At 46.3% G+C, this 57,671-nt stretch carries 47 protein-coding genes and 1 pseudogene (1 of these 48 only partly in view); 12 read left to right on the forward strand and 36 right to left on the reverse strand.

From position 1 onward, the window contains the following. Together B9N86_RS22945 and B9N86_RS22950 are read left to right on the forward strand one after the other, a co-directional pair. Positions 1–103 carry the end of an RNA polymerase sigma factor gene (locus tag B9N86_RS22945; protein WP_244562810.1) on the forward strand. 434 nt of this gene lie to the left of the window's left edge, so the window shows 103 of its 537 coding nt (coding positions 435–537); the start codon falls outside the window, past its left edge; the stop codon is at positions 101–103. After that, a complete protein-coding gene (locus B9N86_RS22950; RefSeq protein WP_208915437.1) occupies positions 100–1,071 on the forward strand; it encodes a DUF4871 domain-containing protein in 972 nt (323 codons plus the stop codon). The genes B9N86_RS22945 and B9N86_RS22950 overlap by 4 nt, the downstream gene beginning before the upstream one ends. A 146-nt stretch (positions 1,072–1,217) precedes the next feature. Here the strand turns inward: B9N86_RS22950 and B9N86_RS22955 are convergent, their stop codons facing one another. The 3 genes from B9N86_RS22955 to B9N86_RS22965 form a co-directional block, all read right to left on the reverse strand. Continuing rightward, on the reverse strand, positions 1,218–2,498 hold the full coding sequence (locus tag B9N86_RS22955; RefSeq protein ID WP_208915438.1) for a Gfo/Idh/MocA family protein: 1,281 nt from the start codon (positions 2,496–2,498) through the stop codon (positions 1,218–1,220). 69 nt (positions 2,499–2,567) lie between these two features. Beyond that, positions 2,568–4,271, reverse strand: a complete 1,704-nt coding sequence (locus B9N86_RS22960; protein ID WP_208915439.1) for a response regulator transcription factor — start codon at positions 4,269–4,271, stop codon at positions 2,568–2,570. A 13-nt stretch (positions 4,272–4,284) separates the two neighbouring features. Next, positions 4,285–6,018 (reverse strand): sensor histidine kinase, encoded by a 1,734-nt coding sequence (locus B9N86_RS22965; RefSeq protein WP_208915440.1) that lies wholly within the window; start codon positions 6,016–6,018, stop codon positions 4,285–4,287. 341 nt (positions 6,019–6,359) lie between these two features. On the opposite strand from B9N86_RS22965, the gene B9N86_RS22970 reads away from it, so the two are divergent. The 3 genes from B9N86_RS22970 to B9N86_RS22980 all read left to right on the forward strand — a co-directional run bounded on the left by B9N86_RS22970 (position 6,360) and on the right by B9N86_RS22980 (position 10,124). After that, positions 6,360–8,036, forward strand: a complete 1,677-nt coding sequence (locus B9N86_RS22970; RefSeq protein WP_208915441.1) for an extracellular solute-binding protein — start codon at positions 6,360–6,362, stop codon at positions 8,034–8,036. A 78-nt stretch (positions 8,037–8,114) separates the two neighbouring features. Further along, a complete protein-coding gene (locus tag B9N86_RS22975; RefSeq protein WP_208915442.1) occupies positions 8,115–9,020 on the forward strand; it encodes an ABC transporter permease in 906 nt (301 codons plus the stop codon). A gap of 219 nt (positions 9,021–9,239) precedes the next feature. Continuing rightward, the gene (locus B9N86_RS22980; protein WP_208915443.1) at positions 9,240–10,124 is read left to right on the forward strand and encodes a carbohydrate ABC transporter permease; all 885 of its coding nucleotides are present in this window, start codon (positions 9,240–9,242) and stop codon (positions 10,122–10,124) included. A gap of 121 nt (positions 10,125–10,245) precedes the next feature. Here the strand turns inward: B9N86_RS22980 and B9N86_RS22985 are convergent, their stop codons facing one another. Further along, entirely contained in the window at positions 10,246–11,136 is an 891-nt protein-coding gene (locus tag B9N86_RS22985) for a DUF6612 family protein (protein WP_208915444.1), read from the reverse strand. Between the two features lie 160 nt (positions 11,137–11,296). Here B9N86_RS22985 and B9N86_RS22990 point away from each other — a divergent pair, with 160 nt between their 5' ends. Continuing rightward, positions 11,297–11,866, forward strand: a complete 570-nt coding sequence (locus B9N86_RS22990; protein ID WP_208915445.1) for an SLOG family protein — start codon at positions 11,297–11,299, stop codon at positions 11,864–11,866. A gap of 93 nt (positions 11,867–11,959) precedes the next feature. On the opposite strand, the gene ald is transcribed toward B9N86_RS22990, so the two are convergent. The 20 genes and pseudogenes from ald to B9N86_RS23080 all read right to left on the reverse strand — a co-directional run bounded on the left by ald (position 11,960) and on the right by B9N86_RS23080 (position 35,094). Continuing rightward, positions 11,960–13,093: an alanine dehydrogenase gene (ald, locus tag B9N86_RS22995; protein ID WP_208920655.1), complete on the reverse strand. Its 1,134-nt coding sequence runs from the start codon at positions 13,091–13,093 to the stop codon at positions 11,960–11,962. Positions 13,094–13,428: 335 nt separating this feature from the next. Further along, a pseudogene (locus B9N86_RS31030) lies at positions 13,429–13,581 on the reverse strand (IS5/IS1182 family transposase); the annotation flags it as partial. A gap of 63 nt (positions 13,582–13,644) precedes the next feature. Then, on the reverse strand, positions 13,645–13,770 hold the full coding sequence (locus B9N86_RS30710; RefSeq protein ID WP_280174954.1) for a hypothetical protein: 126 nt from the start codon (positions 13,768–13,770) through the stop codon (positions 13,645–13,647). A 600-nt stretch (positions 13,771–14,370) separates the two neighbouring features. Further along, positions 14,371–15,288 carry a nucleoside hydrolase gene (locus tag B9N86_RS23000; protein ID WP_208915446.1) on the reverse strand — a complete coding sequence of 306 codons (918 nt, stop codon included), beginning with the start codon at positions 15,286–15,288 and terminating at the stop codon, positions 14,371–14,373. 35 nt (positions 15,289–15,323) lie between these two features. Next, positions 15,324–16,268 (reverse strand): nucleoside hydrolase, encoded by a 945-nt coding sequence (locus B9N86_RS23005; protein ID WP_208915447.1) that lies wholly within the window; start codon positions 16,266–16,268, stop codon positions 15,324–15,326. A 31-nt stretch (positions 16,269–16,299) separates the two neighbouring features. Beyond that, a complete protein-coding gene (locus tag B9N86_RS23010) occupies positions 16,300–17,244 on the reverse strand; it encodes an ABC transporter permease (protein ID WP_208915448.1) in 945 nt (314 codons plus the stop codon). Continuing rightward, complete coding sequence (locus tag B9N86_RS23015) at positions 17,234–18,322, reverse strand: ABC transporter permease (protein WP_208915449.1); 1,089 nt, start codon at positions 18,320–18,322, stop codon at positions 17,234–17,236. The genes B9N86_RS23010 and B9N86_RS23015 overlap by 11 nt, the downstream gene beginning before the upstream one ends. Further along, positions 18,322–19,866 carry an ABC transporter ATP-binding protein gene (locus B9N86_RS23020; protein WP_208915450.1) on the reverse strand — a complete coding sequence of 515 codons (1,545 nt, stop codon included), beginning with the start codon at positions 19,864–19,866 and terminating at the stop codon, positions 18,322–18,324. The genes B9N86_RS23015 and B9N86_RS23020 overlap by 1 nt, the downstream gene beginning before the upstream one ends. An 87-nt stretch (positions 19,867–19,953) precedes the next feature. Then, positions 19,954–21,021, reverse strand: coding sequence for a BMP family lipoprotein (locus B9N86_RS23025; RefSeq protein WP_208915451.1), 1,068 nt, complete (start codon positions 21,019–21,021; stop codon positions 19,954–19,956). A 31-nt stretch (positions 21,022–21,052) separates the two neighbouring features. After that, on the reverse strand, positions 21,053–21,994 hold the full coding sequence (gene rbsK, locus B9N86_RS23030; protein WP_208915452.1) for a ribokinase: 942 nt from the start codon (positions 21,992–21,994) through the stop codon (positions 21,053–21,055). Beyond that, on the reverse strand, positions 21,984–22,997 hold the full coding sequence (locus tag B9N86_RS23035) for a LacI family DNA-binding transcriptional regulator (RefSeq protein WP_208915453.1): 1,014 nt from the start codon (positions 22,995–22,997) through the stop codon (positions 21,984–21,986). Before B9N86_RS23035 ends, rbsK begins: the two co-directional genes overlap by 11 nt. A 444-nt stretch (positions 22,998–23,441) precedes the next feature. After that, positions 23,442–24,524, reverse strand: coding sequence for a protein-glutamate methylesterase/protein-glutamine glutaminase (locus tag B9N86_RS23040; protein WP_208915454.1), 1,083 nt, complete (start codon positions 24,522–24,524; stop codon positions 23,442–23,444). 45 nt (positions 24,525–24,569) lie between these two features. Next, positions 24,570–26,585 carry a chemotaxis protein CheA gene (locus tag B9N86_RS23045; protein ID WP_208915455.1) on the reverse strand — a complete coding sequence of 672 codons (2,016 nt, stop codon included), beginning with the start codon at positions 26,583–26,585 and terminating at the stop codon, positions 24,570–24,572. Between the two features lie 13 nt (positions 26,586–26,598). Continuing rightward, positions 26,599–27,027: a chemotaxis protein CheW gene (locus tag B9N86_RS23050; protein WP_208915456.1), complete on the reverse strand. Its 429-nt coding sequence runs from the start codon at positions 27,025–27,027 to the stop codon at positions 26,599–26,601. Between the two features lie 16 nt (positions 27,028–27,043). Next, the gene (locus B9N86_RS23055) at positions 27,044–28,987 is read right to left on the reverse strand and encodes a methyl-accepting chemotaxis protein (protein ID WP_244562811.1); all 1,944 of its coding nucleotides are present in this window, start codon (positions 28,985–28,987) and stop codon (positions 27,044–27,046) included. A gap of 92 nt (positions 28,988–29,079) precedes the next feature. Beyond that, positions 29,080–29,445, reverse strand: a complete 366-nt coding sequence (locus B9N86_RS23060) for a response regulator (RefSeq protein WP_208915458.1) — start codon at positions 29,443–29,445, stop codon at positions 29,080–29,082. Further along, positions 29,442–29,903 (reverse strand): chemotaxis protein CheX, encoded by a 462-nt coding sequence (locus tag B9N86_RS23065; RefSeq protein WP_208915459.1) that lies wholly within the window; start codon positions 29,901–29,903, stop codon positions 29,442–29,444. The genes B9N86_RS23060 and B9N86_RS23065 overlap by 4 nt, the downstream gene beginning before the upstream one ends. 208 nt (positions 29,904–30,111) lie before the next feature. Beyond that, the gene (locus tag B9N86_RS23070; protein WP_208915460.1) at positions 30,112–30,774 is read right to left on the reverse strand and encodes a response regulator transcription factor; all 663 of its coding nucleotides are present in this window, start codon (positions 30,772–30,774) and stop codon (positions 30,112–30,114) included. 36 nt (positions 30,775–30,810) lie between these two features. After that, positions 30,811–33,132 (reverse strand): PAS domain-containing sensor histidine kinase, encoded by a 2,322-nt coding sequence (locus B9N86_RS23075; protein ID WP_208915461.1) that lies wholly within the window; start codon positions 33,130–33,132, stop codon positions 30,811–30,813. A gap of 408 nt (positions 33,133–33,540) precedes the next feature. Next, positions 33,541–35,094, reverse strand: a complete 1,554-nt coding sequence (locus B9N86_RS23080; RefSeq protein ID WP_208915462.1) for a sensor domain-containing diguanylate cyclase — start codon at positions 35,092–35,094, stop codon at positions 33,541–33,543. Between the two features lie 428 nt (positions 35,095–35,522). On the opposite strand from B9N86_RS23080, the gene B9N86_RS23085 reads away from it, so the two are divergent. After that, positions 35,523–36,770, forward strand: a complete 1,248-nt coding sequence (locus B9N86_RS23085; protein ID WP_208915463.1) for a sensor histidine kinase — start codon at positions 35,523–35,525, stop codon at positions 36,768–36,770. Positions 36,771–37,287: 517 nt separating this feature from the next. On the opposite strand, the gene B9N86_RS23090 is transcribed toward B9N86_RS23085, so the two are convergent. From B9N86_RS23090 to B9N86_RS23105, 4 genes are all read right to left on the reverse strand, one after another. Further along, entirely contained in the window at positions 37,288–38,136 is an 849-nt protein-coding gene (locus tag B9N86_RS23090) for a MetQ/NlpA family ABC transporter substrate-binding protein (RefSeq protein ID WP_425298553.1), read from the reverse strand. A gap of 65 nt (positions 38,137–38,201) precedes the next feature. Beyond that, positions 38,202–38,906, reverse strand: a complete 705-nt coding sequence (locus B9N86_RS23095; RefSeq protein ID WP_208915465.1) for a methionine ABC transporter permease — start codon at positions 38,904–38,906, stop codon at positions 38,202–38,204. Then, on the reverse strand, positions 38,899–39,594 hold the full coding sequence (locus B9N86_RS23100; protein WP_208915466.1) for a methionine ABC transporter ATP-binding protein: 696 nt from the start codon (positions 39,592–39,594) through the stop codon (positions 38,899–38,901). Before B9N86_RS23100 ends, B9N86_RS23095 begins: the two co-directional genes overlap by 8 nt. A gap of 172 nt (positions 39,595–39,766) precedes the next feature. Then, entirely contained in the window at positions 39,767–41,737 is a 1,971-nt protein-coding gene (locus B9N86_RS23105; protein ID WP_208915467.1) for a tetratricopeptide repeat protein, read from the reverse strand. A 293-nt stretch (positions 41,738–42,030) separates the two neighbouring features. On the opposite strand from B9N86_RS23105, the gene B9N86_RS23110 reads away from it, so the two are divergent. From B9N86_RS23110 to B9N86_RS23125, 4 genes are read left to right on the forward strand one after another with little or no spacing between them, the layout of a single operon-like run. Beyond that, positions 42,031–42,660, forward strand: a complete 630-nt coding sequence (locus B9N86_RS23110; RefSeq protein WP_244562812.1) for a TetR/AcrR family transcriptional regulator — start codon at positions 42,031–42,033, stop codon at positions 42,658–42,660. Further along, entirely contained in the window at positions 42,657–43,511 is an 855-nt protein-coding gene (locus B9N86_RS23115; protein ID WP_208915469.1) for an ABC transporter ATP-binding protein, read from the forward strand. Before B9N86_RS23110 ends, B9N86_RS23115 begins: the two co-directional genes overlap by 4 nt. After that, the gene (locus tag B9N86_RS23120) at positions 43,508–44,275 is read left to right on the forward strand and encodes a fluoroquinolone export ABC transporter permease subunit (RefSeq protein ID WP_208915470.1); all 768 of its coding nucleotides are present in this window, start codon (positions 43,508–43,510) and stop codon (positions 44,273–44,275) included. The genes B9N86_RS23115 and B9N86_RS23120 overlap by 4 nt, the downstream gene beginning before the upstream one ends. Continuing rightward, on the forward strand, positions 44,272–45,003 hold the full coding sequence (locus tag B9N86_RS23125; RefSeq protein WP_208915471.1) for a hypothetical protein: 732 nt from the start codon (positions 44,272–44,274) through the stop codon (positions 45,001–45,003). Before B9N86_RS23120 ends, B9N86_RS23125 begins: the two co-directional genes overlap by 4 nt. Before the next feature lie 11 nt (positions 45,004–45,014). Here B9N86_RS23125 and B9N86_RS23130 read toward each other — a convergent pair whose 3' ends face one another. The 6 genes from B9N86_RS23130 to B9N86_RS23155 all read right to left on the reverse strand — a co-directional run bounded on the left by B9N86_RS23130 (position 45,015) and on the right by B9N86_RS23155 (position 51,863). Next, the gene (locus tag B9N86_RS23130) at positions 45,015–46,046 is read right to left on the reverse strand and encodes an ABC transporter ATP-binding protein (RefSeq protein ID WP_208915472.1); all 1,032 of its coding nucleotides are present in this window, start codon (positions 46,044–46,046) and stop codon (positions 45,015–45,017) included. Positions 46,047–46,060: 14 nt separating this feature from the next. Continuing rightward, positions 46,061–46,861: an ABC transporter permease gene (locus B9N86_RS23135; RefSeq protein WP_208915473.1), complete on the reverse strand. Its 801-nt coding sequence runs from the start codon at positions 46,859–46,861 to the stop codon at positions 46,061–46,063. Next, positions 46,858–47,634, reverse strand: a complete 777-nt coding sequence (locus tag B9N86_RS23140) for an ABC transporter permease (protein ID WP_208915474.1) — start codon at positions 47,632–47,634, stop codon at positions 46,858–46,860. Before B9N86_RS23140 ends, B9N86_RS23135 begins: the two co-directional genes overlap by 4 nt. A 204-nt stretch (positions 47,635–47,838) precedes the next feature. Further along, positions 47,839–48,168: a thioredoxin family protein gene (locus B9N86_RS23145; protein WP_244562813.1), complete on the reverse strand. Its 330-nt coding sequence runs from the start codon at positions 48,166–48,168 to the stop codon at positions 47,839–47,841. A 103-nt stretch (positions 48,169–48,271) separates the two neighbouring features. Further along, complete coding sequence (locus B9N86_RS23150; RefSeq protein WP_208915476.1) at positions 48,272–50,128, reverse strand: ABC transporter ATP-binding protein; 1,857 nt, start codon at positions 50,126–50,128, stop codon at positions 48,272–48,274. After that, a complete protein-coding gene (locus B9N86_RS23155; RefSeq protein ID WP_208915477.1) occupies positions 50,109–51,863 on the reverse strand; it encodes an ABC transporter ATP-binding protein in 1,755 nt (584 codons plus the stop codon). The genes B9N86_RS23150 and B9N86_RS23155 overlap by 20 nt, the downstream gene beginning before the upstream one ends. 322 nt (positions 51,864–52,185) lie before the next feature. Between B9N86_RS23155 and B9N86_RS23160 the strand changes: the two genes are divergently transcribed. Continuing rightward, on the forward strand, positions 52,186–53,220 hold the full coding sequence (locus tag B9N86_RS23160) for a hypothetical protein (protein WP_208915478.1): 1,035 nt from the start codon (positions 52,186–52,188) through the stop codon (positions 53,218–53,220). Between the two features lie 51 nt (positions 53,221–53,271). Here B9N86_RS23160 and B9N86_RS23165 read toward each other — a convergent pair whose 3' ends face one another. Both B9N86_RS23165 and B9N86_RS23170 read right to left on the reverse strand, forming a co-directional pair. Then, positions 53,272–56,583 (reverse strand): ABC transporter permease, encoded by a 3,312-nt coding sequence (locus tag B9N86_RS23165; protein WP_208915479.1) that lies wholly within the window; start codon positions 56,581–56,583, stop codon positions 53,272–53,274. Positions 56,584–56,595: 12 nt separating this feature from the next. Beyond that, positions 56,596–57,255 (reverse strand): ABC transporter ATP-binding protein, encoded by a 660-nt coding sequence (locus tag B9N86_RS23170; protein ID WP_425298619.1) that lies wholly within the window; start codon positions 57,253–57,255, stop codon positions 56,596–56,598. Positions 57,256–57,671 lie beyond the last annotated feature (416 nt).

Below are 57,671 nucleotides of genomic sequence, written 5' to 3' on the forward strand. Positions count from 1 at the left end.
AATCGCTGCTCTTCTCGACATTTCGGAAGGTACAGTCAAATCAAGGCTTCATCGTGCCCGTGCCCGTATGGAAGCTCTGCTGAAAGGAGAGGAAGCCGAATGAACAACAATCAGAAGGAAATGGAACCCCATTGGGTTCAAGAATTAAAGTCCTCTCCGTTTAAAAAGCCTCCCTTTACGAAGGAGATGATGACTACCGTGCTTGAACGTTCAACGAACAACCGTAAACCATCCGGCAAGAAATACAAAAGATTATTTCGCGTCGTAGCAGCAGGCGCATGCACCATCGCCATACTGGGAATGATCTGGATCATCAGCCCTTCCCTAATTAAGAACAACAACTCCACCCCTATGGTAAAGCCTGCGGCTCCTACAGTGGACTGGACACCCCACTCTCAATATAATACGGCGGAAGGAGTTACCAAGCTTCACGTATTTCCGGGTGGCGACTATCCAGCGGGGTCTCCATCAGGAAGTTGGTGGAACTTGTACGTCCCCGTCGAGACACTTGAGGGACAGAACATCCGGATTACGGCCACTCATAAGGAAACCGGCATGCAGATCGAAGAGTTGCCTCCTACAAAGATCACCCCAGAAATGGCCTATGATAATTTCACCCGTGTATCTTCAACCTTTTCTCTCCCGCTCAGCGGCCTTTGGAAATTCGACGTGTATATTGGAGAGGAAAAATTCGGGGATGTTGTCTTTGATGTACCGGACAGCAGCTGGGAGCCAAGTCCTGTGTTTACTTCAGGTAATTTTGAAATGACCGGCGTGGAGAATCGGCTCGGTTTCATCCATCCTGGATTCCAAGCAGGTCAGTCCAATAAATATATGTGGCACTTCTGGGGACGGGATGAAGAGCTGAACGGCGAGCTGAAAATTACAGCCGTGAAGCAGAACTCATTCGAGATTATAGATGTTTTTGAAAGTAAGCTGTCTCCCGGTAAGCTCAATGGGGCTGACGCTGCACTGCCTTCTTCAATGAGCCTCCCCTCTTCCGGTTTATGGAGATTGATGGCAAGCATCGATGGGCAGCTGTATGGAAGTGTAATCGTAGAAGTTAAGTAACAATCTATACCCTAGCGCGAACGGCTTTACGGTCCTACAATTTGACACCAAAAAACGCTGATGCCGCTCTTAGGGCATCAGCGTTTTTACAACATTATCTTATTTCATACTTTTCCGGGCTTCTCCCGACATCAGATCTTCGAAATCTATACATTCATCTCAGATTTCATGTTCAACACATCAGGTATCGCTATCGGTCTTCCTTGTTCCAATCGGGACTGTTCCGCGGCGAAAGCCATCAAATGGCTTTGCAGAGAAGCACCGGCAGAGGTCAGTCCGTCTGCTTGACTGCCACTGCCAAATTCACGAACGTCTTTTAGAAAAGAACTGATCATCCTGACATCACCGCCCCCATGACCGTCCCCTCCGGTATTACATTGAAAGTCGATCTCTTCTCCTGTTGAATAACGGTATAAAGTGAAGGAGCCTGTTTCCATGTCACCTCGAATTTCCCCGTGTGTGCCCATGATCTGCACCTTTCGCCCTTCTTTATCTGTAAAGCCTGACATGACAAAAGCCGCATTCGCTCCGCTTGCAAATTCCATGTTGACAACCTGATGGTCAACCACGTTATTATCGCAACAGTACACACATCGTCCAAACGGGCCTTCTCTAAGCGCTCTTAGTATTCCTTCGTGTGATAGATCCTGTGTCATATAGCGAGCCCATGGATGTTCCGGTGGCTGAATGTACAATTTTAGTGCAGAGAAAGGACAGGTTTTCTCCACCTCGCATCCGTCGATACAACGATCTGCTGAGCCCTCCGGCGCGTTCTGCTCCTTAAAGTGAAGCAGTGATCCAAAGGAGCTTACCATCGTGCACTTCTCTCCCATGAGCCAGGAGATGATATCAAGATCATGACATGATTTCGCCAAAATCATTGGACTTGTCTCCTTCGCATCCCGCCAGTTGCCGCGCACATAGCTGTGTGTCATATGTCGATATCCGACGTTTTCTGACAGCTGAATGGTTGCGATTTTGCCGAGTTCACCTGCTTCAATACATTTTTTGATCCGATCCCAAAATAATGAATACCGCAGTACATGACTTACAATCAACAGTCTGCCATGCTCCTCCGCTGCTTTGACAAGTGAGATGCACTCTTCTCTGTCTGGAGACATTGGCTTTTCGAGCAGAACATGGTATCCAAGCTTTAACGCTTTTAATGCCGGGATGTAATGCAAACGATCTAGTGTACTGATGATCATGACATCGGCGATTCGCCCTTGATCGAAAGCCTGCTCCCACGAATCGTAAGCATATTCTTCCGAAATTCCATGAATTGCTGCAAAATGGTTTCTGCGCCCCTCATCAGGCTCTGCAACAGCTACGATTTTAAGTTCATTGGGATATTTTTCGGCATAAGGGCCGTAAATATAACGTCCTCTACTGCCGGCTCCTAATAAAACAGCTGTTATAGTCTTCAATGTTACCCCTCCTAATGTCCACCCTATGACCTGATTGTACTTGGGCGGACAAGGAGCTTAAAGAGATTATTACTTACTTTCGTATACATTTATTGACTTTGGGGCTTTCGATTTTTCCGACCTGCCTCTGCTTCGGTATTCCTGGGGTGTCGTATCGTTCTGCTTTTTAAAAAACCGGATAAACGCAAGCGCGGAATTGTAACCAAGCGACAGCGCAATCTCATTCACCTTCATGCTGCTGCCCAGCAGTAACTCCTTCGCTTTCAGATTTCTGTAGTCATTAATATAATCGGATATCCCGGTTCCCGTCATTTGTTTATACAATCTTGAAAAATATGACGGATTCAGGCCGACATGATCCGCAATCGCGTTAAGTGATATGTCTGTGGAAATATACGTTTCAATATAACGATGCGCCTTCTGTACGAGTTCGGTTGGCAGAAGCTCCCCTTGCTCAGCGATCCAATCAAACAGGGAAACTGCTATTTCGCAAAAGTATTCCTTCAGGATAACCCAAGAATCCGGTTCTCCATATTGAAACAATGGCGACAAATCGTGTTCGTTATTCAAATATTCCTTCAGTTCAGCGCTTTTATTAATATAAGCCAAAAATACGGCGGATAGGGAGTGGTACAGTTCCTTTTTCCTTTCATTAGGAAAATTCTCGTCGTTCCACAATTTCGTTAAATCGTGGTATATGTTAAAAAATTCGCCGCGGTGATTGTTTTCAAGACATTTTCCAAGAAGTTGCACCCGGTTTAAATAGAAATACTCTCTCTGATGGTTACATGCCGTCTCACTATTCTGGATATCAGAATCTGTCAGTATCACCTCGCTTGTTAAACCTAAACCATGGATGAAATTATATTTCAGCATATGATAACGGTCCGAAACGTCGTTCCAGGCTACCGGTTCGCTGCTGAGAACGAAAGATACAGACAAATGAAGCAGCCTCCTGCAAGCTAGCTGAATTCTCTCCAGTCTGCCGCTTACTTCTACATAGGTTTTTCTCCAGTCGTGAGAGTTTGGCTCGGTGTGTATCAGACTGTCTGTCCCAGGCTGGATGAACCAGACGATTTTGCCCTGATCATACACATAGGAGTACACGCGAACATCGTCAGCCAATAGTTCTTCGGCAATATTTTGCACCGCGTAAATGAACAAGGCTTTATCCGGTTGCGTCAACATATCCTTCCATGTATCCACTCTACCAAGAAGCAGCATGACGGGTAAATGAGCCTGCATCGGTATGCTGATGTCCTGGAAATGCCGAATTAATTGGGCTTCTGTTACCTGCTTGCCCTGAAGTATGGCCCCGATATACTCCCTTTGAAGTGAAGGCATAGCCCGCCGCATGCGTTCATTAGCCTTTTCAATCATCTCCCTTTGCTCGCTCTCTTCGTTCAGCTCCTCTATAGCTCTTTCTACGGAGGCTATAATTTTCTCGTCGCTTTCAATCTTCAATATATATTCGAACCCACCATATTTGATCGCGCTCTGTACATAATGAAAATCGTTATAGCCAGTAAGAAATATAACCTTGCACTTCGGCCAGCGGGCTTTAATGTTCTGCAGAAGACCAATACCTTCAAGTCCCGGCATTTTTATATCGGAAATGACAATATCAATCTGATGCTTCTCCAGCACTTCAAGTGCGCCCTCACCTGAATACGCTTTCAATATATCCATTTTCAGATGTTCTGTCTGCTCAAACAGCTCAAACAGACCGTCCACAATAATGGGGAGATCATCTACAATGAGCAGTCGGTACATTCCAATCCCTCCTCTAGGTGCTATTCATATGAATCCCTACTTTTAGTCCTCCTAGTGCCGATCGTTCAATCGTGATCCCGTAATGAGCGCCATAACGAAGCTGAATTCTGCGATGCACGTTGACAAGACCTGTTGTCTCCTCCATACGATCATCCGCAGACCGCTTTAACCTCATGTTCAGGTTATCAATGACTTCATCCGTAATACCCTGGCCGTTGTCCTCCACATAGAATACAACTTCCTCATCATTCTGTTCACAGTATATCAGAAGTTCTCCGTTCGTCAGCATATTTCCAAATACATGCTTGTAGGCGTTCTCAATAATCGGTTGAAGAACAAGCCTTGGAACCATAATTTCCGGTGCTTCACCTATAAACGTAACATGGATACGATCCCCATAACATACTGTTTGCATATCTACATAAGTACGGGAATGTTTAACCTCCAGCGAAAGCGGAATCTCGTCTTCATCATTACGGGTTATAAAATGAAAGTATTCACCGATGTAGAGGCAGAATTGATACGCTTTATCCTTATTCTCCGATTTAATTAATCGGCACAGTACAAAAAAACAGTTATACAAAAAATGAGGATTGATCTGCGATTGCAGCCGTTTAAGTTCCGAGCGCTGATTGCGGATTTGCTGCTCATAATTTTCCTCGATCAACGTCTTCAAATATCGGATCGTATTGTTAAAAGCCAGATACAAGTACCCGAACTCATCTTGTCCCCGGTCAATCGTTATCGGTTCGAACCGGTTCTGCTGCACTCGCCGAAACGAACTAACGAGTTTCAGGAGTGGGCGATAAATCAACCGGATCAGAAAATAGGAGAAGAAGATAACAACAAAAATGGCAAGCACGCACGCCCACCAAAACCATACCCGATATTTCTGGATCGGTCCGAGTAAGCTTTCTTCCGGAATGCAGCTTACTGAATATGAATTCCACAGCTCCGAGTAGTTATAGACAGCCAGATAACGTTCATCCCCGCTGCGAATGGTATCATAACCTTCCTTTTCCCCTGCTTCTTTTTTTTCCATAATAAAATTTGTGACGGTCTTTACCAGATCCGGGTCTTCCTGACTCTGAATATGCCAACCTCGATCGATATTAATCAGCATATTGCTCCCGCCAAACGAGTTACTGACTTGAGACATCGACTCTTTGATTTTGTGGGGAGAAAGCTCCACACCGATGACAAATATCGGTTCCTGCAGCGAATTGGCTGGATATTGCATACTGAGGAAAATCCGATCCTTCCAATAGATAAAAGGCTCATTATAGCCTCGGTTGCTTGGCTGAATCGCTTCATATTCCTGGCGGTCGATAGATGTTTCATAATTGCCACTGAGCAGTGTTCTGTCCAGTAACGGCACATAGGCTTTCGCTTCTTTTATAACAGGGCTCGAATCTTTCATCAGGTTAAGGCGTTTCTGAATATCGATAATCTTCTGAGCCCTTTCATAGTAAGACATCTCATCACCCATCGCAGCGATCTCCATTAAATCACTATCTGTTACGTAATTGGGTAGATATCGAATAATCTGGTCCGCTTCTTTATTCAGGGAGTCTAAGTAATATCTGGCCGTATTGAGAATCGCCTGTGAGCGTTCCGTTTTGATGCTGTCAGCGCCCTTATCGTTAATGAGCCAAGTGATAGCCATCAGTGGAAGCAGCGCCGCCATAAAGGCAGCCATAATTTTTTTGGAAATGGAGGAGTCTTTCAGTCTCATCATAATCCTCATCGTATACTCTCCCGCAATGTATTGGTAAAGAATCCTGAATGATTATCCTTTGACACTCCCCATCACAATTCCTTTAATGAAAAATCGCTGCAGGAAAGGATATGCGATCAGAACCTGAAATGTGGCGGTATTGATATCGAAAGACCCGCTGATGGAGATGAAAGCAACGTCGTGAATTTGGAAGTATCGATGCTTATGGCAATTTCAATATCAAGAGTTGTATACGAAAGTAAAGACTAGTATATAGAATGGAGATGGGCTCTTTTCTATACTTAAAACAGGAAGGATCACAAAGAGAAATCAACTGCAGCGACACATTGAGAACATTGGGGAGGGTTTGTATGAAAAGCAATAAAATCTTGTTGATCGTTACCCTGATTCTGTGCTTGGCACTGACTGCATGTGGTAACTCCAGCAATAACAGTGAAGGCACGAAAGAGGCAGAGAAACAGCCTGAGGCGACGCAAAAGCAGGGACAGAAAGAAGAAACGAATGAGGTCGTTGAAGTTTCGACGGTTTCACCAAGCGACCCATATCTGAAATTCGACGAGGGCGAAACTTTCGATAAGAATGCCGTGTATGACGCTTATGAGAAAGATATCGGCGTAAAGATTACGAACAAATGGGTAGCGGCAGATGACAATCAGTTCAAAGAAAAATTAAAAATGACGATTGCATCCAACGACCTGCCGGACTTCGCGCGTGTGAATGCAACACAATTGAAAGAACTAACAGAAGCGGACATGATCATGGACATCACGGATGTGTATGATCAATACGCGACGGATGAAACGAAGAAATTTTTGACGATGGACGGTGGCATGCAGATGAAAACGGCCACGTTCGACGGCAAATTAATGGGGATTCCGAGCTCGTATAATCCTTACCAATATCAATACTTGTTCGTACGAACAGACTGGCTTAAAAAGTTGAACCTGCCAGAACCGAAGACAATGGCTGACCTGATGACGATCGCTGAAACTTTCAAAACGAAAGACCCAGGCGGCTCAGGTAAAGCTTACGGTATTGCGGTAAGTAAAAACCCATTCAGTGTGGACACAGGGGTAACCGGATTACGCGCATTCCTTAACGGTTACCATGCTTATGAAAACCACTGGATAGAAGATGGGAACGGCGGACTTATGAACAGTGACATTCAACCGCAAGTGAAAGATGCACTTAAAGCGCTTCAAGATATGTTCAAAAAAGGTCTGATTGATCCTGAGTTCTCGGTTAAAGATGCCGATAAAGAAGCAGAGCTTCTTTACAACAACAATATAGGTCTTGTATTCGGCGCTTCCTGGACACCGGCACAGCTGGCTAAAGGCGCAGTTGTAGACGGTAAAGTTGTTCAAGAATGGGGGGTATACCCGATTCCTTCCGTGGACAGCAACCCAACGCTCAACCAAATCGGCTTAGGTGTTGACGAGTATTATGTGATTAACAAAAATGCTGCGCATCCTGAAGGCGTTATCAAATTGCTGAACCAATACATCGTGACACAGACTCATCCGACTGAAGAACAAAAAGTTTACGAATACGGTAAAGATCTGAAAGAAAAAGGCAGCAACTACTGGTTGCTTAATCCGCTTCGCGTAGGCAAACAAATCGATAACAACGGCGATATCTTGCCAAAAGCGGTCGAAACGAAAGATCCTAGCATTCTGGAAACAAAAGACCAAAAAACGCGTTATGAGCGTGCAATGAAATATGTTGACGGCAGCGATATCAATATGTGGTGGGAATATCTGATTTCGGGACCGAAAGGCGCTTTTTCGCTTGTTCCTAACATCCAACAAAATAAAGAATATCTGCAAAACAAATTCTACGGGGCTCCTACGACAACAATGGCAGAGCGTCAAGAAATCTTGACGAAGAAGCGTGACGAAGTGTACTTCAAAATCATCATGAACCAAGTGTCTGTTGATGAGTTCGACAAATTCGTTGACGAGTGGAAAAAACTTGGCGGCGACGAAATTACGAAAGAAGTTAACGAATGGTACGCAGCGAGTAAATAATGTTTAGAAAGACCGATGGAGGGATTGATCGAAGTCAGTCCCTCTTTCTATACAGAGAAACACAGCGAGGTGAAGGGCATGAGTGGATTAACGCGAATGTTTAAAAAGGAATGGCCGCTTCATATAATGCTGCTGCCAGGTATTATTCTGGTTCTTATCTTCAGCTACATCCCTATGGCGGGAATCATGATGGCGTTTCAGAAATATATACCGAATAAAGGGTTGTTCGGTTCACCTTTTATCGGTTTGAAGAACTTCCGATTGTTGATGGAATATCCGGATATTGGCCGCATCTTTTTTAATACGATATTCATAGCGGTCATGAAAATCACTGCAGGGCTGATCGTTCCGATTACGATTGCAATTCTATTGAATGAACTGCGTAAGGAATGGGTTAAGAGAACCTTTCAGACGCTTGTATATTTGCCTCACTTTCTATCTTGGGTTTTGTTAAGCGGTATTTTGATTGATATTTTGTCACCATCCTCCGGGATTTTAAATCAATTCCTAGGATTGCTCGGGATTGAGCCGATCTTTTTCTTGGGCAGCAACAGCTGGTTCCCATATGTGATGGTTATCTCGGACGTATGGAAGGAATTCGGCTTCGGTACGATTGTCTATCTGGCGGCACTCACGAATATTAACCCGTCGCTCTATGAAGCAGCGGATATCGATGGCGCAGGACGCATCAAGCAGACTTTGCATATTACGCTTCCAGGCATGCTGCCGATTATCATTCTGATGCTGACCCTGAATATTGGGAATGTACTCAATGCTGGATTTGATCAAATATTCAACTTGTACAGTCCTCCGGTCTATGAAAGCGCGGATATTATCGATACCTTCGTCTACCGTATGGGGATCCAGCAGGCACAGTTCGGATTTGCAACGGCTGTAGGTCTGCTGAAATCAATCGTAAGCTTTATTCTCATCTCATGTTCCTATGTGCTAGCTTATCGTGTAGCGAATTACCGCATTTTCTAGTGCTATAGAGGTTGTTCAAAAAGTCCGCTTTTGATCACGAAGTGAATCAGGAAGCGGGTTCGACATCAAATCTTGAATTCAGCCGGGCCTTCTGGTGCTCACGTACCCCGACGTACGCTCCGCTCCTCAGTCCCTAGCTTCATTCAACCTTCTCGGTGCTGAAAACCGACCTTTTTGAACACGCACTTATAACCAGGTAATTCAGAAGGGAGACGTATCGTGCCTAACCATAGCTCATGGTCTAGAAAGGTGTTTCTAGTATTCAATTTCATCTTTCTAACTTTTATATCCTTGTTGTGTCTTATGCCAATTGTTCATATATTAGCGATCTCATTCAGCTCCGGAGCTGCGGCATCAGCCGGTAAAGTCCTATTATGGCCGGTTGATTTCACGACAGCCGCTTATGACAACGTATTCGGAAAGCCGGAATACTTGCGCGCTTTCTGGGTGTCCACTCAGCGCGTTGTGCTCGGTACGACTGTAAGCATGCTGTTGACGATTGTTACGGCGTATCCTTTATCGAAAAGTACTTCGCAGTTTAGATTACGTACCTGGTATGCTTGGTTTTTTGTATTTACGATTCTCTTCAGCGGCGGCCTCATACCAATGTATATAACGGTGAAGTCGTTAGGAATGCTGGATACCATTTGGGCCTTGGTCTTGCCAGGAGCGGTTCCGGTATTTAACGTTATTCTATTGCTTAATTTCTATCGAAACTTACCGAAGGAACTGGAGGAATCCTCACGAATCGATGGAGCCGGTCACTTCAAAACGTTATGGAAAATCTATGTGCCGTTATCTTTACCCGCTCTTGCAACAACAGGTCTCTTCACGATTGTAGGACACTGGAACAGCTGGTTTGACGGGATGTTGTATATGAATCATCCGGAGAATTATCCGCTACAGACGTTCTTGCAGAGTGTCATTATCAAAATGGATTTTCGCTTTATTAAGGCGGAGAATGTCGAATTGATGATTAAGTTATCAGATCGTACAAGTAAGGCGGCGCAGATTTTCGTCGCAGCATTCCCGATTCTGATCGTCTATCCGTTCTTGCAACGGTTCTTCATTAAAGGAATTGTGATGGGGAGTGTCAAAGAATAATATCGGATGCTAGAGGGGTGTCCCTAAGGTCATTTGACCCTAAGGATACCCCTCTTGTTTGTTGTAAGACACTACACGTATGAATTATTCCTACTATTGTATCATTCAATATGATCTTTCCTTATTTCACATTGACCGGACTTTTTGCACTATCCAACGCTTCTTTCGGAATTTCAATCTTCTCAATTTCATTATGTTTGGAAAACGTGCTTTTCATTTTCATATCAACGGAAACACTCTGTTCGGCCTGACTCATGCTCATAATCATATGCATGTCTGACTTCGTTGGCAGATAAGTGTCTTTTTTCACCCCGTAAACAATTTTGATACTCTTGATGTCCATCTGCTCCATCATCTCAGCAGTTTGAGCATTCGTTCCGCCCGCTTGGTTCATGTAGTATTTAGCCAGTTCCTTTAGGCTGTCACCGGAAACGTTAGCCGTCAGGATATATTGCTCACCTTCCACACTCACCTTTGTATCCTTAGCGATAGATTTAAACTGTTCCAGCTGTTTCTCCGGACCTTCCGTTATCATCTTCATGCTCGCCATAATATTTTTGACGTTTTCTTCAGACAGCTGGAACCACTCACCATCCACCGAAGAGTAAACACCGTTCTGTGTAATGTACTGCTTGATGTACTGCTTTCCTTTTCCAGGAATGTTCATTTGAATCTCTTGATACATCTCCATCGGATTCATGGTTGTATCCACTTTCATCGCCATATCGACATTCTGCTCCAGCTTGTTCTCAACAATGTTCTGTTTAATGTCAGTATCCATGGAAAAGCTCTTCATATTCTGGCTGGCCTCTGCTGATTTCTGAATCAATTCATCGACCGTAGGAAGTGCCTCTTCCTTAGGGACTTCTGCCGGGGGCTCTTTCGTTTGGCCGGTTGCCGGCTGTTCTATTGGCGGTGTGGTAGCACCTTTGTCAGCTTCTTTTTCTTTACTGCATGCGGTGACTCCCATCACCAAAATTACACTGAGTAATGCCACTGTCCATTTTTTCAAAAGAAATTTCCTCCTAAATATATATTCCACTGTCATTACCCAAATTAGAAAAAAGTGTAACGATGAATCTTCTACTTTAGAAATACGCCTTCTTGCTTGCCCTGTCCCATAGCGATACACTTAATGAACAATGAAAGATATCGAGGGATGTGCTGCCAAAGTGAAAAATCTCCTGCTTACAGGTTACCGGGCTCATGAGCTCGGTATTTACAATAACAAACACAAAGGAATTCCATATATAAAAAAAGCGATTGAGTCGAGACTGATTCCTTTGATCGAGGAAGGGCTAGAGTGGGTTATCACGCCAGGCCAATACGGGGTTGATCTGTGGGCCTGTGAAGCCGTCATATCGTTAAAGCAACAGTACCCGCATCTGAGATGCTCCATTATTACAGCCTATGCGCATCCAGAAGAAAAATGGAGTGACGAGAAGAAAGAATATTACATGCAAATTCTCAAGGGAATAGACTATTATGCTGCGGTCAGCAAAGAGTCTTATCAGGGAAGCTGGCAATTCAAAGCCAGAGATGAGCTGCTGTTTCGCAAAACAGACGGGATTCTGCTTGTATATGATGAAGATTCGGGTGAGGCCAGTCCGAAATTTGTGAAAGAGCGTGCACTGAAAAAGCATATGGAAGAGGGCTATCATTACATTAGTATTGGTTCGGAGGAGATACAGGCTGTTGCGGATGAGGATACCAGTGAACAGGGGTTTTATGATGGGTTTTAAAACTTCCGAACGACAAATAACCGTCCCCTGCCGGGACGGTTATTTATGTGATGAATAAAACCATGATTACCATTTCGAGCCACCGGATAAAACCTAATTTACTACCCCCAGGCCCGCCCAATAATCATCAATATTCGTATGAACGTATCCGTGAGCTTCGGCCACCGCCTGATAGGTTACCTTCCCACCAATCACATTGATTCCTTTGGCTAAAGCTCTGCTTGTTGCCGATGCCTGACGAACCCCCTGGTTTGCAATTCTTAGGCCGAAGGGAGTTGTTGCGTTGGTCAGAGCTATCGTGGATGTACGTGCTACTGCACCGGGCATATTCGCAACGGCATAGTGAATAACACCAAACTTTTCATAAGTCGGATTGTCATGTGTCGTGATCCGGTCGATCGTTTCAATTGATCCTCCCTGGTCAATAGCCACATCCACGATAACGGAGCCGGGACTCATCTGCTTCACCATTTCCTCCGTCACGAGCTGTGGTGCCCGCGCTCCGGGAATGAGCACGGCTCCAACCACGAGATCCGCTTCCTTTACAGTTTCCGCGATATGGAATGAGTCCGACATGATCGTCTTAATGCGCCCTTGAAACTGGTCATCCAGCTGACGCAAGCGGTTCGGGTTAATGTCCAATATGCTTACTTCCGCACCCATCCCAAGCGCAATTCTCGCGGCGTTGGTTCCAACAATGCCGCCTCCGATAACCGCGACCTTTCCTGGTGCCACACCCGGTACACCGCTCAGAAGAACTCCTTTTCCACCATGGGCCTTTTCTAGAAAATGCGCACCGATCTGGATGCACATTCTCCCTGCCACCTCACTCATCGGTGTAAGCAGCGGCAGACTGCCGTCATCCAGCTGTATTGTTTCATAAGCGATAGCAGTTACTTTTGAATCTATCAGAGCCTTGGTCAATTCCGCTTCGGGAGCCAGATGCAGATAAGTATACAGAATCTGTCCTTCCCTGAAGTACACATACTCCTCCGGCAGCGGCTCCTTTACCTTAACCACCATGTCCGCAGCCCAGGCCTCTTTTGCATCGGAAACGATCCGGGCACCGGAGCTAATGTAATCATCATCCGTAAATCCGATACCGGTACCTGCGCCCGCCTCTACCCAAACTTCGTGCCCTGCATTTTTGTAGCTTATCACCGTACCTGGCGTCATACCAACACGGTGTTCATTATTTTTAATTTCCTTTGGAACCCCAATGATCATCGCCTTCAGCACCCCATAACGTAATAATTTGACATTCTTAAACAGCATATTACCCATTTTAAGGTAATGTCCTACCATTATACTACCAGAAGGTTTACCTCAGAAACCCCCCAGGCAGAAACAGTTGTAACACTTCCAAGAATTAGATAAAAAACTTTTGTCACCAATATCTATCGACAAAACGGGAAACTTCCCATTTAAGCCGTTCTGAGTGGGTTGAATCTTTAGTGAGCAATGACCACATAAATCCCTCGACTCTGCAGACCTTTTCAGGGGCGAAGTTTATATCCAGAATCCAGTGCAACGGCTTCTACCCTAAATCCAAACTGTTCTCACTGGCGATCTATAAGGACAAATAGAGAACGGAGTCATGAACATTCCCAGGGGTAACATGTACATCTGTAATTAAATTATTCTTTAAATCAACCGTACGGTGATACAAATAAAAGAATGCTTCGGTTACCATCTCGAACCATATAATCGCTATCCGTCGGCTGTAATGCTTTTTTTATTTTGCTTTTCGGTCTAAAATAGCAGATGGTCCTGTGGAACTAAATCCTCGATGAACAAAAATTCACTTCTTCTTTTGTTCCCATTAAAGTTGGTAAGCGCTTACATTTTGAACGATTAATAGAAATAATAGCACCGCTGATATTTCCGATATCAATCTTTTTCATTTAATGTCCTCCAAATTTTCAATGTTTTTATCAACTAACATATGAATATCATTTTCTCCAACTATCACTGCAGCCAGAAACTGAAAATACAATAACCAACAATATAAAATAATCGTTTTATTAATGTCACCCTCCTAAAAATAATTCAATCAATTAGATTATACTACACAAAAATGGTAAATCAATACATTTTTATACCATTAATCCTTTTATTCTATTAAAAAGTATATTATTATCAAGCAACGTCTCTTCAGGAATTAGGCTACCAAAACCAACCTTCTCTTTTATAAATAACCATTCTTGAGGGTCCGTGAATATGATCATGAATCTAATATGTATCAGGCGTTATACCCATTTCAAGTAGGTAGTGAAAAGATATAAATGCTGTTTTTCAATGTTCTTGACGATCATATTTTCAACAGGCTCAGATTCTTACGAGATAAGAGTACAACTCACTCCGATGTTATACTTTCTAATCTCATAAATAAAGGCTGTCCTGAAAAGGTCATTTTAAGACCTGAGGACAGCCCATGCTGTGTCGTTACACGTTAATTTTCTGATTAGTAGCGGCGAATGATCGTTCTTTTCTTCCCTCTTTGCTTACATCACTCTACTAAGAAAATGCTCCAGAAAGGCCTTCTCATCCACTTCCACGCACACTTCAATGTTAGAATCACGATCCGGAACTTCAACCGTCTGTCCTACCGCATCACCAGACGTGATGACATCGACCCGCATCAGGAGTGTCTTCACAAATTCAGGGTTGATGACTACACCTACCGCAAGCGGATCATGCAGCGCGCATCCACCAATACCAGGATAAAATCCTTCGTATGCATTCATATAATAATGGGTCATTTCTGCAAACAGTTTAGAAAAATCCGTTCCGAGCTTTTCCCACTCCTTCAGGTGTTCACGTGGCAGGAGTGTCTTCATGGTTACATCGAGACCGACTAATGTAAGCGGAATTCCTGAATTAAAAACATATTCCGCGGCTTCCGGGTCCGCATGGATATTCGCTTCGGCCGAAGGTGTCACATTGCCTCGGCAGCGTACCGCTCCCCCCATGACCACGACCCGGTCGACCAGATTTACGATTTCGGGGTCCTTTTGGATAGCGAGCGCCAAATTTGTTAAAGGTCCTACCATGATAAGTGTAATTTTGTTCGGCTGGTTTCGTACCACTTCGATCATGAAATCTGCCGCATGTGCATTCAGCGCCTGACCGCTCGGTGTGAAAGGCGCCACCGCGTTGCCTAGGCCGTTGTTACCGTGAACCCTTGTGGCGTATCCTTCAAGCGATGCTCGGGTAAGCGGTTTTTCCGCACCCGGAATAACCGGAACATCACAGCCCAGCATTTCCGCAAGAAGCAGAGAATTACGTGTTGCATCCTCCACCGGAATGTTCCCGAAACAAGTCGTTAAGCCTATGAGCTTCAGTTCCTGCGATTTGGCCGCATAGGCAATCGCTAGAGCATCATCAATTCCTGTGTCCACGTCAATAATAACAGGCTTCATTTTCCATCCCCCAAGCGTAAGAAGTCGATGTGATTCTATTTGGAATAGTTGCCAAGTGTTTGATACAGCATGTTCCAGAATTTCCCGTGATCCAGGCCGAGAGCAAAATTGACATTCGGTTCTTTATGGGTGACACCCAGGGTATCGACCACCGTCATCCCGTACGTGAAATCACCGCGTGTCTCTATATCCACCCGAAGCTTCTTGCAGTTAAACACAGTTGGATCAATGCAGTATGCAACACTGCATACATCATGCACAGGAGGATGCTCGAAATCAAAAACATCCTTATAGGTTTGACGAAAGAAGACAAGAAGTTCACTCACAAATTTCGCGACCGGATTCTCGATCGAAGCGATTTTATCACTTACTTCAACCGTGGCCAGTGCCTGGTGTGTCACGTCAAGGCCCATCATTGTAATCGGAACCCCGCTCTCAAACACCACCGCGGCTGCTTCCGCATCTACATAGATGTTGAACTCCGCAGCCGGTGTCCAGTTGCCAAACGTACCGCCACCCATAATGACAATCTCCTGTATTTTAGGCAGGATAGCAGGCTCACGACGCATAGCCATCGCAATATTCGTCAGCGGTCCAACCGGCACGAGTGTAATGTCTCCGTCAGATTCAAGCAGCTTTCTAATGATTAGATCCACCGCATGTTCTTCTACAATGTTCAGTGTAGGTTCCGGCAGCACCGGACCGTCCATACCGGAATCCCCGTGAATGTCAGCTGCCGTTTCACGCTTCCGAACCATTGGTTGCCCTGCACCTTTTGCGATAGGCACATCACGGACACCTGCAATCTCGCACACCTTCAGAGCGTTCTGTGTTGTCTTCTCGATTTCGGCGTTGCCGGCTACGGTCGTGATCGCTACCAAGTCAATGGCTGGATTTCCAGCTGCCAGCAAAATGGCGATCGCATCGTCATGTCCCGGATCGCAATCAATAATAATTTTACGTTTGTTTTCGTTACTCATCGGTGTCATTTCCCCTTATCACTTATTTTTTCTACGTGTTACCAATGGTCATGCTCTCACCTTTGCGCTGTTTACGGATAGCGAAAATGACAAGCGCAATGATTGTTACGACATAAGGCAGTACTTGAACAAACTGGCTTGGAATCGGGCTGTTCGGAATCGTCTGTAGCATCGTTTCAATCGCTTTGGAAAATCCGAAGATGAATGCACCGATCAGAATTCCGATTGGATTACGGTTACCGAGAAGCACGACAGCCAAGGCCAAAAAGCCGGTTCCTGCTGTCATATCCTTAACGAACATACTCGTCATCCCCATCGACATAAACGCACCGGCCAATCCTACAAACACGCCGCTCCATGCAAATGCGGAGTATTGCAACCTGCGCACCGGAATGCCAAGCGATTTAGCAGATTCAGGAGCCTCGCCGATGGCCCGCAGATGCACACCGTAAGGAGTCCGGTACAGTAAGTAGAAACAAAATACGACAGACAACAATGCGATCCATGACATGAGGTTGTGACCGCTAAGCAGTTTCCCAAGCACCGGAATATTCTCGATAAACGGAATATTTACATTTGGAATTTTGCTCAGTTCTGTCGGGTTGTAGCTCCCTGTCACGTTGAACAGTTTACTCATGAGGAACACGGTGACACCCGAGCCGAAAATGTTAATGGCGAATCCGGTTATAATGATATCTACCTTCATTTTGAGATGGAAGAAACCCATCGCATATGAAATGAGTACACAAGCCAGTACACCGGACACAACCCCGATCGCCCAGCTCCCTGTTGCTGAACCGACCGCGATGGAAGTAAAGGCTGAGACGAGCATTAATCCTTCAAGACCGATGTTCGTAACGCCTGTGATGTCTGAGATAAGACCTCCCAGAGAAGCAAGCAGAATAGGAGTCATCGCGCGCAGCAGCACATAGATGATCGTCAAGTCGGCAAACTGCATCCATATACTAGACCACATGAGTATTCACCTTCTTTTCGCCGGTTTGATTCTTCTGTTTCATGATGGCTCTTTGTTTCAAGTAATTGAATACAACTTGCGCGGATACGAACAGTACCAGCAGCACCTGAATGATAACGGACAGTTCGCGGGACACATCACTCTGCGCCTGCATAACTTGACCGCCAACCTGCAGATAAGCATAGAACAAGGCCGAGATCAGCACACCGATCGGATGGTTTCGGGCAAGCAACGCGATAATGATACCGTCAAAACCGAGCTTAGCCGAAAAGCTGTCTTTGTACGCACCATGAACACCGAGCAGCTCGACGATACCGCCAAGTCCCGCCAAGGCTCCACTGATCATGACACTGATAATAATGATATGTTTCGTTTTAATCCCGCCATATCGGGCGAACTTGTCATTCTTCCCGACCAGACGCAGCTCATATCCGATCTTCGTCTTATACATGAGTAGATACACAACGACAACGGCAATGAGAGCTACAATAATTCCGTAATGAACCGGAAACGAGTTAGACATTTTCCCTAGGAGCAAATCCTTCTCGAAGTAAGGCATACGGGCAAAACCGCCACTATCCGGGTCTTTAAATACGTTATTAACAAAATAGGAGGTCAGAATAATGGCCACATAGTTCAGCATAAGCGTTGTAACTACTTCGTGCGCATTCCATTTTGCCTTCAGGAAACCAGCCATTGCTCCAAACAGCGCTCCGCCAACCATTGCACAAATCAGAATGACTGGAATATGAATGAATGCGGGAAGGCCAGGAATATACAGCGCTGACAAAGATCCAAGAAATCCGCCAACGTAGAGCTGTCCTTCCGCTCCCATGCTGAACACATTCGTCTGAAATACGACTGCAAGAGCCAGACCCGTAAATATGAGCGGTATCGCTTTGTTAACCAGTGTACTTATGTTAAAGGCATTGGAGAAAGGTCCCGTTATAAACGCGCTGATGGCATTCAGCGGATCGTCACTGACAAACAATATAATAATGAATCCACATATTAACGCTAGTAGAGCTGCGCCGATGATGCCTACAAGATCCAGGTAAAGAAAGCGCTTCTGATTCATCAGACGGCCGCCCCTTTCTCTTCTTTCTTAATACCTAGCATGTAATAACCGATTTCCTGTTCCGTCAGATCCTTACTGTTGTCCAGCACTGCTACGAGCTCACCGTTGTACACCACGCCGATCCGGTCGCTGAGGCTGATGATTTCGGAGAGCTCTGCAGACACGAGCAATACAGCTGAGCCTTCATCGCGTTTTTTGATGATCTCGCGGTGAATGAACTCAATGGCGCCGATATCAACGCCCCGGGTAGGCTGGGAAGCGATTAACAGCTTTGGATTTTTTGCAATTTCCCGCGCAATAACGACTTTTTGCAAATTACCACCCGACAGAGAGCCAGCCAGCACTTCTTCATTCGCCGCACGCACGTCAAACTTCTTCATGAGATCCTGTGCGAACAATTTCAGTTTCTTACGGTCCATGAAAGGGCCTTTCTTGAACTCCTTCTGTCTATAGACGTCCAAAATGATATTTTCTTCTATAGTCGAAGTCAGACAAGCTCCTGTGGTTTGGCGGTCTTCCGGAATGTGGCCGATTTTCATATTGCGAATTTCGCCAATAGAGTTGCCGAGCATATTCTTATTTAGATAGAGCACCTCGCCGCCTGTTGCCCGCTTCATTCCGGTGATCACTTCCACCAGCTCAGTCTGACCATTGCCTTCAACCCCAGCAATGCCAAACACTTCACCCCCGCGAATAGCAAAGGATACGTCCTTCAGCATCGGAAAACCTTTATCGTCATTTGCGGATAGCGCTTTCAATTCCAGCACCGTTTCTCGAAGCTGTGGTTCCTGCTTATCCACTCGAAGCAGCACGTCACGCCCGACCATTAGCCTTGAAATTTCTTCTTTGCTCGTATCTTTGGTCAATAATGTCTGAATGGTTTGTCCTGCTTTTAGCACCGTAATCCGGTCGGATATTTCCATAACTTCACGCAGCTTGTGCGTAATAAAAATAATAGTGTAGCCTTGTGCCACAAGAGATTTGATGGAATCAAACAACTCGTCCGTCTCCTGAGGAGTCAGAACGGCTGTCGGTTCATCCAAAATAATAAGCTTCGCTCCCCGATACAGCACCTTAAGTATTTCAACGCGCTGCTTCTGTCCAACAGAGATCGAGTCCACCGCCGCTTCCGGATCGGTCTTGAGACCAAATCTCGTAATAAGCTCCTTGATATTGTTCAGCTCCGTCTTCCGGTCACGGAACATATTAAACATTCCTTTACGCGGCTCATCGCCCAGAACGATGTTCTCTGAAACCGTAAGCGAGGGAGCAAGCATAAAGTGCTGGTGCACCATGCCGAGCCCCTGCTGGATTGCATCACGCGGCCCCTGAAAGTGAACTTCCTGTCCTTTGTAAACGATGCTTCCGCTGGTCGGATTCTCCAGACCGAATAAAATCTTCATCAGTGTGGATTTGCCCGCTCCATTTTCGCCAACCAGTGCATGAATTTCGCCTTCATGTACCTCGAGGTTTACTCCCCTATTGGCTACTGTCCCATTGGGATAAATCTTATGAATATCTTTCATCTCCAGCAATACTGCCATGCCATGACACCCCCGCCAATTGGGATAAGAAATTCTTAAATGTGCAAAGAGGGAAGTACTCCTCCCTCTCTGCACGATGGGATTCAACTATTTCAAGCTGGATTCAACCTTGATTTCACCGGAAGCCAGTTTTGCTTCGATTTCAGCCATTTTGTCGCGGATCGATTGCGGAACATGCTTCTCATACAGGTCATCTTTAGCCAGCCCTACGCCGCCTTCTTTAGCACCCAGCACTTCAACAGTCCCGAAAGGAAGCTTGCCGTCTTTAAACATTTCCAATGCACGCAGTGTTGTATTATCGAGGTTTTTCAACATCGAAGTCAATACACTTCCTGGATACAGCGGGTTCTGGTTGCTGTCTACACCAATCGTGTATTTACCTTGCTCTTTACCTGCTTCGAGAACACCCAGACCAGCTGCAGCTGCTACCTGATAAGAAATATCTGCCTTTTGAGCAAATTGTGCAAGCGTAAGTTCTTTCGCTTTAGGTGCATCGGCAAAATCACCAATGAATGATGCCACAACATTAATTTCTGGATCAACATATTTCGCACCCTGCTCATAGCCGTGTTTGAAGTCATTTACGATCGGAATGTCCATGCCGCCTACGAATCCAACCGTTTTTTCCGGATTGGCGCCTTCAAGCTCAGTGCTTGTCGTTACCAGACCTGCGAATGCCCCTGCCAGGAAAGAACCTTCACTTTGGGAATAAGTCATTGAGTACACGTTAGGCTTGTTAGGCACTTTATCATCAAAGAAAATGAACTTTTGATCCGGATAACGATCAGCGAGATCCGCGACAATTTCCGTCATTTGGCTCGTACCTACAATAATTACGTCATATTCCTTACCGGAAACCATGGACTCAACACCTGCAGCCCAGTCTGCTTGGTTCGTTCCGCCTTCAATCGTTTTGGTTTCATAACCAAGCGCCTTCTCAGCTTCATCAAGACCTCGTTTTACAGAGTCAAAAAAGGATTTATCCCCCAAGGTAGCGTTTACATAGTAACCCACTTTCATTTTATCCCCGCCGGAATCCTTACCTCCACCGCTGTTCGAATCGCTAGGCTTTGCACTGTCATTGCCGCATGCAGCCACAACCATCATGATTGCAACCAGGCTTAATGTAAGCACCATTCTTCCAAACTTTTTCATACCGTAAATCCCCCTTAAAAATTGTTTTTATTTATTTGGAAACTTTATCTTGGGATAGTCCCTCGACAAAAAGTTCCGTCTCTTTCAGATCAGGCATAGAGACCTGCGCTCCATGCCTGGTAACCGTCAGCGCTCCAACCGCATTGGCGAACGCTGCTGCTTCTAGAAGCGTTTTGCCGGCTACTAGGGCTGTTGCAAAGGCTCCTGCAAAAGCATCTCCGGCTGCAGTCGTGTCCACCGCGTTTACCCGGTAACCTGGAACGAAGGTGGAGCCGCTGGCCTCGGTAATAACAACACCCTGCGCTCCAAGCTTGGAAACAGCTGTTTTGACACCCATCTCCAGCAGTTTCTTCCCAGCCTCTATTGCGGTTTCTTCATCCTTGACCTGTATTCCGGTCAACTGTGAGTTCTCACTTTCGTTAGGGACGATGTAGTCCACCATTCTAAGCAATCCTTCCGGAAGCGACTGGGCCGGCGCTGGATCGAGCAGTACAGGTACACCGTGTTTGTGTGCAATTTCAACGACCTCATGGACTGAATCCAGCGGAATTTCCAGCTGCACCAGGATCAGCTTGGCTTCCGAGATGACCTCTTCCATGAGCTGAGCGCGTTCCGGTGTCATTTGTTGATTTGCTCCCGGAGCTACAATAATACTGTTATCTCCGTCAGCGTCAATGGTGATCAGAGCGATCCCGCTTGACATATCCTCGACTTTTGCAATATGTTCCGTTGTAACGCCAGCACCACTCAAATTATCCAGAAGTTTGTCCGCGAACAGGTCATCACCAAGCATGCCTACCATGGATACTGAAGCGCCAAGACGTCCGGCCGCATAAGCCTGGTTCGCCCCCTTCCCTCCAGGACTCATAAAGAAATCATCACCCAGAAGCGTCTCTCCTCGCTCAGGGCGGCGGTCAATCGTAACGACCATATCCATGTTCAAACTGCCAACTACCACAATGTCAGAGCTCATCTTGTCGTGTTCCTCCTATGCAGGTTTCTCTATATATCAATTGATGTTTGAGAATGACTTGCCTGGCATCCATCCTTTCCCCCTTCATTCGATCATTCAGCAGGCTGACGGCCGTTGCACCAATCTGATACGTAGGAACCGAAATCGAACTGAGTGCGGGATTATACATCTGACCGAAAATAATATCGTCACATCCGATCACTGCAATATCACCCGGAATACTCAGCCCTCTTGCTTTAATTGCATTCATTGCACCAAAAGCGATAAGGTCATTAGCTGCAAAAAGTGCCGTCGGCTGATACGAATCACCATTGAGCAGAAGGTTCATCTGCTCTACACCAGACTCGTAGGAGAAGTTACCGACACCAATCCGTGGGGAAAGCCCCGCAGCAAGCATGGCATCCATATAGCCTTCCTTACGCGTCACCGCTGTCTGAACCTGAAGTGGGCCTGAAATGTGGCATATGCTCTTGTGTCCTTGCGAGATCAGATGTTCCACCGCTTCGTATGCTGCACGGTAATGGTCTATCGTTACCACATCGAACGGCGTCTGAGTGATCGTACGGTCACAAAGAACAAAAGGGATTTGTAGAGACAACAGGTCATTCATTTTACCTTCATCAATAATCGATGATATAAGAATGATTCCTCCGACCTGCTGCTGTGCCATCTTGTGAATATATTCCTGTTCTATCTTGGGGTCATTGTCCGTGTTGCAAATAAACAGAGTATATCCCAGCTCATGGGCTGCATCCTCGATCCCTCTGGCAACCAGCGGAAAAAAAGGGTTTGTAATATCAGGCAGGATCAGCCCGATCATATTCGATGTGTTATTGGCCAAATTTCTTGCTATAGCACTTGGTCGGTATCCCAGTTCCTCAATTGCCTGCTCCACCCGTTCACGGATATTTTTATCCACTTTAGGATTGTTATTGATAACTCTGGATACCGAAGCCTTCGATACATTAGCATGTCTCGCCACATCGAGAATGGTAGGTTTCATAGATTCCCCCTTTTCCGCTTATGCAAGAAATCCCATGAGAAACCGGTTTCACAAATCCGCAAAAAAGTTCTCCCGGTTTGGCAGTAACACGGCTGTTCATGAATACATCTTGTAATAGCTTTAACTCAGAAATAGAGCCCATGCGGTACTGTGACCCATTAAAGTGTTATCGCATCTGTGTTTCATAGGGGTAGTATATCACTTCAAAGTTGGTAAAAATCATGAGAAACCGGTTTCTTGAAAGACTGTTAAAGAAAGCGGTTTCAACGGCTCATTGCCAGAATAACACCGAACAAAAAAATGTTCAACTGTTTTTTTTTAAACTCATTTTCCGCCCTTTTTTGCCTTGAAAGATCAACAAAAACAGCCGGTGCTTCCTGCAAGCATCCGGCTGTTGCCCAACCAGGAGAATCCTCCCAAAACAATAATTCATTTGGTTAGGATTTATATGAGTTCCCCTACGGATGGACATGTAAGCTGTCTTATTTTTGCGGCAATGACAGTAACCGGCAGCACATGATCCACACAGTTCAGCTTGATGGCTGTCCTAGGCATGCCGAATACAACACATGTTTCCTCGGCCTCTGCTATCGTAGATGCAGCTCCGTGGCGTTTCGCGTAGGCCATTCCTTTGGCCCCATCGCTGCCCATGCCCGTCATAAGCACAAAGTGACGTTTCAGAGCTGCCAAATCCGACACAGAATGGAACAACACATCCACCGATGGCCGGTGCCCATTGACTTGTGGCTTCTGTTGCAGAGCAATACGGTATTCACCCTGCCTCATCACTACGGTCATATGGTATCCCCCCGGAGCGATATAAGCTATTCCTCCCTGAAGTAATTGATTGTCCTCAGCTTCCACCACGGAGATCCGGCATATCTGATCCAACCGCCTTGCCAACGATGTTGTGAATTTCGGAGGCATATGCTGCACAATCAAAACAGGGAAGGGGAACTGTGCAGGAAGTCCAGTCAGCACGGTTTGCAGCGCTTTTGGTCCTCCTGTAGAAGTGCCAATCGCCACAATCTGATTGAACTCCTTCGGTCCTTCCACCGTTTTTGGACTTGAAGGCCGCTGTACTATGTGATTCAGACTCCGTCTTGCAGCAATGAGCGTAGAAAGTGGAGTCCGGGCTGCAGCCTTAATCTTGCTAATAATTTCTTTCTTGGCTTCTTCAAGATCCGCAGTGCCCGATATGGAAGGCTTGGGTATAAAATCTACCGCCCCGCTCTGAAGAGCCGCGACTGTAATTTCCGCGCCTTCCTTCGTCAGAGCACTGAGCATAATGACCCTGGTTGGGAGTTCATCCATGATGTGGGCCAATGCTTCCATCCCGTTCATTTCCGGCATTTCAACATCCATGGTCACAATATCAGGACGCAACTCTTTGACCATCCGCACACCTTCAACTCCATTTCGGGCGGTTCCAATCACTTCAATGGAGTCGTCTTCTTCCATCAGACGCACAATCAGATTACGCATAAACAGCGAATCATCCACAACCAATACTTTTATTGATCCCATAAAAGGCAATCTTCCTTTATCTTAAACATTCTCTACCCCATCCACTTATTGCTTTTTTTCGCTAATATGATTGATCAATGCTGATATTTCCATGATGAGGGCTACGCTGCCGTCCCCGAGAATCGTACCGCCAGCAATGCCGTTCACCTTGCCGACATAGGATCCCAGTGATTTGATGACAATCTCCTGATTTCCAATAAGTTCATCAACGACCAGAGCGAGACGCTTTTCCGCCGATCCAACAATGACAAGGGAAAGCTGGCTTTTATGATGCTCCTGGCTTGCAATTTTAAAATGTTCATGCATCCAGGATACCGGAATTACTTGATTACGCAGCAGTAGAACCGACTGTCCACGGAGGGTCACCAACTCCTCTGCCTTAACTCTCACAATTTCAGCAATGTTACTCATGGGAATAATAAAGGTTTGACCGGTAATCTTTACAAGAAGCCCATCAATAATCGCAAGTGTGAGCGGAAGCTTAATCTTGAACTGAGTACCCGATCCAAGCTCGGTTTCAATGTCGATAAGCCCGTTCATTTTCTCGATATGGCTTTTCACGATATCCATACCCACGCCGCGTCCCGACACATCACTTACGACGCTTGCTGTTGAAAATCCCGGCCGGAATATGAGCTCCACAGCATCCCTCTTGCTTAAAGCTTCTGCTTCTTCAGCTGTCAGCAAACCTTTGCTTATGGCCGACGACTTCATTCTGGCCGGATCAATTCCAGCTCCGTCATCCTTCACATAAATAACAACCTGATTATCCTCATGTGCCGCGCGAATAATCAGCTTCCCTGTGGGGGACTTGCCTTTAGCGGTCCGAGCGTCTGGTGTTTCAATCCCATGATCCACCGCATTACGGATTAGATGGATGAGTGGATCACTAATCTCCTCGATTAACGTACGATCAAGCTCGGTGTCTTTCCCCTCAATCAACAGATCGATATCTTTTCCCAAATCCCGGCTCAAATCCCTGATCATGCGCGGGAACCGATTAAACAGCTGCTCGATTGGCAGCATTCTTGCCTTCATGACACTATCCTGCAGATCACCGATAACACGCGACAGATGGTCGGAAATATGGGCAAGGTCCGTTACAGAATCATCCGCAAACCGTCTTCTCTGTATTTGCTCCACCTGATGAATCCGGGTCTGGTCGATAACAAGCTCGCCCACCAAGTTCATTAAATGCTCCAGTCGCTCCACGCTTACTCGAATGGTCTGCGGCTTGGATTTTACAGCGGAGGAGGACTCTGTCTGTTCCAGCTCCTTAGGAAGGGTTGGGGAGGAAACCGGTAAAATGGCGATTTCCTCCGGCTGGACAGGCTCAACTACAACGTTCTCCACATCCATAAGCCCTGAAGCTAAGGAGTACAGCTTCTCCACGTCACAGTCGCCCGCATGAAGAAATGCCAGCTCCAGTTCCTCTTCCCCCTGTTCATCCAGTTCTCCAAGATCCGGTGAAGTATATAGAATCTCTCCACATTCCGCAAGGCTCATCTGAATGACATAGGCTCTTGCCCCTTTGATGAAACAGGACGCGGAAATCCTTAAAAAAATCCAGTTCACTTGAAGCTGCTGCTCCAGACATTCCGATACCTTTAGCCTGTTATCCATACTGATCTGCGGTTTGATAAGAGGTTCTGACACCAACTCAGGACCAGGCATCATATCCTCGGTGACATGTCCAAAATGTTGAAGGTCATACACACATCCGGATATGTCAGTCAGGTTCTCTTCACCTTCCATGATCTCCAGCTTCAGAAGTTTCAGGTTATCCAGCGATTGAAACAGCAGGTCGATTAAAGGGGCTGAAACCGTCAATTGATGACTTCTAACCTGGTCGAGCAAATGTTCCATCTCGTGGGTTAGCTGTTTCATCGTATCAAATCCCATAGCTGCCGATGATCCCTTTAATGTATGGGCTGCACGAAACAGACTTTGCACTGCATCGCCCTTATCGCTTTCCTGCTCCAGCTTTAAAATCTCATCATCCATTAGTTGAAGCTGTTCATCCAGTTCCTCCATAAAAACTTCTTTATACTCGGACAGCATGCCATCCCCTCCCCTATTCATGCAGCAGAACTTCGTCCAATTGCAAAATGCCAACCAGTCCGTTGTCCGCTACGCCAATACCCGTGAAAAATCCGCCGTTTACTCCTCCAACCCGCTCCGGCGGAAGCTGGATATCGGAGAATGTGGTTACCTTATTAACATAGTCCACGATAATACCGATCGCTTCTTCCTGATGATGAACCACAACAATTCTGCTGGATTTGGTGACTTCCGTCTCTGCCATATCGAATAAACAGCGGAGACTGATAACCGGAACAATGGTTCCCCTCAGATTGATGACACCTTTAACGAATTCCCTCATATTCGGAATGGGTGTAATCTCCTGCATTTTAATAATCTCGTGTATATCCTGTATCCGGATAGCATACTGTTCATTTTCAATGCCAAACTCAACATACTGCTCTTTCCCGGTTACCTGCATGATATAACTCCTCACACTACTTGATTTTAAAAGCTGCTACCATATTGTTCAGTTCTTCCGCCAACTGAGCCAGCGACTGCGCAGTCGATGCCGTTTCTTCACTGCTTGCGGCGGTTTCTTCCGCTGAGGCGGAAATACTCTCGATTGCCGTAACCACTTCGGCAGCCTGAGCCGCCTGCTCTTCACTTGCCGCTGCTATTTCCATAACGGTATTGGATGAATCGTTGACCATCGAGATGATGTGATCAAAAGATTCACCTGTTTTCTCCGTTGAGATAACTCCTGCTTCCACGGCCTTTACACTTTCAACCGTGTTGTTTTGCATTCCTTTAATGATGGTGGCGATCTGTTTGGTCGCTTCCCCACTTCGTTCGGCGAGCTTGCGGACTTCGTCTGCTACAACAGCGAAACCGCGGCCCTGTTCCCCTGCACGTGCAGCTTCGATCGCTGCATTGAGTGCAAGCAGGTTGGTTTGTTCAGCGATATCATCAATGACTTCAATGATTTCCCCTATACGTGTCGAATCATCCTCCAGCTTCAATACCTGCCGGTTCACACGATTCATGCCTTCAATCGATTGCTGAACAACGGTTCCCCCCTGGGATGCAATGCCTGCAGTTTCGTTCACGAGTTCGGCAGCGGATGTCGCGCTGCTGGCCACTGCATTGATCGCGAACGACAATTCCTTAAACAGCTCATTAATCGTCTGAACGGAATCAGCCTGCTGGCTGCTGCCCACAGCCAACTCTTCAGCACTAGCGGAAATTTGCTGTGAAGCGGCTGCAACCTGCGAAGCATTCATGTTCACCTGACCAATCATGTTGGTCATGCTTTCAGTGATATCATGAAACACTCTGGCGAATGTTCCGATTTCATCTTTACGATGCCGGTATTCCTCTGGAAGCTCCTGCGTAAAGTCTCCCCGAGCCATGCTTTCCCCGACAACAACCGCACGGTTTAAAGGCCTTACGATGGTATTCGTCAGCAACATGATCACAAGTCCTAACAGAACTAATGTAATGACGCCAGCCGCAATGATGTAGTACATAAGCGCTTGTGAGTCAGCCATAATTTCCTTCATGGGAATGACGATGGTTACAGACCAAGGCGTATCGGTATTTCCGATTTGTATCGGTGTATACATCAAATATGTACCATTGTCATTGTAAGTTAATGTATTACCTTCGCTGATCGCTGCGAGAATATCCGAAACCCGCTCGCTGGGAAAAGCGTCTTTCAAATTTTTGCCGATCTGGCTTTGGTCAGGTAGTGTCACGATTATTCCCGTATTGGAGTATATATGTGCATATCCGGTATCATACAGCTTGAATGGATCCATCATTTTCTGCAGCTGTTCAAGATCGATGTCTATCCCTACTGCGCCAATAACTTCGTTATTTTCTTTAATTGGCACAACAAGTGAGGTCATAATGACATCTTTATCGTCAAGTTTCTCCTTATATGGCTCAATAATTGCCTCCTCACCGCTGTTCTTGACTTTAAGATAATAATCACCTACGCCGTCCTCTTCATATGCTTCAAGTGGACTGAGCTTTAAACCTGCATCCGTTCTCTTCCAGTAAGGTATCAGTCTCCCGCTCTGATCGGTACCCGTTGTATTCTTGTACTGCTGATCTTTGCCATCGAACGCATTCGGCTCCCAGATCGTCCAGGCCGCCAGGTACGATTCATTTTTTTCCAGAACATTTTTAATAATGGTATTAACAGTTTCGCGGTCCGTGTTCCCTTGCTTCTTCATAACCTCAAAGCTGTGAGCTAAAGTACGTGCTGTGCCCATGGTTCTATCCAGATTATTCTGAACATCTCCAGCGATCTTCTCTCCGGCTGTCTCTGTCAGGGATATTGCTGATTTCATGGATGTACTATTGGTAATCAAGGCTATTGCGGTCAGCATACCAGCTAATAAAATTACGATAGAACCTAGAATTACGACTAACATTCGAGTCCGTAGCCTCATAGAAAAGATAGATTTTATACGTTTCATCGTGCATCCCCTTGCTTATCATAGTATTTTTTATATGGAACCTTGGATCAGGCCCCTACAACTCTCCGGATCGACTCCAATACTCTTTCTTCCTGAAAAGGTTTTACGATAAAATCTTTAGCTCCAGCCTGCAGGGACTGAACGACCATAATTTGCTGCCCCATGGCAGAACACATGATAATTTTGGCCTCAGCATCCAGCTGTTTGATATGCTTAACCGCCTCGATCCCCTCCATAACGGGCATCGTGATGTCCATCGTAACGAGATCGGGAGAAAGAGACTTATATTTATCTATCGCCTCCTGTCCGTTGGCAGCTTCACCTACAACCTCAAAGCCGTTCTTGTCCAGCATATTTTTAAGCACCAGCCGCATAAATGCGGCATCATCCACAATTAATACCTTCGTTTTCATGTTGATCCTCCTTTGGTATGAAACAACAGTGCGATATGTATCTTTCCGATCTCTTCCAGATGAACGGATACATGTATCCCTGCCACGAATCCGTATATTTCCAACTGTCCTAACATGATCGTTGGTGGTGTAATGTCCACATGCTTTCCTTTATCAGACAAAATGGTGGATGTTTTTCCGGCAATCATATTTGCCATTTCCCCGATAAAGCTGTGGAGCATCTCCCCTTCCAACGGCATGCCGAACATCGATTCACCCAAACAGCTGAAGGTCTCAAGGTCCCCATGAAAAACGAGACGTCCTTGTAAGTCCCCCATGATCCCAATCAGCACACTAATGCCGCTCTGTATCAATCCTTGTTCGATCGGAATGGGCTGAGAAGCATCCATGGATTGCATGAATACCTGTCTCATCGATTCGATGGTACTATTCAGCAATAGCAAATCACTCTCGTTCATTTGCACTACAACCATCCTTTTCTTGTGAAAATAGGCCTATGTGTGTATGCAAATAATCATACACCCGGGACCATGGAACGTAACCGAAAATAACTTGCGCTACCACGCAAAAATATTGCGGATTTTGCGTAATTTTGTCGAATTACGCAAAAAAAGACCCGATTCCACTGAATAACGGGCCTTCCCTATCTGTATTTTATTGTTTTTTTCAAGATTGCTTGATGAAATCCGAATCCGACAAAAGTCCGAGATTTTTAGCCTTCATTACCGCTTCGATGCGCGACTTTACATTCAGCTTTTGAAACAGGTTGGTCAGACAATATTCTAATGACCGCTGGCTCATAATGACTTGTTCTGCTATTTCCTTGTTGCTCTTGCCACCAGCGATTTGTTTCAATATTTTATACTCCTTGCCCGTGATTGAGCTGGTCCCGGTATCTTTAATATCTTTAAAACCATGATCTGTAGTTCTTCGCATCTGCCTAACAAGAGAAAGCGGGAGTACGACCTCACCTCGAAGGGCGCAACGGACCGCTGTAACAAGCTGCTCCTTGTTCGATGTTTTATGTACAAGCCCTGCAATTCCTGCTTCAATCATAAGGTTAAAGTGATTCATAAAATCATAGCCGGTATAAGTCAAAATGATAGCTTCAGGTACCGCTGTAAGTATCTTTTTGGCAAGGTCAATACCATTGATACCCGGCATATGCAGGTCAATAAGCATAACATCAAAAGGGTGCTCTTTAGCTAGCTCTAATGCCTGATCTCCCGTGTTTGCCAATGTAACGATTAAATCGCCCTCTTGTTCAAGCAGCATTTTGGTTCCTTCCATGACAGAAGGATGGTCATCAACCAATAAAATCTGATACATCTTGATTTTCCCCCATTCACATTGTTCCTGTTCTGTTCAGCTGATTGGTACAGATATAAGAATGGATAAGCCATTATGTGGCGACGAAACAAATTCAATCTCCCCATCCATACTTCGGACGCGTTCCTTAATACCATATACACCCATACTTCCGAAAATAGATATCTTCTCCATCACATTCATACCGATCCCGTTATCTTCATAATTCAGATGAATCATGTCTAAATCATCACTGTAGAGCTTAATAATGACTTGTGTTGCGTTTGAATGTTTCGATGCGTTAGCTAGCATCTCTTGAACAATACGGTACAGCCCGATTATCAGGTCATCGTTCAGATCATGGCTTACATCCATACAATCGAACCGTATCGCATAATCAGATCGAAGCTGCGTAAATTCAAATAACGCCTCGAGCGATCTTTCAAGCCCTACCTCTTTAAGCAGCGGCGGGCGTAATTCATTACATGTAATGCGTATCTGATAAATGACATCCAATAATCCTTGCTTAATGCACTCCAGCTCCTGGAGCGAATCTTTCGGTATATTCCTCTCCGATATGAGCTGATCGAGCCTGCGGTACCAGATAATCTGCTCCTGAAGGGCCGCGTCGTGTAAATCCTGTGCCAAATGTTTCCTTTCGTTTTCAGACAACTGAAACATAAACCGCAGCAGCCACACGGGGGTGGTCTGCTGCGAGGCGAATTGTTCGAGCTCCCGGGTCAAATCCTCGATAGCTCGGAAATTATCATACAGTACGCTAACATAACGAGAAATCGTTTCTAGCCATACTTTTGTTGCCTGGATGAGTAAGAACGGGGAATTTTCCCCTACACACAAGATACAGCTCTTGCCGTGTATTTCACCGATCTTCACGAAATGACCGTCGAGTGTATCGATCATTTCACAAAGAGGCAAGTTCTCTGCGCACTGTTCCAGTATCGTCTCCAAAATGTACTGTGGAATCTGATGGTTCCCATGAGTTACGGTAACGTTAGAGTTGCGGTCCACTTCAATGAAGCTGACCCTATCAGTCGAAATCACCTGGCAGACTTCCCTGACAAACCGGCTATTCAAATCCTCCACCTTCACCATGCCGAACAAGTCAGAAGAGAACTGATCCAGACTCATCTGTAGTCGAAAATACCGGTCTTCGCTTTCGCGTATCATATCTTCAGCGTATTTCCTGTCTTCTTCGACTCTCTTTTGTTCTGTAATATCTCTAACAATCGTTACAGCCGTACCCGCTCCTTTAAATGGAACGGAAGCCGAAACGGCCTCTACATCAATTACACTTCCATCGAACCGCATAATGCGGTGTTCTCCTAACTGGATAGCCCCCTGTTCCTGATATACTGTGTTTATATAATCCATCACCAGCGCTTTCGAATCCGTATGTATCATATCGAGAATCGGACGGCCCATTAAGTCATCCGGCTCCGATGCGCCCAATAACGACAGGGCTTTCGGATTAACATACGTATATTTAAAGTTTTTGTGCAGCAGCATTGCCACGGGCGATATTTCAATTAACTGCCGGTTCAATTGCTCACTATCCATCAGAGCCTGTGCCACCTGCTTGCGCTCCGTTATATCTTCCATGACGATTTCGACCGTACCCGATTGGTTATCATAAATAGCGCTTGCCACAATATCAATAATTTCACCATTAATCCGTTTAATCTTAACTTCCTTGGGAGACACATATCCATTCTCCAGCAGCTCTTTCCGGGCAACCTTAACCCAATCCCGGTCTTCCTCCACTACCCAGCTCCAAGGGCTTGTCCCGACAATATCCTGCAGTCCGGACGCCCCGACAATCCGTATCCCACTGGGATTAAGGTATATCAACTGTTCGTCTTTCGATACCGCAATCGCAATCGGTGAAAGTTCCACTAGTCTCCGGTAACGCTCCATACTTTCCTTAAATGCTCTTTCCATCTTTTTGCGTTCCGAAATATCGTAAAAAATGTGAATCGTATATCCGGTATGTTCGTCATAGATTCCTGTTACTTCCGCCTCAATCAGCTGCCCCTTGAGTGTGACAATGTCATATTCAATCGCTTGTCCATACTTATGAGTCACAATGTGGTCCATTCGTTTGCGGGCTTTATGAATTTCATGCGGCGGTAAAATGTCGTAAATCGGCCTGCCGATGAGCTCTGCCTGCGAGCTTGCCCCAAACCATTTTACCCCTGCCGGGTTGATAAAAATGATCCTCTCGTTGTTCTGTACAATCATCGGCTGCGGAGAGAGATCAATCAACCGCCCATAACGTTCCAAGCTTTCTTTGAACTCCCGTTCAAAAAAAGATATGTCCTCCTGTTCTTCATGGCAGTCACTGGGTTGTTGCGGTTTCACTTTGCTCTTGTATCTAAAATGACGCCTTTTTACGAGAAAGTTGCACTTTCGTTCAGCACTTCCCATGTGTCGGCAGTACCCAATACTCTTGCTACAGCACTGACACAGCATATAAACAATGACGACATTGAAAAACTGTTCGAGTAGTGAAAGCATGATATAGTTCAGGCCCAAGCTGCCGAGTCTCCTTTAACTTTCTTTAGTTGTAAGGAACATTTTCTCCTCATTCCCCATAAGAGGTATCAATGTTTATTATCGGCACACATTGCACATTTGCGAATATATCTCTAACCAAAAGTCAATATATTTCACTAGCGCAAAAATGAAAGAAACCTCACCACGTGCAGGGCATAGAGCCCTACCGAAAATTAATAGAAAGGTTTCTCATATAATATCTATATCCAGACTTTATATCTCCTCCGGTGTAAATACGGTAATCCGGTTTCTACCTTCCAGTTTGGACCTGTAAAGGGCTACATCCACCCTCTCCACAATCTCCTTAGAGGTCAATAACTCCGTTTCGTTGTATATCGCAATCCCGATCGATATGGTAACCTCTACTCCGTTTGGCCCCGGTCCCTTAGCCATCTCTTGACGGAGAGTATCAGCAAGCTCAACTGCCTTTTGAAGACTCGCGTGCTTCATCACAATACCAAACTCTTCTCCACCATAGCGGAAACATAAATCCTCAAGCCCTGCGAACAAACGCATCTCCGAAGCGAGATATTTCAACACCTCGTCCCCAACCACATGTCCATACATATCATTTACCCGTTTAAAAAAATCGATATCTATCAAAATAAGTGCAAACGGCTGACGTTCATCGAGCCATTCTTCCAGCGTTAAATCAAATGTTTTGCGGTTAGCCAGTCCTGTAAGACCATCAATGTGTATTTCATCATTGAGGTGGTTCAAATGATTGCCTATGCTATGGTGCAGCTGTCTCACTTCATAGATGAGGGAAGAGATTTTCGACATCGCTGGTGGAACGGATTTTTTGGACACGACCGCATCTTCCGAGAATTTGGCCAACTCGTAGAGGGGGGTTGAGATATAACGGGAAACGCGCCAGGCAACGAACAAAATGACGATACAAATCGGCAGAGCATGAAGCAAAATACTCCATACAAGCTTCTTTAGCGGTTCATCCAGAACCGAAACGGGGGTCTGTGACACAATTCCCCAGCCGCCTCTCGGCTCATAAGCATAACCTACAAAGAACGATGTTCCTTGGGTATTCGTTATTTCGGCAGAGCCGCTTTTTCCGCTGATTGCTTGCTGAACGACATCATTTCCAATGATGGTCCGATTAATCCGCCGGCAATCCGGGTGAAAGATAAGATGAGCGTGATTATCCGTCACGTAGACATAGGAGCCGTTTCCGTAAAAATGCTCACTCAGCAACCTGCTGAGTACATTGTCCTCCTGCAGATAGATCGTTCCTCCTGCAAAGCCTTTATAATTTCCCTGAGCGTCATATATCGGGGAGGAGATCAGCAGGATCAAACGTCCTGTCGCTGCCACGTAAGGTTCCGAAATGATCGAGGCTCTCGTCTCGACGGCTTGAGCGGAAGCTTTGGATGTGAGCCGGCTCCCGACAAGACTATATTCCTGATCGGGAGTAACGGCCTTAATCTGGCGCCTTGAATCAGCAATAAAGACCGAGTTAAAATACTGCTCATTCGCCTTGAACCAGATATCCAAGTCCCGCTGACTAAAGGTTGATTCTCCTGCCAAGCGGGCAACGCTGTTCATGTTATTTTGCATAATGTCTAAAATATCGGTTGTATTCGAAGCCAGCTTCTTGGCATATTGATAGTTGCTCTCCAAATAATTGTACGACAAAGACTTCACATTGGCGGTTACCGCTAAATATCCTCCAACAACAGCGGTTAACACGATGGAACTGATAACAAGTAAGCCGAGTATAATACGGAGCTTGAATCCTTTGCGCTTTCCCACGATGAGCCTTCCTTCGTTCCAAAATTAAAACCCTGATGGAACCCAGTTGGACAGGTCAAAAAACAGGATTATTATCCCATTGTAACAAAATATGGCGAAAAATGTCGTTATTCTTCACGAAATATTATTCTAATTATGAATTTAAATTCCATTCCGAATGAATTTTTGGCACATCTGAAATCAGCTGCTGTGTGTATCGGTGCTGGATGTTGTTCTCAACCCGGAGTTTTAGCAGCATATCGAGAAGCGTGGAACGGGAACAGGCATCCACCATATATAGAAGGTTGGAGCTTATCTCACAGATTATTTAAATTTTTTTGCGGTTTCCACAAAAAAACCAAGGATTTTTTCATCCGATGTCGAAAGATTTAGTTCAATAAAAATGGCGAAAGTATCGACATACTTTCAGACCCAGAGGGTGATACATTTTGTCAGAAATCAAAGAAATACTCCTCCAGCTGCTGTTCTCACTTACACCATTTGTATTATATAACATCTACTACCGCAACCTTGAGGTAAACTACTCCAGACGGTTCATCATATTTACTTGTTCATTCTGCCTCATACTGTCCATGACCTTTCCCCTCAGTGTACAGGATGGACTTGTCTTTGATGTCAGGTATGTCATCATATTTTTTGGCATCTTGTTTGGAGGGGTTACGACCGGCTTTATTTTACTCGTAGAATTTATAATATTCCGATTATACATTGGTGGTTCAGGCACTTTGGACGCTTTAATTATTTTGGCTATCACCTTTCCTCTATCTATTCTACTAAGTTCTTTTTATTACAAAATCAGAAAAAAGTATTGGATTACGTTCATCGCCGGAATCAGCTTTTCCATCATTCCTATAGTCGTGCTTTACATCACCAAACCGGATTATATACTTTCCAATGTAACGTTTAACATTCTAGCTATGCCGGTTCATAATTGTCTTGGCATTTGGCTGCTCATCACTTTGTTCAATAAATCTGTCACGGACAAGGAGTTATATCTTAAATTTATCCAGAACGAGAAGGTCGAGACAATTAATCAAGTGGCTGCTTCGCTTGCCCATGAAGTACGCAACCCTCTGACGACCGTCCTCGGTTTTCTGAAATTAATTCGCGCGAACACGTTAGGCTGGGAAAAAACAGAACGTTTCATCGATATCAGTATTGAAGAAATCCACCGTACAGAACAAATTCTTTCAGATTACCTGTCCATCAGTAAACCTCTGGCTACTTTCCATCAGCATATCGATCTTGTCGTGCAGCTAAAAACGGTCGTTGAGGTGATGACACCATACGCCAACATGAACAATGTTTCTTTGGAAGCGTCGTACCCGGCTGCTCCCGTGCATATCACCGGTAACCCGACAGAGATGAAGCAGCTGCTTGTTAACTTTATTAAGAATGCAATTGAAGCCAGCGCCGATATGCCTAAGGCCAGAGTCAGCATTCAATTCTTGCAGCATCTCCGGCGGGTTCAACTCGAAATCCAAGATAACGGTGTGGGGATGGATGAAGAACAGATGAGCCGGCTTGGCTCGATCTATTATTCTACCAAAAGCACCGGCACCGGACTCGGGCTAACCTTTTCCTATCAAGCTATACGTTCCATGAACGGTACGATTTCCGTTAAAAGCGAGCTGTATTCAGGAACCGTGTTTACGATTTCGCTGCCTCTTGCTTGACGCTGCACTATACATTAACGACGTTTAAGACATATCAGTACCTGATTGAACCTTCTTACCTATGAAATGTGACCACTCCAAATAATCCGACAGGATTCGGTCAGTGAATGTTGTATAATTGTATAACATACAAGATTACTTATTACGTCATGTTTGATCATAGCAGCCCATTCAATTTAATAATCGTTAAGCACTAAATTTGATGATGAGCCTATTTTTAGCGAGAAAAATTCGTGGACGGCAGCGTATGCTTTCTAAGCAGTTTTCCTTTGGAAAGCTTTTAGCTGAACGCTAACGCTTTTCTGGAATCGCTTCGTCCTCTCCGCTACTTCATGCGTATTCAACTTTAAATCAAAACAAGTGTCTCTGACTATTGCAAGCAAATCGAGAAATAAGTCAGCTGCATAAAAAAATGGCAGTCCAAGAACACACATCTTGGACTGCCATTTTTATCTTAAAGGATTAAAACGTCCCTGATCTACTTTTAGGACAATCCAATCTTTATCAACTCACATTTTTATTCAAATGCAGGAATAGCTATATCACCATAATTCTCTTCGAAGAATTTCTTCACATCAGGACCTGTCATTGCCTCGGCAAGCTTACGGATTGCTTCGGAATCTGCATTGTCCTTACGTGCAACCAGAGTAATGGCAAATTCAGAGTCTGTTCCTTCCGTAATCAACGCGTCCTTCTTTGGTGTCAAGCCAAGCGGCTTGGCATAAGCCGGAGTCATGATTGCCATATCCACATCATCCAGCGTACGGGCAAGCATCAGCAGGTCGACTTCCTGGAATTTGAATTTTTTGGAATTCTCCACGATATCAGAAGTAGTAGCCTTGATGCCCACGCCCTCCTTCAGCTTGATCAATCCATGCTTCTCAAGCAAGACAAGTGAACGTCCTAGGTTAGACGGGTCATTCGCAACGGCTATAGTCGCTCCATCCGGAAGCTCCTCAATGGACTTATAACGCTTGGAGTAAGCACCGTAAATCGCATGATAAATCGGCTCAATAGCTACAAGCTCGCTGCCGTTATTCACGTTGTACTCCTCCATATAAGGTACGTGTTGGAAGAAGTTAGCATCCACTTCTTTGTTTGCTAGCGCATTGTTCGGCTGAACATTATCCGACAGAATCATAATCTCCAGATTAATGCCGTCTTCTTTCAGCTTCGGCTTCACAAGATCCAGCACCTCGGTCATCGGCGGAATCAGGCTAGCAACTTTCAACGTTACTTCTTTACCTGCAGCTTCCTTTCCGGTTTCGCCCGCAGGTTCTGCTGTTTCTTTCTGTCCGCAACCTGCAACTACGAGCATAACTGCAGCCAGAAGACCAACCAGCATGCTGCGAGAAAATTTTGACATGAATTTCATAATAAACCATACCCCTATCTTTGAAGTAATAAGCTTGATGAACTGCCGGATTATATTTATCTTTTGTCCAGCAGTCTTGACAACAGGTTGCCAGTAAATTGGATCGACTGAACGAGTATAACCATGATGATGATCGTAAACACCATAATTTCCGTCTCAAATCTCTGATATCCGTAACGGATGGCAAAATCGCCAACACCGCCCCCGCCAACGATTCCCATAACCGTCGAATAAGATATAAAGCTGATCGTAGATGTCGTCAGTCCAAGCACAAGTCCCGAACGGGCTTCCACGTACAGAAATTTAAAGATCAACTGCAGGGTTGATGCTCCCATAGATGAGGCTGTCACGGTCACTTCCTTCGGAACGTCGAGTAGTGACTGCTCCACAAGCCTGGAATAATAGGCTACAGCCACCACGGATAACGGTACCGCCGCCGCCAATGTGCCGATGGACGTTCCGACCAGCATACGGGTAACCGGAATCATAATGACCACAAGCAGCAAGAACGGAAACGAGCGGATGATGTTTACTGCCCCGTTCAGAACGGAGAACATCAATGCATTCTCATATAGCTGTCCCTTTCGGCACAAATATAATAGTGTTCCTACCGGAAGACCCAGTATTATAGCCGCAGCGATGGATATGCCAACCATGACGAACGTTTCCCCGATCGCTTTCCATATTTCTGACTGATACTGCGCCACATAAGCAAAATAGTCATTCACATATTGCACTATTTCGTTCAAAAAATCAATCATTAGTATGAACCTCCACCGGATTTGTTTCCGTCAACTGTCCGTTATCCATGACCGAAACATGGCTGCAAATCCGGTTTACCACATTCATCTCATGCGTAACCATCACGACTGTAACTCCGAAACGTTCATTAACGTGTCTCAGCACATCGAGGATACCGGAAGTGGTCACTGAATCCAAAGCCGACGTAGGCTCATCACAGAGCAGTACTCTAGGGCGGTTCGCCAAAGCCCGGGCAATCGCCACTCTTTGTTTCTGTCCACCGCTAAGTTGGGCAGGATACTGATCCACTTTATCCCAAAGTCCGACAAAATGCAGGTACTCCTCCATCCGATTGAGCCGTTCCTTTTTCGGTACACCTGCAAGCTCTAACGGTAAGACTATATTTCCGCCTACGGTCCGGTTGCTGATTAGATTAAAATGCTGAAAGATCATCCCGATGGATCTTCTTGCCTCTCGGAGCTGTCTATTCCCGAGCCCAGTTAAATCGCGTTTATCCACAATCACACGTCCGGAATCGGGTCTTTCCAGAACATTCATTAAGCGAAGAAGTGTCGATTTACCAGCACCGCTCGCTCCTATAATGCCGTGAATATTACCCTCTTCAATGCTTAGGGTGACGGAGTCCACGGCCAAAAAACGATTGTTCGGAGGTCCGAAACTTTTACTCACCTGCTGTAAGGATATCATAATGTACCTCCCTAACTACTTCTACAAGCACTGTATGTATAAGCACAAGAAGAAACGGTTCACGTCCTTCCAAGGACGAAACCGTTTCTCGTGAAAGCAATAATAATCATATCACAAATTTGAACTAAGTGGTCTTTTTAAAGAGTAAAGCAATGTTTGGGATTTTATAACGTCAAGACAAGTACAGCTGATGACCGTACATTTCAGTTAGCTTCTCAACTGCCCGCTCCAGAATTGTCTCATCAAATCCTTCCAAGGCTTCAATCGCTTTGATCTTCTCAGACGGCGAACTTTCTTTGCTCAGGTGCAGGCTCCAGTTTACAATGTTCTGGACGGTTTCTTCCGGCTCTAACTGCTGGAAATAAATATGAGCCTTGTACAAATAACTCTCCGCATGTTCCGGCATAATGTTCAGCACCTCGTCAAAAGCTTCCAATGCAGCCTCCTCGTCGTTATCCTTGTAATGGATTTGACCCAAGCGATAATACGCACCCGGATGTCCAGGCTGAAGCTCTAGAAAGTTCATAATATCTATTCTGGCTCTTGTATAATCCATCATCGATAGATAAATACCGCTACGAAGGCTGTAAAGCCCCGCATAACTTGGGTCCAGCTCAATCCCTTGGGTACAGTCAGATAGTCCTCTGTCCAATTGTTCCGTCTCCAAAAAGCAGACCGCACGAAATTCATATAATCTCGGATTGCCGGGATTCATATGAATAACTTTCGTATAAGCATCAATCGCCAGCTCCCACAATCCCATCTCTTTATAGATATGGCCGCTTGCGGTTAAATAGGTCGGATGTTCTGCGAAATCGGGGTCCAGTGAAACGGCTTTCTGGAGCTCAAGCAATGCTTCTTCATTCTTACCCTGCAGATACATAACATAACTTTGTTTATTATGAATTTCTGGTAGGTCGCTGAGCTTCAACGCTTCATTCAGCGCCTGCTCCGCTGAAGGCAGATTACCCATTTCGATACAGATATCAGCACGCTGCGTATAGTTTGCAGGGTCATCATTTTCCATCTCGAGCAATTTGTCGTTCAGTTGAATTGCCTTGTCATGCTGCCCCATACGATAGAAGCAATCGGCCATCCAGTAACACACCAGCGGAGATTCCGGATGTAAGCGATACAGCTTCGTTATCACTTCTGCCGCTTTCTCCTCCGATTCTTCTTCTCTGTACAGTCTGGCGAGCTCGAAATAGGCGCGGAAGTCGTTCGGATCTTGATGAAGCGCCAGCTCCAAATCTTCTTTAGCCTGATGGTTTTTGCCCCAGGCTGCATAGATTTCCGCCCGTTTCAAATAAAGCTCCACCGCACCGGCGTATTTCTGCAGCCCTTCCGACGCTGCAGCGACCCCTTTCTCATATTGACCAAGCTGCAGGTACAAATCGGCAAGCAGCCTCCGAAAGGAAAAGCTCTCCTTCGTCTGGCGCTGAAATGTCATGAAAGCACCATAGCTGTAATTCGTACTTGCATCAAACAGCCCGTAGCCTTGATCCGCCTCGGCTTCATAGCGGTCAGCCAGCTCAATTCCTTGCCGCAATACAGTTAAAGCTTCCTCTACCGAATCAATCAAATCCAGACATCTGGCCAACATGAAGTAATACATCGGGATAACCCGATCCGGAAGACTGATGCTTTCCTTGAAGCAGGAAACAGCTTCCGCCGGGTTGCCGCTCTCGAAATACGTCATACCTAACTCATAATAGGTGGAAATGACCGTACTCCGATCCTCCCGCTTAATCGATTCCTTTAAATCTCGAATCGCTTCGTCGTATTTCCCTAAATCCTTATACGCTATGCCTCTCGTATACCAAGTTAAATAATTGTCGCCATCTAAAAGGATAGCTTCATTCAGATCGGTGATCGCTTCCTCTTCCCGGTTCATCTCACGCAAAATATGCGCCCGCCGCTCGTAGGCTCTTCCCGCACCTTTCCATTCAATTACCTGTCCCAGGTATTCCACTGCTTCATCAGAATGCCCGGTATAATGCAGCAGTTCGGCGTATATGATCTGGTCATTTAAAGATTGAATAGCCTTTTGACCTTTCCTGATGTATTTGAGCGCCTTCTCCGTATCTTGACGCCTACGATAATAGTTACCAATTCTGAGCCAGATCCTGTCAATAAAAATCATATCTCTCACCCTTTAGCTTTATATGTATAGGGAACTGCGCTAACAATATATTACTTTATTCATTACCCGAGCAGAGTAGTAAAAAATACGTGAATTTGATCATGACGTATCTATATATTTTGACTATATGAGGGGGAATTGTCCAGAGATTAATCCAGACAATTCCATCAGACTCAATTGCTTGAAGTCTCTATATGGCGAAATGGGTCTGGCTAATATTGACAAAAGTAAAGATTTGGATTTTAATTATGAATATAAAATAAATTTATTCACAAATTCATAATAGATGGAGTGTGAGACGAGGTATGCCCCGGTTCAACGAACAAGAAAAAGTAAAGATCCGGCTGGATCTGCAGCAAAAAGGAAAGCATTTATTTACCGTATTCGGATTAAAAAAAACGAGCATTGCCGATCTGACAAAAGCAGCCGGCATTGCTCAAGGAACGTTCTATTTGTTTTATTCCTCCAAGGAGGAACTGTACTTTGAATTGCTGGAGCAGGAAGAAGAGACGATTCGCGGACAGATGGCCGAAACTTATTTTAACGGTGGTCCCCTCAGCCGTGAACGTTTCAAGCAATTTCTGCGAGAGTCACTTGCCGTGCTGGAAAGTAACCCCTTTTTAAGGCAGCTGTACGATGAAGAGTTCGCGGAGTCTTTATTCCGGAAGCTCCCGGCTGACAAACTGGAAAACAACTTCACCAAGGATGCAGACGACCTGCTGCCAGTGATCAAGAAAGGACAGCAACAGGGATGGATTAAACCGCAAAATCCCGAGGTGATCGTCAGTATGATTCGCTCGTTTATTCTACTGTCTCTGCAAAAGCATCTTATCGGGGATAAACACTACCGCGATACCATGAATCTGTTCATTGATTTGATTACGGACGGCCTAATTATAGAAACGAAGGAGATAGAGCCATGATTGATGTGAAGGAGCTTCGCTTCCGCTATCCCGGTCATAAGCACTACACGCTGAAGGGCTTGAATTTTCATATCCCTCAAGGAGAAATATTCGGTTTTCTCGGGCCGTCAGGAGCCGGAAAAAGCACGACCCAGAAAATACTGATCGGCATGCTGAAGCAGTACGAAGGCAGTGTCTGCATTTTGGGCAAGCAGCTGAGGAACCATGGACGGGAGTACTACAACTCGATCGGCGTTGCCTTTGAATTCCCCAACTTCTACAGCCAGTTTACGGCACTGGAGAATCTGAACCTGTTTCGCTCCTTATATAACGTTCCCACAGATGAACCCGAGCATCTACTAGCTCAGTTATCGCTGGAGGAATATGGGCGGACGAAAGTGTCCGATTTTTCAAAAGGCATGAAAATGCGCCTGAACTTATGCCGGGCGCTGATGCATCGGCCGGATATATTGTTCCTCGACGAACCCACCTCGGGGCTCGACCCTGTGAACGCAAGCACCGTAAAAGAAATCATTTTACAGCAAAAAGCTCTTGGAAAAACCATCATTCTAACAACGCATAACATGCACGCCGCCGAGGAAATCTGCGACAGAGTCGCTTTTATCGTAGACGGTGAGATCAAGCTGATCGACGCGCCGCGGGAGCTTAAAGTGAGAGAAGGAAATAAAGCAGTATCCGTGGAGTACAGGGAAGGATCATTGCTCAAGCGTGCCGATTATCAGCTGGACGGTATCGCGGATAACGAAGCATTTCATTTACTTCTGCGGAGCGGCTCCATCGAGACGATCCACACGCAGGAAGCAACGCTTGATCAACTGTTTATCCAAGTAACAGGGAGAACTCTAACATGAAGCATCAGACTACTTCCCCTCTTACCACTCTTCAGCTTCGCCAATATGGTGCTCGCCAGTTCGTCTGTTCATGGAGGCAGGATATCAAACTTCAACTGCGCCATCATTTTTATACCGCTTATCTGCTGATCAGCCTCGCCTATCTCATTCTATTAAACATGATCCCCGAGAATCAGCAGGCAATGTGGAGTATACTCCTGACGTTTTCAGATCCAAGCATGCTCGGTTACTTTTTTATTGGCGGTCTTATCCTGCTCGAAAAAGGACAGCATATCCACGACAATCTGTTTGTTACGCCCTATCCGCTTGGAGCATACATTTGGTCAAAAACGCTTTCACTAACTTGTCTGTCACTGATGAGCAGCCTTGCCATCCATATTGGTACGTTTGGTCTTCACCGAAACATGATTATACTGATCATCGCTGTTATGCTAACGTCCGTTTTTTTTACTTTGGTTGGACTTGGAGTTGCAGTACGCTGTCATACCATGAACGGATTTTTCTTCTCGTCGATCCTTGTCTCCACCATTCTGGTGTTACCCGTTCTGGACACGCTGCATATTTTTTCAAGCAAGGTTTTCTTGTTTTTCCCGGCTGGTGCCTCGCTCCTGCTGCTCCAATCGGTTTTTGAACCGGTCCAGACAATTGATATCGTATTTGCGGTCATCATAATGCTCAGTTGGATCGGCATCGCTTTCATATGGGCTCATCGGTCATTGCAATTGTTATTATGGGGCTTTAAAAAAGGAGGGCTCACGGTATGAACCGGGCCGTACAAATGCTGCGACGTGATATAAAACAGGTCGGACGCGATCCGATGCTTGTGTTCATCACTGTCGCTCCTTTATTACTGGTGCTGGCGCTTAAATATGGGGTGCCCATCATCACTTCTCTTTTGCTCTCAGCCGATTTCCAATTATCGGCGCATTATGGCATCTTATACGGAGCCTCCATTCTTCTCATTCCGCTTGTCGTCGGTGTGATGGCCGGACTAATGATGCTTGACGAAAGAGATGAGCAGTTGATTGCTTATTATGCTATTACTCCCATCACGCAGCAAGGATATTTTCTCCACCGATTAACGCTGCCGACGCTGCTGTCCGGTATTTATATTGTTCTGGCTTTTCTAATGGTTGATTACTCGTCTTGGAACCCAATTCAATATGGATTTGCTCTACCTATGCTATTGATAGAGGGCCCAATCATGGCACTGCTGCTCGTTTCCTTTGCGTCCAACAAAGTGGAGGGGCTTGCGTTATCCAAAATAGGAGGGCTGCTGGTTTTTGTACCCGTACTATCTTACTTCTTGCCTGAGCCCTGGCGCTGGGGCTCGGCCGTAGTACCGACCTTTTGGGTCGCCCAACTGTTTACGCAGCCTAGCAGCATGCCATGGAATGAACCAAAGCTGATTATTGCAGGATTCACAGGTTTAGTTGTGCACCTTGTCTGGTTGAGAATATTGTTCAGACGATATTTGCGCCGGATCGCCTGAAACCGCAGGCTTCAGTACACCTTATGAATAACATCCTCAAAATCCGGATCTTTCATATCAATGTCGTCCAGTTCCCCCCAACTGCCGAGCTCCTTCATCACTTCTAGCGTATTGATCTCTCGGCGGTTGGCTTCCACTGTAACTGTGCTTCCCGTAACGTTTACGATGCGGATCGAGGTTTGTGCCCGCTCAGCAGTTACCGTCCCGGATGGACTCGAACTCCATTGGGCCTGACTTTCCATCCCGTACTGATCCGGCACTTGAAACGCGCCGCGGTAAGTAACGGTGATCAGAGTTGGCAGCCCGATCGTATCCCGGAGCGATTGAATCGTCCCGTCATATGTCAGCTCTCCGTTGTTAATAACCATGACACGACTGCACAGCTGTTCGATATCATCCATGTCATGTGTTGTGAGCAGAACGGTCTTGCCAAAATCTTTGTTCAGCAGTGTCAGAAACTCGCGGATACTCCGTTTGGCGTTCACATCCAGGCCGATCGTCGGCTCATCCAGGAACAAGAGATCCGGGTCATGCAGCATGGCTGCGGCGAGGTCCGCGCGCATGCGCTGCCCAAGCGACAGCTTGCGCACGGGCGTTTCCCAGAACGTGTGCAGCTCCAGAAGCTCGGAAAACTGATGGAGTCTTCGCTTCTTATCCGTTTCGCTCACTTCGTACATTTTTGCCAGAATATCGTAGGAATCTTTAACCGGCAGGTCCCACCATAGCTGGCTCCGCTGTCCGAACACGACCCCAAGGTTTTTCACAACGTGGCGGCGTTCCTTGTGCGGATTCATTCCGCTTATTAACACTTCGCCCGATGTCGGGTGCAGAATACCTGATAACATTTTGATCGTTGTGGATTTCCCGGCCCCGTTAGGCCCGATATATCCAAGGAATTCCCCTTGCTCCACTTGAAAGCTGATGCCGCGCACGGCCTCCTTCGTCTTGTACTCCCTTGTGAAGAGGGTCCTTAGACCGGAGAAGCGTCCCTCCTTGACAACAGGTGTTTTAAACTCCTTGCGTATGTCCTGAACTTCAATCATCGTTCGCTCCTCCTTTAGCTTCCCGCACTTTGGTATTTGGTAATGCCGAATTTCCAAAATCTTAAACTTAAGGCCAGACAAATCCCCGCGGCTGCAGCCGTGGCGATAAACACCCAGGGTCCGAGCTCACCGCGTAATATGTAAAGGGATGGAACATAGTTAACGAACCCGACCGGGACTATGACGAGCAGAATGGTTGACATCCATTTCGGGTACAGACTCAGTGGATAGCGGACGGCCGTGCCTGCGGCATCCTCCGTAATGGTCTGCAGTTCGCTGATCCGAGTCGTCCAAAAGCCGCATGTTGCGGTCGCAAGCCCGATCGAGAACAGGATCACCGCACCCGTGCAAATAATAAACAAGGTTTGCGGGACCGCGGTCCAGCCCGTCTGTCCGCGGCCAATCATGCCGCCAAGGGACCACGCCAGCAAAAAACCACCTTGAAGAACTTCACCGAGCATAATGCGGAAATTTTGCGGCATCAGTGCTAGTAACACCGGCATCGGCCGAGTCAGGAGTTGGTCGAGCTCGCCGGTAACGAGATATTTTTCGAGATGATGCACTTCATCTGCAAAGGTCCGGTACAGCGTCTTGGACAGAGTCATCACCGCAAACAAATAGCCAACTTCATACATGGACCAGCCTTGAATAGCACCGAATTTATGCAGCACGATGGCTACCATCAGAAATTCGGAAATTTGAATGAGTGCGGCCAGAAATGAGGCGAGAATAAAGTTGAACTTGTACTGCATACGACTCTTAATACTCGTACGGATCAGCATACCGTATAAGGAAACCATTGATTTTATCGTCATCCCCCCTGCACCTCCACCTTTCGACGTAAAAACCCGGTTATCAGCAAGCAGGCAAGCGTCAGCAGCAGACACCAAAACAACGTTCCCCATAAGGCGGAAACGCTACCTAAACCGAGATAGAATCGTGTTGGGACATACAGCAGGTAAGGATACGGCGACAGCCAGGCGATACGTTCCAGCCAATCCGGCAGCCATTCAATCGGAATGAAAAAGCCCGCGAGCAGGTTGATCATGGCATGATTACCCCAATATAGCCATGAAGATTCCGTTGTCCACAAAGCGGACGCGCCGATCAGATAATTAATGCAAATGGACAGATAGGCGGCTCCAGCCAAAGCAATGGCTGCGTAAAAAAGGGAAATGGCTTGTTCCGGGAGAGAAAGTGAAAAAGCGAAGTAATACACCACATAGATCGGAATGGACTTGTACACGAACTGATAGGCAATCTGCCCCCACTCTCTGGCCATCAAATGACTGAACAAGTGTACAGGACGCATCAGGTCTAGTGAGATGTGACCAGTCCTGACGGATTGAGGGATGCCGAGACCATTCGTGACGAAACTGGAGATCCACAGCGCAGATTGGGTGAAAGCGATGTAACTCACCATTCCCTGCGTTCCATACTCTCCAAGCGTATAGTCTGCTCCGAGACCGATCCAGATACAGGCGTACATGAAACCAAACATAGCGCTCGCAATGTTGTGGATCATGTGCGCGCCCCGGTATTGCAAATTCCGGGCATAGGCTTTGGAAGCCAGCGTGAAATAAAGCATGTGACACCTCCGATAAGTTGTTTGGACGGCGGACCCGCCCACTTCAGACAAGGCGAAAATGAGAGAAGGACAATAGCATACCAAATCATTCCACAAGAGGCAACTTATTTTTTGCAACCGATATCATTTATAAAAACGTACGTAACAAAAAACGCCGGTGACAGGAACCAAACCTGTCCATCCGGCGTTATATTATTACCCCTACTATTTAAGCAATTCCTCGTACTGTGACAACACATGATCCAGCTCGTCAAAGCGGACAAAGCGAGCGATACGGTCTACTTCCTTCCCCTCGTAAAACAGCAGTACCATCGGTGCGGAAAGTGCCAAATACGCTGAGGCCACATCAGGAGCGTCCTCCATATATACGTAGACGCCAGTCATGTCAGGCCGAGACTCCAGCATAAGGGAAACCTTAGCCTCCACAGATTCGCACACACCGCATTGACCGGTTTTAATGATGAGTAGGACGAGCGGTTCGTTCTCGATCACCTGATTAATTTCATTTAACGACTTCATTTGCCGCAAATTCATCCACCTCCGTTCCAGATAAACTTAAAGCACCGTTGAAACGGCCTTTTAGCGCCTTTATCAACGGTGGCTTTGTAATTTAAATATAAAACTCTCAAGCTAACTTTTACATGGCAGCTCGCTTCAGCTGACTGTGGTACAAATCGCTGTAGAACCCACCCTGCTTCAGCAGCTCATCGTGTGATCCCTGTTCCAGCAGCCGTCCTTCTTTAAGCACCAATATTCGGTCCGCTTGGCGGATTGTGTTCAGCCGGTGCGCGATAACAAAGCTCGTTCGTCCCTTCATAAGACGCTGCAATCCTTCTTGAATCTTGATCTCTGTCACGGTATCAATACTGCTGGTCGCTTCATCCAGCACAAGCATAGAAGGATTGGCAAGAATTGCCCGGGCAATAGCGAGCAGCTGCTTCTGTCCTTGACTGATCCCATTTCCTCCCTGCTTGAGCACCTTATCGTACCCATCATTCAGACGCATGATAAAAGAATGTGCATTGGCAAGCTTTGCCGCCTCTTCGACTTCCTCATCGCTTGCATTAAGCCGTCCGAATCGGATATTGTCCCGGATCGTTCCTTCAAACAGAAATGAATCTTGCAATACGAATGCCATATGCGATCGCAGACTCTCCCGCTGAATTGACGACAAATCACGTCCGTCCAGCGTAATGATCCCGCCATCCGGATCATAGAACCGTGACAGCAGCTGAATTAATGTCGTTTTGCCTGCCCCTGTCGGTCCAACCAAGGCAATCATCTCTCCGGGCTTCGCCTCAAATGTAATGCCTTCCAGCGTATCACCGTCTTTTTCATACGAAAAAGAGACGTCTTTGAAGGAGACAGCCCCCTTCACACTTTCGAGCTTAACAGCAGCACCTTCATCTTTGGCCTCCACCTCTTCATCAAGCACTTCGAACACCCGCTCTGCCCCTGCGATAGCAGACAGCAGCGTATTCCACTGGTTCGCCAGATCATTCAGCGGTCTTGTGAACTGCCTTGCATAGCTTTCAAAAATAATGATGACTCCAATCGTGATATAGCCCTTAATGGCCATAATACCGCCAATACCGGCTACAATCGCAAAGCTAAGGTTGTTCAGACCATTCATTAGCTTTGGAATGAAGCCCGAAATCGTCTGTGCCCAAAAGCCAGACATCCGGATCTTGGCATTACGTTCCCCGAACTCGCGGATAACCCGATCCTCTTGGGAGAACGCTTTAATAATGCGCTGCCCGGAGAGTGTCTCTTCGATGTAACCGTTCAGCTCCCCTAAGTTGCGTTGCCGTTCCTTGAAGAGCGGACCTGTGCGGCGCGTAATCCAGCGCATACCGAGCGCCATAAGCGGCACCACCAGAAATGTGAGCAGTGTCAGCAGCGGACTAAGCCACAGCATGACCGACAGCGTGCCGACCAGTGTCAGCACACTGGAGAAGATCTGAATCGCCGAGCTGTTCAGCGTGGAGCTTACATTTTCAATATCATTGGTCAGGCGGCTCATAATTTCGCCCTGTTGTCTTTTTCCATAGAACGGGATCGGGAGCCGGTGCAGATGTGAAAACAGATCCATTCGCATCCGATACACCGTTTCTTGTGCGATCCCAATCATCCATATGTTGTGAAGCCAGGTGGTAAGCGCCTGAAGCACATATACAACCGCGAGTCCGATCAAAAAATATATCCATGAAGGCCCTGCGGATCCCCCGGTTTTGCTGGCGTCCTCCAAAAATTCATCCACGGCAACGCCAATCAAATATGGCCCCAAAAGCGCCAGTCCCGAGCTGAGCAGCACCATGAACAGGACAAGGGAAAGCTTGCCCTTCCGGCGTGCCAGATATGACCATATGCGTCCCAGTGTGGCCGACCAATTCTTTGCTTTGGCACTTGTCTTCCGACTGAATATGCCTTTGCCTTCCCCCAGCTCAAACTTCGGCCTCGGATGACGGAACGGTTCAGTGAATGTTTTGAACATGTTGTGCCTCCTCCCCGTATTGAGACTCATAAATACGGCGATACAGCGAGGAGTCTGTCATCAGCGCTTCATGATTTCCTTGTGCAATTAAACGTCCGTCATCCAGCAGCAAAATCAGGTCCGCTGATGTGGTAGAACTGATCTTCTGTGTTATGAGGAACGTCGTGCATGAAAGATCTTTTAATGCGTCCAAAAGGGCTCCTTCCGTCCGCACATCCAAAGCGCTTGTACTGTCATCGAGAATCAAAATGGCAGGCTTGCGCACGAGTGCCCGCGCAATCGACAAGCGCTGCTTTTGGCCTCCGGACAAATTCACGCCCCGCTGGCCAAGCATCGTTTCATACCCTTTCGAAAGACGTTCAATCGTCTCATGAATTTGTGCTCTTTTGGCAGCGTCTACAATTTCATCCATGCTCGCTTCTTCTCTGCCCCAAGCGATGTTGTCCCTTACCGTTCCCGAGAACAGCAGCACTTCCTGCGGAACGTAGCCGATACTTCTCCGGAGCCGGTCAGGATCCAGCTCACTGGCCTTCCCTCCGTCTATGTAGACAGCTCCGGAATCTTCCTCGTATAATCGCGGAATCAACTGAACGACCGAAGATTTTCCAGAGCCAGTCGCGCCCATAATTGCGATTCGCTCACCGGGGCGAGCTTGGAACGATATGTCCGTAAGCACCGCGATATCACTGCCCGGGTAGCTGAAGCTGACGTTATCGAATTTTACCGAGCCTTGAACAGGCTTTGCTCCTACCTTTCCCGCCTCTGGTCCAGACATCTGGTTCTCATAGGCATCATTCTCCGTATCCAAGACCTCCTGTACACGCTGCGCCGACGCACGGGCTCGTGACAGCACCATGACTAGACCGGATAAAGCCGACATGGCACCTATACAACGCAAAGTATAGTTCAGTACGGCTACCACTTCGCCAATTGAAGCACTGCCGGAGATGATATCTTTTCGACCAAACCACAATACCGCCATAATCGCCGCATTCATGACGATCAGTATAAAAGGCATCGTCCGCTCTGTCATCCGCAGCGTGGATACCGTCCCTTTCATTAGACGCTCCGAGGAATTAGCAAAGCGCTTGATCTCGTGTCCCATCCGGACAAAAACGCGAATGAGCCGGATTCCCGTCAAATTTTCCTGAATAACGCCGTTCACCGCATCAAGACGCTGTTGTACATTGCGAAAAGAGACGGCCGCTTTTTTCATAACCCAGGCGATAAAAATAAACAACGCGGGTACCGTCAGCACAAGCCACAATCCCAAACGGACGTTGACTACAAGCGCCATAATAATGCTTCCAGTCACCACAAGCGGCACCCGGGTCATAAACCGCAGCCCCATAAACACTGTATCCTGGATTTGCGTAACATCACCAGTCAACCGTGTTATCAGCGACGAGGTCGAAAAACGGTTAAACACCGAATATGAAAACGACTGCACCTTATCATACAGCCTGTCCCGCATATCGTATCCGAGCCCCTGGCTCGTATGTGCGGCGAAGAAAGAGCTCGCAATTCCGGCCCCGAACGCGATCAGCGCACTAAACGTCAGTATGCCTCCCCACATCCATACAACCGACAAATTCTCTTGCTGTATGCCGTCATCAATTATCTTGGAGATGATGAGCGGCTGGACCAATTCCAGCGAAAGTTCCATAAGCATCATCGCGAGAGCCGCTATTGCGGCAACCCGGTACTTCTTTAAAAAGGAAAAGACTATACCCATTCACATTCCTCCGACTGTTGGCCCTGATGCTGCACGTCTGAAGCGAAGGCCTCTTTAGTAGCATTACTAGTTCGATCCACTGCTAATATGTATATTATAACGTATTTTTCCGTCTTAATCGGTTATAAAAGGAAATTTTAAATTTATGTTATCTCCAATTTTATGTTATCAAAGCGTTAGCTTCGATAACAAGCTTCTTACTCTGCCTTGCGGAGAGAGATGGTTTTTTATTGGGAAATTGCTGCAGCACCGGGCAGGGAGCTAAATTTTCGCCTCTATTTCTTCGATATAATAGATAGCAACTCGGAAAGAAGATGATGCAATGAAACTACCGCAGATATTCACATTAAATGAAGATGGATACATCTTGATCCAGAAGTTGGTCCAATTTCGGATGGATGAAGATCTCGCGTATGAATATCATGGACTCAGAGTTATTGAAGAAAAACAGCAGAATATCGCGCAAAAGAACGGTATCCTTCACTCACTGAACAAGGCACATAAGAACCATGCAGCCTCCAAGATGCTTGAACGAATCCGTAAAAAAGAAGAATGGAAGGCGTACTGGGAAGCCAAAAACCTGATCCCGCTACCGGAAATTCTTAGGGATGCTGCAATTGAGCAGCTGAACGCAACGGCCGAAGGCCGGATACAGCTGTTTCTCATCATGCAGGAAGTCATACATACACCGATCTATTACGATATGGATCACTTCAAAGATGCCGGTGAGGAAACCAACTTTGAAGCTCATATCGATAAAATCTCCCACCTGTGCGGATTCGGCCCATGGGGCAAAAAAATTTATAAAGATACGGAAAAGTTTTTTAAAGATATTAAAGATGAAGGCGGAAAAATGCTCAAATGGGGCATCACTGACCTCGTGGGTGTCGGATCGATTGCGGCTGTACTCGCCCTGCCCGTCATCGCGCCCGCTGTTGGAGGATTACTTGGCCTTTCCGGTGCTGCGGCCACGACAACAGGTCTCACAATGCTCGGCGGCGGATCGATTGCTGCAGGCGTCGGGATGGTGGGCGGTATGACTGTGCTTGTCGGCGGTAGCAGTCTGCTCGGTGTGGTCGCCTTGGATGCCGTTGGTAAAATACTGAGCCAGATTCCTCAAGAGGCTGTTGCTCTAAACATCGTCAAGGTGGTAAACCTGATTCATTACCTGAAATCAGACGACAACCGCGATCAGGTCGCAACGATAGACATTTTGATCAAAGCGCAAGAACTGTTTCTGGAATTCAAGCATCAAATCGAGCGAGAAATGCTGTTAACCGGCATTTATAACACTAAAAAAGAAATGATGCAGATGACCCATATTCTGAATCGGGCGTTCCGGCAGTTGATTAAATAATAGAGAAAGGGGCTCTCCCTAAAGGTCCATTGACCTGGGAAGCCCCATTTTCTACTCCACCGATTTCAACGCTTCAATCATATCGATGTGTTTCAGCTTGTAATGCATGGACAGCATTACGATACCCGAGAACAACAGAGTCAACGCGGCAGCATAGCCGTAACTCATCCACTCGATGGTCTTACTGAACATCATAGCATCCACCTCAGCTGTTTGCAGCACGAACCCGTGAAGCCATATCCCGAGGAAATTGCCTGCGATTATGCCGAGCACGGTCAGAATCATATTCTCCCGGTAGATGTACATGGTAACTTCCTTATCATAAAAGCCCAGCACTTTAATGGTGGACAGCTCTCGAATCCGCTCCGACACATTAATGTTGGTCAGGTTGTACAGTACAACAAAAGCCAAAGCTGCTGCAGATATGATAAGCACGACTACAACAACATTCATACTATCCATAGTGTCTTCAAAAGCGCTGCTTACTCCGCTCGTAAAACTCACCATGCCAACCCGTTTATTTGCGGTCAGCTTTTCGCCAAAAGCATCCTCCCACTCCGAACTGGTATCCTTGTATGTCAACAGCTGTGTGTTTACTTCCGGATCTTTACCAAAGAGCGATTCATAGTATGCAGGCGTCATATACAGATAGTGCATAGCATAGTTCTCCGTTATACCTGCTATCTTAACCTCAAATGGATCATTGTTGTTGTTTTGGATGGTCAGCATATCTCCGATTTTCACATCGTAAAGTCTGGCCAGCTTTTCTGTAACTACAGCCCCTAGATCAGTCAGCGGCACACTTTTATCCGATTCCCTCTTCTTCAGCGTCACAAAATCGTAAAGCTTATCCGGTGATTCTGGAACAAACAGTGTTACATCCTGATTGTTGACACCCTTAGCCGAAACTGTCATCGCGTCTTGCATTACATTTAACACACCTGTTAGTTCCGGCGTATTATCAATCAGCTTGTTATACTCCTGCTTCAACTGCTCGCTGCTGTCATCCTGAAACGCGACCATCGTATTATATTTCATAATTTTGCCGAACTGCAGCGGCGCAATATCCCCAATCGAATCCTTCAAGCCAAAACCTGTCAGGATAAGTGCGGTACAGCCTGCCACACCGCATACGGTCATAAACATACGCTGTTTATAACGGAACAGGTTGCGTGCTGTAACTTTTCCTGTAAATCCAAGGCGATTCCATATAAAACCTATCCGTTCCAGCAGTATACGCTGCCCACTCTTCGGCGCTCTCGGCCGCATGAGTACGGAGGCATTGCTCCGAAGCTCGACTCTTGCCGCAATAAGCCCGGTCAACGTTGTGCATAGCAGTGCAACGACAACCGATATAACACTGTAGCTCGTATAGAAGCTTGTCCGTATACTCGGCAAGTTGTATAAAGCGCCGTAAGCGTTAAAGATAATATTCGGAAAGAGAGTATACCCTATAGCCAATCCAGCGGCGGTTGCCGTAACACTAGCCAGTGTGGCGTACACCAGAAATTTTTTCATAATATCTCTGTTGTTATATCCGAGCGCTTTCAGTGTTCCAATCTGCAGCCGCTGCTCCTCCACCATACGTGTCATCGTTGTCAGACTGACCAATGCTGCAATCAGGAAAAAGAATACAGGAAATGCGGTTGCGATAGACGCCAGACGGTCCGCGTTATCACTATACTCGGTGTATCCCGGATTGATGCTGCGGTCAAGCACATATGTCTTAGGAAGCTCGAGTTCATCCAGCTCCTTTTGTCCCTCGGCCAAATCATTTTGCCCGTCAGCGATTTTTCGGTCGGCCTTCTGCTTCTCTTCCTCATAAGTAGCAAGTCCTTTATCATAATCGGCTTGCCCTTGATCCAGCTCCGCCTTAGCTGAAGCCAGCTTCTCTTCTCCCTGCTTCCTTGCCACTGCAAGCTTCGATTGGCCCTGTCTAAGTTCGGCCTCCCCTTCCGTCAGTTCACGTTCACCGGCACGAAGTTGAGCCTGTCCTTCTTCCAGCTGTTTCTTCCGGGTGTCCAGCTCCTGCTGGGCGGATCGAAGCTTCTGAGCCCCCTGATTCAGTCCCTGCTCAAAAGAGGCGGTCGCACCGTTTAATGTTGTGGCATCCACCGCACCGTTCAAATATCCGGTGACAGCCTGCCCTAGCCTCGTATCCGCCGCTCCCGAAGCGGCAATAAGCTGCTGCTTCTGTTCCGCAGCTATCGAATCGGGCGGGAGCTTCGCAATCTGCTTCAGTGATTTAACCAGCTCTTGCCCTTGTGCCAGCTGAGGCTCGGATGTTTTCTTTTGGGCATCTAACTTGGCTTGGCCTGACTTGATCTGAGTTTGGCCGTCGGCGATACGCTTTCGGTTACGCTCCAAATCTGCCTTGCCTTTTTCGATTTCTCTAGCCGCCGAATCCAGCTTCGCTTGTCCGCTCGCCAGCTCCGATTGCAGCTTATCTACGCCTTCCTGATAGCTTCGGCGTCCATCATCCAGTTCAGCTTTGGCATCAGCAAGCTCCTGCTGAGCATCAGCGAGCTGCTGCTTGGCATCATCGATTTTCAGCTGGGCTTCATCCAGCTTCTCCTGCCCCTCATCCCGAATTCCCTTCAAACGCTCCTCAGGCTGTCCCTTAAGCGCCTGCTCAATTTGCTCTTTATGCTTCTCGATACGATCATCATATTCAGGGGTATAGGGTGCAAGAGCTGCCGTATCCTTAAAGTCTATATAAGCCTCGGTATACACAGACAGATTGAAATCTTCTTCAGGGACAACTGCGAATACATCAGCCGTACCCTTCCCAATGCTGCTGCTCCCACGCCCCATACTCCCTATGAACATGGGACTTCTGACGGTTCCGACTACCCTATAACTCACCTTACCGAACATCTCCTTCAGATCCGCCTCAGGGTCCGGATTCGTAAAGGTAATCGTATCCCCCAGCTTATAAAGGCTTCCCAACTTACCGTTATCATCAAGGGCAATTTCACCGGATGACTGTGGCAATCTGCCTGACATTACTTTATACCGATTAAGATGATTGTCTTGCTGGTAGGAGAATACTTTTGCAATAAGTCCGCTGTCATCTAAAAAAACATCCGCGCTGTAACCAGGCTGCACCTTCGAAACATCAGGGACCTTTTCAAGGGTAGCAATATCCTTTTCCCTCAGGCCATATGTAGATTGCACCTTCAAATCCATCAATCGAAGCTCTTTATAATAATGTTCTGCAGTATTCAACATGTCGGGGCCAGTAGCTTTAATTCCTGCGAAAAAACCGACACCAAGTATGATAATGGCAAAAATGGACAGAAACCGCGCCTTGGTCCGCCATATTTCCCGGAAAATATCGCTCCATAATGCTCTTTTTTTCAACTCATTAGCTCCTTACCACTCGATGAGATCGACTGAGACCGGATTCGGGTTCTGCACGATTTTCCGGACCTTTGCATTGTTGATCTCAATGACCCGGTCAGCCATAGGCGCGATTGCCGAGTTATGGGTAATAACGATAACTGTCGTTCCGGTATTACGGCATGTATCCTGTAGCAGCTTCAGTACCTGCTTACCTGTGTTATAGTCCAGTGCTCCAGTCGGCTCATCGCACAAGAGCAGCTTCGGCTGCTTGGCAAGTGCTCTTGCGATCGCCACTCGCTGCTGTTCTCCACCGGAGAGTTGTGCCGGAAAATTGTTCAGCCGCTCCCCCAGCCCGACATCTCTTAGTACCTGCTCCGCATCTAAAGCACGTGGGGAAATCTGAGAAGCGAGTTCAACATTTTCTTTTGTCGTAAGGTTCGGCACCAAATTGTAAAACTGAAACACAAATCCAACATCCGTTCGGCGGTATCCAGTAAGCTCTTTGCTGTTAAATCGGGCTATGTCTGTACCGTCCACAAGAACCTGCCCTTCATCTGCTGTATCCATGCCTCCCAATATATTCAGTACTGTAGATTTGCCCGCGCCGCTGGGACCTACAATAATTGCGAACTCACCTTTTTCAATCTCAAAATCAATCCCGTCATTTGCTACAATGGTGGTCTCCCCCATCTGATAGCGTTTATATTCATTTTTAATAGAAACAAATGCCACTCTACCCACTCCCCTCTATGGTTAATAGCTTCTCTGGCATTCTCATAACTTCAACTTGTAACCAAGTGTAACAAAAATAATCAACCAATAAAAATGCAGAAGCCTTTGAAACCGGCATGGTCACACAATGTTCTGATTTTCGAGAAGTTGAATTAAAATTTTTTAGCCTGAGCATCACTACGGAATACGGATTATTCTTACGATCGCTGTTGCCCCCAGATTTCTTTTTTATGAATTTATTTAACGTTGAAATGCGGGGAAAGTTTATGCTTCCGATGCGAGCTTTCCTGAGGAAAGCTTTCGGGCGACCACTTGCGTTTCTCCAGAATAATTCCGCTTCTCCGTTGAAGTTCTTCTATCTCTTAATTTCATTT

The organism is Paenibacillus uliginis N3/975 (genome assembly GCF_900177425.1).
GTDB lineage: Bacteria > Bacillota > Bacilli > Paenibacillales > Paenibacillaceae > Paenibacillus_AQ > Paenibacillus_AQ uliginis.

Bases quoted from the DNA above. Each gene is read 5' to 3' on its own strand.
- B9N86_RS23150 (WP_208915476.1), bottom strand. From the start codon at position 50,128: ATGTTCAAAACATTCACTGAACCGTTCCGTCATCCGAGGCCGAAGTTT.
- B9N86_RS23055 (WP_244562811.1), bottom strand. From the start codon at position 28,987: ATGTTAGTCGTAATTCTAGGTTCTATCGTAATTTTATTAGCTGGTATG.
- B9N86_RS23010 (WP_208915448.1), bottom strand. From the start codon at position 17,244: ATGTGGTCTAGTATATGGATGCAGTTTGCCGACTTGACGATCATCTAT.
- B9N86_RS22970 (WP_208915441.1), top strand. From the start codon at position 6,360: ATGAAAAGCAATAAAATCTTGTTGATCGTTACCCTGATTCTGTGCTTG.
- B9N86_RS23025 (WP_208915451.1), bottom strand. From the start codon at position 21,021: ATGAAAAAGTTTGGAAGAATGGTGCTTACATTAAGCCTGGTTGCAATC.
- B9N86_RS23155 (WP_208915477.1), bottom strand. From the start codon at position 51,863: ATGGGTATAGTCTTTTCCTTTTTAAAGAAGTACCGGGTTGCCGCAATA.
- B9N86_RS23020 (WP_208915450.1), bottom strand. From the start codon at position 19,866: ATGGCAGTATTGCTGGAGATGAAAGATATTCATAAGATTTATCCCAAT.
- B9N86_RS23160 (WP_208915478.1), top strand. From the start codon at position 52,186: ATGAAACTACCGCAGATATTCACATTAAATGAAGATGGATACATCTTG.
- B9N86_RS23065 (WP_208915459.1), bottom strand. From the start codon at position 29,903: ATGAACGAGAGTGATTTGCTATTGCTGAATAGTACCATCGAATCGATG.
- B9N86_RS23105 (WP_208915467.1), bottom strand. From the start codon at position 41,737: ATGATTTTTATTGACAGGATCTGGCTCAGAATTGGTAACTATTATCGT.
- B9N86_RS23125 (WP_208915471.1), top strand. From the start codon at position 44,272: ATGAACCGGGCCGTACAAATGCTGCGACGTGATATAAAACAGGTCGGA.
- B9N86_RS23045 (WP_208915455.1), bottom strand. From the start codon at position 26,585: ATGCTGTCCGAGTATAAAGAAGTTTTTATGGAGGAACTGGATGAACAG.
- B9N86_RS23140 (WP_208915474.1), bottom strand. From the start codon at position 47,634: ATGCTTTATTTCACGCTGGCTTCCAAAGCCTATGCCCGGAATTTGCAA.
- B9N86_RS22965 (WP_208915440.1), bottom strand. From the start codon at position 6,018: ATGAGGATTATGATGAGACTGAAAGACTCCTCCATTTCCAAAAAAATT.
- B9N86_RS23130 (WP_208915472.1), bottom strand. From the start codon at position 46,046: ATGATTGAAGTTCAGGACATACGCAAGGAGTTTAAAACACCTGTTGTC.
- B9N86_RS23095 (WP_208915465.1), bottom strand. From the start codon at position 38,906: ATGATTGATTTTTTGAACGAAATAGTGCAATATGTGAATGACTATTTT.
- rbsK (WP_208915452.1), bottom strand. From the start codon at position 21,994: ATGAGCTCTGACATTGTGGTAGTTGGCAGTTTGAACATGGATATGGTC.
- B9N86_RS23060 (WP_208915458.1), bottom strand. From the start codon at position 29,445: ATGAAAACGAAGGTATTAATTGTGGATGATGCCGCATTTATGCGGCTG.
- B9N86_RS23100 (WP_208915466.1), bottom strand. From the start codon at position 39,594: ATGATATCCTTACAGCAGGTGAGTAAAAGTTTCGGACCTCCGAACAAT.
- B9N86_RS23070 (WP_208915460.1), bottom strand. From the start codon at position 30,774: ATGTATCAGATTTTATTGGTTGATGACCATCCTTCTGTCATGGAAGGA.
- B9N86_RS22950 (WP_208915437.1), top strand. From the start codon at position 100: ATGAACAACAATCAGAAGGAAATGGAACCCCATTGGGTTCAAGAATTA.
- B9N86_RS23015 (WP_208915449.1), bottom strand. From the start codon at position 18,322: ATGAATCAGAAGCGCTTTCTTTACCTGGATCTTGTAGGCATCATCGGC.
- B9N86_RS23120 (WP_208915470.1), top strand. From the start codon at position 43,508: ATGAAGCATCAGACTACTTCCCCTCTTACCACTCTTCAGCTTCGCCAA.
- B9N86_RS22975 (WP_208915442.1), top strand. From the start codon at position 8,115: ATGAGTGGATTAACGCGAATGTTTAAAAAGGAATGGCCGCTTCATATA.
- B9N86_RS23170 (WP_425298619.1), bottom strand. From the start codon at position 57,255: ATGGGGGAGACCACCATTGTAGCAAATGACGGGATTGATTTTGAGATT.
- B9N86_RS22960 (WP_208915439.1), bottom strand. From the start codon at position 4,271: ATGTACCGACTGCTCATTGTAGATGATCTCCCCATTATTGTGGACGGT.
- B9N86_RS23115 (WP_208915469.1), top strand. From the start codon at position 42,657: ATGATTGATGTGAAGGAGCTTCGCTTCCGCTATCCCGGTCATAAGCAC.
- B9N86_RS23000 (WP_208915446.1), bottom strand. From the start codon at position 15,288: ATGAAGCCTGTTATTATTGACGTGGACACAGGAATTGATGATGCTCTA.
- B9N86_RS23035 (WP_208915453.1), bottom strand. From the start codon at position 22,997: ATGAAACCTACCATTCTCGATGTGGCGAGACATGCTAATGTATCGAAG.
- B9N86_RS23050 (WP_208915456.1), bottom strand. From the start codon at position 27,027: ATGCAGGTAACCGGGAAAGAGCAGTATGTTGAGTTTGGCATTGAAAAT.
- ald (WP_208920655.1), bottom strand. From the start codon at position 13,093: ATGATCATTGGGGTTCCAAAGGAAATTAAAAATAATGAACACCGTGTT.
- B9N86_RS23090 (WP_425298553.1), bottom strand. From the start codon at position 38,136: ATGTCAAAATTTTCTCGCAGCATGCTGGTTGGTCTTCTGGCTGCAGTT.
- B9N86_RS23145 (WP_244562813.1), bottom strand. From the start codon at position 48,168: ATGAATTTGCGGCAAATGAAGTCGTTAAATGAAATTAATCAGGTGATC.
- B9N86_RS23005 (WP_208915447.1), bottom strand. From the start codon at position 16,268: ATGAGTAACGAAAACAAACGTAAAATTATTATTGATTGCGATCCGGGA.
- B9N86_RS23040 (WP_208915454.1), bottom strand. From the start codon at position 24,524: ATGGGATCAATAAAAGTATTGGTTGTGGATGATTCGCTGTTTATGCGT.
- B9N86_RS30710 (WP_280174954.1), bottom strand. From the start codon at position 13,770: ATGAAAAAGATTGATATCGGAAATATCAGCGGTGCTATTATTTCTATT.
- B9N86_RS23135 (WP_208915473.1), bottom strand. From the start codon at position 46,861: ATGACGATAAAATCAATGGTTTCCTTATACGGTATGCTGATCCGTACG.